Source organism: Reyranella sp. (assembly GCF_044224635.1).
Taxonomy (GTDB): domain Bacteria; phylum Pseudomonadota; class Alphaproteobacteria; order Reyranellales; family Reyranellaceae; genus Reyranella.
This window is the reverse complement of sequence record NZ_JBGAKA010000025.1, coordinates 54,230-110,393: the sequence shown is the minus strand read 5'-3', so window position 1 is coordinate 110,393 and position 56,164 is coordinate 54,230. Positions and strand designations below refer to the sequence as shown.

The following is a 56,164-nucleotide window of genomic DNA, read 5'->3' as shown; positions in this document are numbered from 1 at the left end:
CCCGCCGGAATTCACCGGCGGGCGCGGCGAGGACGACAGCAGTTACTGGCAGCTAAGACATTCTTCGTAATCGTTGGATCGGGCCGGTGCCGCCGGCACGCCGAACGGCACCGGCCCGATCGGCGCCGAGGGGGCGTCGATTCTTGGCGCTGAAAGGGCAAGATCGCCGAGCGGCTGGGCGAGCGCTTCGCCCGCCACCGTCTCGGCGCGCTGGATGCTGAGCGAGCGGCAGTAATAGAGGCTCTTCACGCCGCGCTTCCAGGCCATCATGTGGATCTGGTGCAGGTCACGCTTGTGCACGTCGGCCGGCAGGAAGAGGTTGAGCGACTGGCTCTGGCAGATGAACGGCGCACGATCGGCGGCGTGCTCGACCAGCCAGCGCTGGTCGAGCTCGAAGGCGGTCTTGAACACCGCCTTCTCGTGGTCGTCGAGGCAGTCGAGATGCTGCACCGAGCCCTGGCTGATGGTGATCGAGGTCCAGGTCTCGTCGTCGTTCTTGCCCTTCTGCTCCAGCACCTTCTCGAGGTAGGGGTTGCGCACCACGAACGAGCCCGACAGGGTCTTGTGGTTGTAGACGTTGGCCGCCGACGGCTCGATGCCGGGCGAGGCGCCGCCGCAGATGATCGAGATCGAGGCGGTGGGGGCGATCGCCAGCTTGTTGGAGAAGCGCTCCTCGAAACCGAAATCGGCCGCGTCCGGGCAGGCGCCGCGCTCGCGCGCCAGCGCCTTCGACGCCGTGTCGCACTGGCCGCGGACGTGCTTGAACATCTTCTTGTTCCACACCTTGGCCATCACCGATTCGAGCGGGATATTGTTCTGCTGCAGAAAGGAGTGAAAGCCCATGACACCGAGCCCGACCGAGCGCTCGCGCAGGGCGGCGTAGGTCGCGCGCGCGAAGTCGCTGCCGGCATTGTCGATGAAGCCCTGCAGGACGTTGTCGAGGAAGCGCATCACGTCCTCGATGAAGGTCGGATGCTCGTGCCATTCGAGATAGGTCTCGAGATTGAGCGAGGAGAGGCAGCACACCGCGGTGCGCTGCTTGCCGTGATGGTCGACCCCGGTCGGCAGCGTGATCTCGCTGCACAGGTTCGAGGTCCTGACCTCGAGGCCGGCCAGCTTGTGATGCTCGGGCCGGGCCTTGTTCACGTGATCGACGAACACCAGGTACGGCTCGCCGGTCTCGATGCGCGCCGTCAGGATGCGGATCCACAGCGAACGGGCCGAGATCTTGCGCTGGACCGAGCCGTCCTTGGGGCTGACCAGGCCCCATTCCTCGTCGTTCTCGACGGCGCGCATGAAGGCGTCCGACACCAGCAGCCCGTGGTGCAGGTTGAGCGCCTTGCGGTTGGGATCGCCGCCGGTCGGCCGGCGCAGCTCGATGAATTCCTCGACCTCGGGGTGGTTGACCGGCAGGTACACGGCGGCGGAGCCGCGGCGCAGCGAGCCCTGACTGATGGCGAGCGTGAGCGAATCCATCACCCGGATGAACGGCACGACGCCCGAGGTCTTGCCGTTCATGCCGACCTTCTCGCCGATCGAGCGCAGGTTGCCCCAGTACGAGCCGATGCCGCCGCCGCGGGCGGCCAGCCAGACATTCTCGTTCCATAGCCCGACGATGCCTTCAAGCGAATCGCTGGCCTCGTTCAGGAAGCACGAGATCGGCAGGCCGCGCGAGGTGCCGCCGTTGCTCAGCACCGGCGTCGCCGGCATGAACCACAACCGGCTGATATAGTCATAGAGGCGCTGGGCGTGGCCGTCGTCGTCGGCATAGGCCGACGCCACGCGGGCAAACATCTCCTGGTAGCTTTCGCCCGGCATCAGGTAGCGGTCGGACAGAGTCGCTTTCCCGAAAGCCGTCAGTCGGGAGTCGCGGGAGGCATCAGTAACAACCCGTGCGCCGCTTCGAACCTGAACAACATCAAACATTTGCGGCTCCCCTTTTTGGTTTTGTCCACAGCTGTGGATAGAACACTCTGTGGAAGATACCTAGATGTTGGGCGACATCTGCCGCCCCCCACTATTCCTTGATGATACGGTTACGCGGTGCCTTGTCATCGCCATTTTTATTCGCTGCATGTGAATCTCAGGAATGGTGCTCTAACACACTGAAATATCGATAGAATACGGCATTGAAATTTTGTGTTCCGGGCATCCTGATTCCATTCGCAGATGCAGCATAGCATGAGAACAAAACGCGCTCTCCCGCGGAATCCAAGGGCCACAGACAGAAACCGCAGCGATTCGGCCCCCTCGCGCGAGCACGATGGTGGAAACGCCAGCGACCATGGGCACTTTTGCCCTCGTCGCTTAGTGTCGTCAGACCGTCACAGACAGACGTAACATCCACCGACGCTTCGGGAGGGAATGACCGACATGGCCATCGCGCTGGCGCCACCCCGCTTGAACCGCCTGGACGCCATCTGCACCGCCGCCCACGGCAGCGCCGGCGGTGAGGAGGCTGCCCGCTTTGCCCGCAGCCTGTTCGGCCGCATCGCCGAGAAGGACCTGGCGCTGGCCCCACCCGAGCAGCGCGCGGGGGCCGCCCTGGCCCTGCTCGCCTTCGCCCGCCGGCGGTTGCCCGGCGTCGCCAAGGTTCGGGTCTTCAACCCGTCCGAGGCCGACCACGGTTTCGACAGCCGCCATACCATTGCGCAGATCGTCAACGACGACATGCCGTTCCTGGTCGATTCGATCGCCAACGAATTCAATCGCCGCGAGATCGCCGTCCATCTGCTGGCCCATCCGGTGGTGGCCGTGCATCGCGACGTCGATGGCGACCTGGTGGGGTTTGCCGCCGACTCGGGCCGGGCGGCGCGCTTCGAATCGCTGATGCATATCGAGATCGATCGGCAGAATGATCCCGCCCTGCTGGACGAGTTGGCGGCGGCGCTGACGCGGGTGCTGGCCGAGGTTCGGCTGGCGGTCGAGGATTGGCAGGCGATGCGACACGCCTGTGTCGACGCCATTGCCGATCTCGCCGCCAGTCGATCGCCCCAGCTCGGCGAGTACGGCGATTTCCTGCGCTGGCTCGAGAACGACAACTTCACGTTTCTCGGCCATCGCCGCTACCGCTACGTCGACGATCCGGCACAGGAGTCCGGCCTTCGCTTCGATCTGGTCCCGGGCTCCTCGCTCGGCATCCTGAGGCGCGACGAGGTGCGCCTGTTCGAGGCCGGCCTGGGCGCCGGCGAAGCCATGAGCCGGGTGGCGCGCGGCCCGCACAACATCCTGATCCTGAAGACCGATCGGCAGTCGCTGGTCCATCGCAGCGGCGCAATGGATTGCGTGATCGTCAAGACCTACGACCAGGATGGCCGGGTGACCGGCGAGAGGCGCTTGGTGGGGCTGTTCACCTCGTCCGCCTACCACGCGTTGGTGCACGACGTGCCGCTGCTGCGTGGCCGGGCCGATGCCCTGCTGCGCCGGTCCGGCTTCGACAAGCACAGCCATGACGGCAAGGCGCTGCTGGCCATCCTCGAATCCTATCCGCGCGATGAGCTGTTCCAGCTCGAGGAAGACACGCTGTTCGACAACGTGATGGGCATCCTGCAACTGCAGGAGCGTCGCCGCGTGGCGCTGTTCGTCCGGCGCGACGCGGTCGGCCGCTTCGCCACCTGCCTGGTGCTGGTGCCGCGCGAGCGCTTCGATGCCGCCTTGAGCGCCCGCTTCGGGGAGATCCTCGAACGCGCCTGGAAGGGGACGGTGACCTCGGTCGACTCCGACGTCAGCAGCGATTCCGCCCTGGGCCAGTCGCTCTACACGCTCAAGCTCGACGCCAAGGACACGCCGACGCCGGATCTCGGCGAGCTGGAGCGCTCGCTCGCCGATGCCGCAACGTCGTGGGGCGATCACTTTCGCGCCGCCCTCCAGGCCGGCCTGGGCGAGGTCGAAGGCCGGCTGGCCGCGCGTCGCTGGGACGATTGGTTCCCCTCGGCCTATCGCGACAGCTTCGTTGCCGGGAGCGCTGTCGCCGATCTCGGCTTCGTGCAATCGACATTGGGCGGCCGGACCTTCGGCGTACGCCTGGAGCGCGAGCCCGGCCTGCCGCCGCATCGCTTCACCCTGCGCCTGTTCCATCCCGCCGAGCCGATCGCCCTGTCGGATATCCTGCCGCCCCTGGAGAGGCTCGGCCTTCGGGTGCTGAGCGAAGTGCCCTTCCTGCTCGGCGCCGGGGCCGAGGGGCCGGGGCCTGCCGTGGCCCTGCAGGTGCTGAGCGTCGAAACCATGGACAAGTCGGCCGTCGATCTCGACGCCGCCGGCCCGCGCTTTGCCGAGACTCTCGACCGGCTGTGGGCCGGCAAGCTGGAAAGCGACGGCTTCAACCGGCTGGTCCTGGGAGCGGGGCTGGCGTGGCGCGAGGTCACCATCCTGCGCGCCTTTGCCAAGTACCTGCGCCAGGCCGGAATCGCTTTCAGCCAGGATTACATGGAAGCAACGCTCGCCGCCTATCCGGTCTTCGCGCGCGGCTTTGCCGACCTGTTCGCCGCCCGTCTCGACCCGGCGCGCGGCGAGGCACGATCGACCGAACGCCTCGCGCGCATCGCGGAGATCGAGGCTGCACTCTCCGCCGCCTTCGACTCGGTCGCGACCCTGGATGACGACCGCATCCTGCGCCGTTTCCTCAGCGCCATCCGATGCACGCTCCGGACCAATTTCTGGCAGCGCGCCGCCGATGGAGCGCCAAAGGACTGGCTCTCCTTCAAGATCGACAGCCGCGCCATCGACGAGCTGCCGGCGCCGCGGCCGCTGGTCGAGATCTTCGTCTACAGCCCGCGCATGGAGGGCATCCATCTGCGCGGCGGGCGGGTGGCGCGCGGCGGCATCCGCTGGTCGGACCGGCGCGAGGATTTCCGCACCGAGATCCTCGGCCTGATGAAGACCCAGATGGTGAAGAACGCCGTCATCGTGCCGGTCGGCTCCAAGGGCGGCTTCTACGTCAAGCAGCCACCGGCTGGCGGCACGCGCGAGCAGATCCAGGCCGAGGGCATCGCCTGCTACCAGACCCTGGTGCGCGGCCTGCTCGACCTGACCGACAACTACGCCGACGGCGGCATCCGGCCGCCGGCCGATGTCGTGCGCCACGACGGTGACGATCCCTACCTCGTGGTCGCCGCCGACAAGGGCACCGCGACCTTCTCCGACATCGCCAACGCGCTCGCCCGCGACTATGGCTTCTGGCTCGACGACGCGTTCGCCTCCGGCGGCTCGGCCGGCTACGACCACAAGAAGATGGGCATCACGGCGCGCGGCGCCTGGGAGTCGGTGAAGCGCCATTTCCGCGAGCTCGGTCACGACATCCAGGTGACGCCGTTCACCGTTGCCGGCGTGGGCGACATGTCAGGCGACGTGTTCGGCAACGGCATGCTGCTGTCGCGGCAGATCAAGCTGGTCGCCGCGTTCGACCACCGTCACATCTTCATCGACCCGCTGCCCGATCCGGCGAAGAGCTGGGCCGAGCGCAAGCGGCTGTTCGACCTGCCGCGCTCGTCGTGGCGCGATTACGACAAGGCGCTGCTGTCGGCCGGCGGCGGCATCTACGATCGCTCGGCCAAGTCGATCACGCTCTCCGCCGAGGCGCGCACGGTCCTCGGCATCGAGGCGCCGAGCCTCACGCCGGCCGACCTGATGCGCGCCATCCTGACCGCGCCGGTCGAGCTTCTTTATTTCGGCGGCATCGGCACCTACGTGAAAGCCTCGAACGAGAGCCAGGCCGACGCCGGCGATCGCGCGAACGATTCCATCCGCGTCGACGCCGCGCAGCTCCGCGCACAGGTGATCGGCGAGGGCGCCAATCTCGGCTTCACCCAGCGCGCCCGCATCGAGGCGGCGCTGGGCGGCCGCCGCATCAACACCGATGCGCTCGACAATTCGGCCGGCGTCGACACCTCCGACCACGAGGTCAACATCAAGATCGTGACCGGCGCGGCGATCGCCGGCGGGCTGCTGGCGCGCGCCGACCGCGATGCGCTGCTGTTCTCGATGACCGACGAGGTCGCGGCGCTGGTGCTGCGGCACAACTACCAGCAGAGCCAGGCGATCAGCGTCGCCGCCGAGCAGGCCGGCGAGGAGCACGACCGGCTGGAGCGCTTCATGCGCGCCCTCGAACGGCAGGGCCGGCTCGACCGCACTGTCGAGTTCCTGCCGGACTCGGCAGCGATGCGCAGCCGTGGCCAGAGCCGCCAGTACCTGACGAGGCCCGAGCTCTCGGTGCTGCTGGCCTACGCCAAGATCGACCTCAACGACGAGATCCTGGCCTCCGACCTGCCCGACGATCCGCTGCTGGTCGGCGAGCTCCTGCGCTACTTCCCGCAGGCACTGCAGGACAAATACGCGCCGGCGATCCGCAACCATCGCCTGCGGCGCGAGATCGCCGCCCTTCAGGTCGTGAACTCGCTGATCAATCGCTGCGGCCCGACCTTCGTGCGCAACGTCGGATCGCGCACCGGCGCCTCGGCGGCGGCCATCGCCCGCGCCTTCGCCGTGGTGCGCGACGCCTGGAAGCTGCGCGACCTGTGGAGCGACATCGAAGGCCTCGACCAGGCGCTCAAGGCCGAGGCGCAGGTGCGCATGCTGGTCGCCTCGCAGCGCTTCCTCACCCGGGTCGTGCAATGGACGCTGCGCCGCCTGCCGCAGCCGCTCGACACCATGGCCGCCACCGAGCAGCTCGGCGCCGCGGTGAGCGCCATGGGCGACCTGCCGATCGGCCTGGTGGGCCAGGCCGAGAACGCGGCCCTCGCCGACCGGGCGGCAGTCTTCGAGGCGATGGGCGCACCGGCCGCGCTGGCCCGCCGCGCTGCGGCGCTCGAGACCCTGGCCGCTGCCGGCGACCTGATGCAGGCGGCGCGCGCCAACGACTGCAGCATCGAGGCGGCGAGCCGGCTCTACTTCCGCCTGGGCGAGCGGCTTTCTCTGGCGACGCTGGCGACCGCCGCGCTGAAGCTGCCGCGCGACGGGCAGTGGCCGGCGCAGGCGGCGCTCGCGGTCCAGGACGATCTTGCCGCGCTGCATGCCGATCTCCTGACCTCGGCCCTGCGCGTTGCCGCGCAAGCCGGCACCACCGACCCCGACGTGGTGCTGACGCGCTGGAGCGAGCCGCGCCAGCTCGCCTTCGAACGCATCGACCGGTTGCTCAAGGAGGATCTGCCGACCGCGGGCACGCTCGACCTCGCCATGCTGTCGGTCGCGATCACCGAACTGCGCAGCCTCGTGTAGAGCGGGATTGCTTCAAGCGAAAATCCTTACCCTGCGGCCGCTCCGCAGAGATCGTGATTAGAGGGCCGCGCTCATTTCCTGTCATCCTGAGTAAGGCACTTGCGAAGCAAGTGCCGTAAGCGAAGGATCTCATCGCCAGAAGTTCCAGAGCACACTCGTGGCTGGTGACGATGAGGTCCTTCGCTTACGGCACTTGCTTCGCAAGTGCCGTAAGCGAAGGACGACGAGAAAGCGGCCCTTCGGGCCGCTCCTCAGAGTGGGGATCCAGTGACACGCTACCGGCGCGGCGGCTCGGGCAGGCCGTAAAGATCCTCGACCAGCCGTCGCAGGTTGGCCTGTACCGCCCGCTCGTCGGCGATCCGCAACCGGTTCTCGTTGGTGATGGCATCGTTCAGCGAGGCGCTGCCGATGGTCGTTATCGTCTGGTTGTACAGCACGGCGCCGGTCTGGCTGTCGGTCAGGCGGTAGGCGACGGTCGCCGTGACGGTCATCGCAAAGCCGGCGTAAGGCCGCTCGAGGGTGAGCAGGGTAGCGTCGAGCCGGAAGTGGCCGCTCTGCGCCGTTCCCAGCCGCGCCGCCAGCAGCGTCTCCATCAGGGCCTGCTGCACCTGGGTGGCGCCGAAACGCGCTGTCCACGGCGTGCCGGTGTCACGGCCGACGCTCACCGGCGCGAGCGAGATAGCGTTGCGGTAAGCCGGCGCCGGGCCACGCCTGACATCGATGCCCGACAGATCGGCGGGCTGCAGCGTCAGATCGCTGCGGCTCGCACAAGCACTCAGCAGGGCCAACGCGACCAGCGCGGCGGTACCTGCGATTGGACGCACGCTGTGCTCCCGATCAGGTCGAGGGCTTCGCTGACGGCGGAGGCGAGGGGTCGCAGTCCTGCGCCAACGTCGGCACGGCGGTGGAGAGCAGGAGGGCGAGAGTCAGGCTGAGAAGACGGATCATGGGCGACTCCGGAAGCAGCGGAATTATGCCCCATCGAGCCGCAATCGACTAGACAGGAGTGATCTCTAGTTTGACGGCCGGCGGCTGCTTCATTTTCAGCCGCCTTGCGCGCAGCCGCCGCAAGATACCAAACGCCCGTTCCCGTTGCCTCTCCTCATGAAGGTTCCAGTCGGCGCATCGACGACGTTCAATCGAAAGTGCCTTTGTCATTGTAACCAAGGATTTCGTCGATCGGTCTGGAATCGTAGACGGGAAGGGCTTTCGCGCGTTCGATGATTTTGTAGATGGCCTGCCGGCGCCGCTCCCGATCTTCATCCTCATCCATTCTGCGGAGTTTCTCGACCACCGCCTGGTGCACGGCTTCCGTGATGCTGAGGTCCGTTCTCCTGGCCAACTCGCGCACGACCTGGTCGGTTTCACGGTTCTTGATGTTCAAAGCCATGTTTCTTCCATCAGCCCGGCAGGCCATTCAGGAAGTTTACCAGCAATCGATTGACCTCGTCCGGCCGCTCCTGCTGCACCCAGTGGCCGGCGCCCTCGATGATGTGACTGCCGACCAGACCGGGCAGCGTCCGCGGGAAAGCTTCCATTGTCGCCTTCGAGGCCGGGAAGCGCAGGACGCCGTCGCGGCTGCCGGCGATGAACAGCGAGGGCTGGCGGATCGGCTGGCCACGCCACGGCCCGCCGAGCTCCCAGTTGCGGCGGAGGTTGCGATACCAGTTGAGGCCACCGCGAAACCCGGTGCGCGAGAATTCCCGGGTGTAGTAGTCGAGGTCGGCTTCGCTCAGCCAGGCCGGCAACACGTCCGGATCGACGGTGTTGGCGAGCAGCGTGCCCGCGGTCAGCCGGGCGAAGCCCTTGCCTTTCTCCTCCATCTCGCCGCCGGCGGTGAAGTAGATGCGGCGCAGGGCGCTGCGGATGTCGGCCTGCAGCTCGGCCTCCGGCACGCCCAGCTTCTGGAAATACTGCAGGTAGAAGTCGTTGATGCCGAGCTTCTCGAGCGCGGTCAGGGCATCGACGTAACCGGGCGCCGCGTAGGGAACGCTCATGGCGCACACGGCGGGAAACAGGTCGGGCCGCCACAGCGCCGCGTGCCAGGCGACCGGCGCACCCCAATCGTGGCCGACGATCACCGCTCTGCTTTCACTCAGCGCCTTCACCAGCTCAGCCATGTCGCCGACCAGGTGATGGAGCGTGTAGTGCTCGATCGGCTCGGGCGCCTCGGTGCCGCCGTAGCCACGCATGTCGGGCGCGACGCAGCGATAGCCTGCGGCGCTCAAGGCCGTGATCTGATGGCGCCACGAGTACCAGCTCTCCGGCCAGCCATGGCAGAACAGCACCAGCGGCCCGCTGCCGATCTCGGCGTAGCGCATATGGATGTTGTTGACCTTGGCTGTCTTGAGCGTGACGCCCTGAAGCGGAGACATCGTGGCTTCCCCCGAGAAGAGTTTGTGACTTCGTCAGCGATAGTCGTCTGGAATGCGCACGGATGAAAGGTCCCGAACGCACGCAGGTGGACGCTCAATCTTCCTCCTCCCCAACTTCGCTGGGGAGGAGGATGAGAAGCGCGATCCTAGCCGCGCAAGTGCGCCGGGCGGGCGAAGCGGGCGCGGACCGACGCGCGGGCACCGAACAGCAGCGAGCCCAGGAAGAACAGGCTGGCGCACAGCACGATCACCGGGCCCGACGGCAGGCCGGCATGGAACGAGACCAGCAGACCGATCGCCGCCGAGGCGAAGGCCATCGGCGCGGCGATCAAGGTCATCGACCAGACCTCGCGCGCCCAGAACGAGGCGGCGACCGCCGGCAGCAGGATCAGGCCGAGCGCCATCAGGGTGCCCAGCGCCTGGAAGCCCGCCACCATGTTGAGCACTGCGAGCGCCAGGAAGAGATAGTGATAGAGCGCCCCGCGAATGCCCATGGCGGCGAGGAAGCCCGGGTTGAAGCATTCGACGACCAGCGGCCGGTAGATCGCGGCGAGCCCGACCAGCGTCGCCGTCGCCGTCGACACCACGAGGATCAACGCCGCGTCGTCGACCGCCAGGATGGCGCCGAACAGGATGTTCATCAGGTCGACCGCCGAGCCGCGCAACGACACGATCAGCACGCCGAGCGCCATCGCCGTGAGATAGGCGGCGGCGAAGCTCGCATCCTCGCGCATGCTGCTGAAGCGCGCGACGATGCCCGAGACCAGGGCGGTGGCGATGCCGGCCAGGAAGCCGCCGAGACTCATCGCCGGCAGGGAGAGACCGCCCAGGAGGAAACCCAGCGCCGCGCCCGGCAGCAGCGCATGCGCCAGCGCATCGCCCATCAGGCTCATGCGGCGCAGGATGAGGAACACGCCGATCGACGAGCCACCGACCGCCAGGGCCAGGCTGGCGACCAGGGCGCGGCGCATGAAGCCGAAATCGGCGAACGGCGCGATCAGGATATCGAACAGCACGAGTCGCTCGTCCGCGCTCAAGCGCTGAGACGCATCGGCGCTTCGCAGGTGTCGGCGCGTTCGTCCCACGCCTCGGCCATGGCGCGCGCCCGATGCAGGTTCTCGATCGACAGGACTCGTCCCGTCGGCCCGGCCTCGACGAGCTCGCGTGCCATCAGCAGGGTATTGGGAAAGTCACGCCGAACCTGGTCGAGGTCGTGCAGCACCGCCACCACCGTGCGCTGCTCGGCCCGCCAGCGCCTGATTACCTCCATGAGGTCGGCGACGGTGCGCGAGTCGATGGCGGCGAAGGGCTCGTCGAGCAGCACGAGGTCGGCATCCTGCAGCAACAGGCGAGCGAACAGCACGCGCTGGAACTGGCCGACCGACAGCGTATCGATCGGGCGGCGTTCGAAGCCGGCCAGGCCGACCGCCTCGAGCGCGTGCCGCGTGTCGTGGATGTCGTCGCGCGCGGCCGCGCCGAAGCCGCCGAAGCGCGCCCAGCGCCCGAGCAGCACTGTGTCGAACACCGAGATCGGGAAGCTGCGATCGATCTCGGCCTGCTGCGGCAGGTAGGCGATGCGCCGGGCGCTGCATTCGATGCGGCCTTCGACCCGCGGCGCCAAGCCCATCAAGGCCTTGAGCAGCGTGCTCTTGCCGGCGCCGTTCGGACCGACGATCGCCGTCATCTCGGCGCCGGGAATCTCCGCCGACACGTGATGCACCGCCGGATGACGGTCGTAGCTCACGGTCAGGTCGACCAGGCGAAGGGCGGTACTCACAGCGCCCACCAGGCCGCCAGCCACAACACGGCCGACACGAGCAGTGCAGCCGCGATGCGGCTGGCCGCACTCATGGCGAGCAAGGTCGTGCCGGGAGAAACAGGATCATGCATGAGGCAAGGTGGAACGCCGGAAAATCGATAAAAGAAGAGCCGTGGCGCGTAGTGTTATAATGTTGCGTTTCGTAAGTCCAGTCGACGTGGCTCTTCATTCTCCTCCCCAACCTCGTTGGGGAGGTGCCCCGTCATACGGGGCGGAGGGGTCATGAGCAGCGAGACTGGGGCTCATGACCCCTCCGTCCGCGATTACGCGGACACCTCCCCAGCTTCGCTGCAGCGAAGCTGGGGAGGAAAATTGAAAGCGCGGCCGCGACCACCCCTCCATCGTCTCCGCTCATGGCAGCCTAACCGTTTGTTGATTGGTGAAAGCGAGTCGCAAAGCGCATCTTCGCCCGCATGACGAGTCCTGGCCTTTCCCGGCGGCGATCCCTGCTGCTCGGTGGCGTTGCGGCGGCGGGTGCAGCATTCACGATGGCGCCCGCCGGCGCCAATCCACGCAACACGGCCGAAGGCCCCTGGGCGGTGGAGCTCTTCACCTCGCAGGGGTGCAATTCGTGCCCGCCGGCCGATGTCTACCTGGGATCCCTGGCGAAGCGCCCCGACATCGTCGCCCTGTCGTTCCATATCGACTACTGGGACTACATCGGCTGGAAGGACCCGTTTGCGTCGCGCGCCACCACCGACCGGCAGCGCGCCTATGCGCGCGTCCTGAAGCAGCGCTACGTCTACACGCCCGAGATGGTAATTGACGGCATCGGCCACGACACCGGCCGCGACCGCGGCAAGATCGAGGCGCTGCTCGGCGAAGCACAACGTCGCTCGCCGCGTCGCGCCACGCCCGAGCTGACGCGCGGCAGTGACGGCCGGCTTGCCGTGCGCCTCGCCGCTTTCCCGCTCGACGGCGAGCCGGCCGACGTGGCCTTCGCCCTCTACGACCGACGCCACAGCACGCCCGTGGCGAGCGGCGAGAACCAGGGACGCATGCTCGACAATTTCAATGTCGTGCGTCGCTTCGAGGTGCTGACCCGCTGGGACGGTGCGGCGGCCAGCTGGTCGGTCGACACGGCCGACCTGCAGCAGGGTCAAGGGGTCGCCGTGATCGTGCAGCGGGCCGACCATGGCCCGGTGATCGGCTGCAACAAGCTCGAGCCGATGGTCTCCGGTTAGGACTATCTCGGCGCCGACCGGCCTTGCGTCGCCGACGCGCCCGCGCGAAGGTGGACCAATGCCGCCCCCCAGCGCCGGCCGTCTGACCGCAGTTCTCGGTCCAACAAACACCGGCAAGACCTACCTCGCCATCGAGCGCATGCTCGGTCACGAATCAGGAATGATCGGGTTCCCGCTGCGCCTGCTGGCGCGCGAGAACTACGATCGCATCGTCCGCATCAAGGGCGCCTCCCAAGTGGCGCTGATCACCGGCGAGGAGAGGATCGCGCCGCCCGGCGCGCGCTATTTCGTCTGCACGGTCGAATCGATGCCGCTCGACCGCACCGTGTCCTTCCTCGCCGTCGACGAGATCCAGATGGCGGCCGACCCCGAGCGCGGCCATTTCTTCACCAACCGACTGCTCGAGGCGCGCGGCACGGCGGAGACCATGCTGCTCGGCGCCGACACCATCCGTCCGGTGCTGAACCGCCTGCTGCCCGACATCGATGTCATTGCGCGGCCACGCTTCTCCAATCTCTCCTATGTCGGCCCGAAGAAGGCGACACGCCTGCCGCGCCGTTCGGCCGTGGTCGGCTTCTCGGCCAACGAGGTCTACGCCATCGCCGAGCTGATCCGCCGCCAGCGTGGCGGCACCGCCATCGTCATGGGGGCGCTCAGTCCGCGCACGCGCAATGCGCAGGTCGACATGTTCCAGGCCGGCGAGGTCGACTACCTGGTGGCCACCGATGCCATCGGCATGGGCCTCAACATGGACGTCAACCATGTCTGGTTCGCGTCGTTGCGGAAATATGACGGCCGGACACTGCGGCCGCTGCGCAGCGTCGAGATGGCGCAGATCGCCGGGCGCGCCGGCCGCCACATGAACGACGGCACATTCGGCACCACCGCCGAGGCCGGCACGCTCGAGCCAGAGATCGTCGAGGCGATCGAGAATCACCGCTTCGATCCGTTACGCGATATTCAATGGCGCAACAGCGACCTCGACTTCCGCTCGGTGTCGGCGCTGATCGCCTCCTTGAACGAGCCGCCGCCTCATGCCGCACTGCAGCGTGTTCGCGAGCAGGACGACCAGCTCGCGCTGCAGACCCTGTCCACGCACTCGGAGTTCCTGCCGCGCCTGCGCGCGCCGCAGCGCGTGAGGCTCCTTTGGGAGGTCTGCCAGGTGCCGGACTTCCGCAAGACCATGACGGAAGAGCACACCCGCCTGCTCGGCCAGCTATTCGAGCACTTGACACAGGGCGGGGAACGGTTACCTGAGGACTGGATCGAAGGTCACGTCAAGCGGCTCGAACGGTTTGACGGCGACATCGACACCTTGATGGCGCGTATCGCCCACGTTCGTACGTGGACCTACATCTCGCATCGGCCGGACTGGATCCAGCGAGCGACGCACTGGCAGGAACGCGCCCGCGCCATCGAGGACAAGCTATCGGACGTGCTGCATCAGCGCCTGATGCAAAGGTTTGTCGATAGACGGGCGGCGTTGCTTGTACGAAGATTGCACGATGAGGGTGAAATGACGACGTCAGTCGCCGAAGCAGGCGAAGTTTCGGTCGAAGGCGAACATCTCGGGCGCATCGAAGGATTCCGATTCATTCCCGACACCACCGAAGGGCATGCCGACCAGAAGGCGGTCATGAGCGCGGCGCTGCGGGCGCTGCGCCAGGATCTGCCGGCGCGTCTGCAGGCCTTCGTTTCGTCGGCCGACCGCGAGCTGGTGTTCGACTCGCAGCTGCGCATCTGCTGGGGCGGCGGTCCGGTCGCGCGCCTGCAGGCGAGCGGCGATGTCCTGGCGCCCAAGATCGAAGCTCTGCCGTCCGATCTGCTCGACGGGCCAGCCCGCGAGGAAGTGCGCAAGCGCGCCGCCACCTGGGTCGAGACGCGCATCCGCCTCGGCTTGAGTGAAATGATGGACGCACGCGCCACGACCGAGCTGCCGGCCGGCGCACGCGGCATCGTCTTCCAGCTGTGCGAGCATCTCGGCGTCCTGCCGCGCCGGCCGATCGAGCAGCAGCTCGCCGAGCTCGGCGAGGAGGATCGCAAGGCGCTGGCGCGGCTGGGCGTGCGCGTCGGGGTCTATTCGCTCTACTTCCCGAGCATGCTGAAGCCGGTGCCGATCCGGTTGCGCGCCGGTCTCTGGATGATTTCCCGCAGCCGCGACACGATTCCACCGCTGCCGGCCGAAGGCCGCACGTCGATGGATCTGCCGCGCGGCTCGGAACGCGACTTCTATTCGTCGATCGGTTACCTGCCGCTGGGCGATCACGCCATACGCGCCGACATGGTCGAACGCCTCGCCGCGATGGCACGCCAGGCCGTGCGCGAAAGCCGCGAAGCGGCGCGGCGCGCCCAATACGAACGCGAAAATCCGCCGCCGCCCCCCGAGGAGACCAAGCCGCCGGAGCAGCCCGCCCAGCGTGCCGAACATTCGGAAGGCAACGAGGGTCGCCGCGAGCGTCGGCGAAGGGGTGGTCGCCAGGCCGGTGCACCGCCCATTCCGGCAGCCGCGACGAACGAAGAGATCAGTGAATGGGCAATCGTGGCAGCGGCGTTCGGCGAGTTCGAGCCGGTCGACGAATCGCTCACGGCCGAAGCACCCGCTGCGCAGCCCGAGGCGGCGGAGGCCGATGAGCTGTCGGAGACGGTGACGGAAGCCTCGCCCGTCGCCGAAACCGGAACCAGCGCCACCGACGAGCAAGCCCTCGACGCGGCAACGCCCGTTCCCGGGACAGCAATGTCGGGCGAAGCTGAGCCCGTTTCCGCGGAAGCAGCTGCGCCCGCAGAGCAGGCGGCGGTTTCGGCGGAGTCGAATGCCGCGGAAACGGCCATGCTCGCCGGGGAGCAGAAATCGGCAACCGAGCCGGCGGCCGACGCGGAAGCGCTCGCCGCCAGTGATGCCGTGGTCGAACCGCCCGCCGAAGGGTCTCCTCACGCTGCTGTTGTCGAGGCCGCCTCGGACACGCAGGCCGTCGCAGTGACTGCCGACGAGGCGTCCGCAACGGCCGAAACTCCGGAGGAGCCGCAGTCGGAGGAAAGCCGAACCGCCGACCGTCCGAGCGAGCAACCGCGACCGGCAGGTCCGCGGCAGCTGCCGCCAGGCTGGTTCCGCGCCACGCCGCAGATGATGTCGCTGGTCGGCTGCTCGGAACCCGAGATGGCCAATGTGCTGGCGGCGTTGGGCTATCGGGTGCATCCGCCGTCTGACGAGTTCGGACCGCTCTATGCCTACTCGGTCAAACCACGTTTCGTGCGCGAGCGCGAGGAGCAGCGCGAGCGTCAACGCCAGCAGCAACGTCAGCAACAGCGCGACCAGCGCGATCAACGGCGCCGCGAGCGGCCGGAGCGGCCCAACGAGCGTCAGTTCTTCGCCGCCTTCGGGCAGACCGCGCCGGGCCGCAACGATCGTGGCCGCGATGGACCGCCGCGCGATGGCCAGCGACAGGATGGCCAACGCTACGATGGGCCCCGTCATGAGGGGCCGAGACACGAGGGGCCGTCGAACCGGGGACCTGGTGACAGGGGCCCACGCGAGGACCGGCCACGCGAGGAGCGTCGCGGGCCGCGCCCGCCACGCCGTGACGGCAACGAGCCGGCGCTCCGGCTCTATGCCACCACGGAGAAGAAGGGCGACGCGCCGGCGAGCGATTCGCCGTTTGCCAAGTTGCTCGAGCTCAAGCTCGGCGGAAAGAAGTAGCCGGCCGGTTCGCCGGGCGGTGGAACGCTGGGCAGGCGATGCGCCTCGACAAGTGGCTATGGCATGCACGCTTCTTCAAGTCCCGCAGCCTGGCCACGCGCTACGTCGAGAAGGCACGTTGCCGGGTCGATGGTCGCGTGGTCGACAAGCCGCATGCCACCGTGACGCCAGGCATGGTGCTTACCTTTGCCCTTGGTCCGCGGGTTCGCGTCATCCGCATCGTGGCACTCGGCGAGCGTCGTGGACCGGCCCCGGAAGCTCGAACGTTGTATGATGAAATTGACCCTGCGTAACTCAGACTTCTTGCGCCAGCCGGTTCAGCGCGTTAAGCACCCGCCCGCCCGTATCGAGAGTCGTCGATGACCTATGTCGTGACCGAGGCTTGCATCAAGTGCAAGTACATGGACTGCGTCGAAGTCTGCCCCGTGGACTGCTTCTACGAGGGCGAGAACATGCTGGTCATCAATCCCGACGAGTGCATCGATTGCGGGGTCTGCGAACCCGAGTGCCCGCCCAATGCCATCCTGCCTGATACTGAGAAGGGTCTGGAGCAGTGGTTGGAGCTCAATCGCAGCCTGTCCAGCGAATGGCCGAACATTACCCGCAAGGGCGAGGCGCCGGCCGACGCCGACGATTTCAAGGACGAAAAAGACAAGTTCAAAAAGTATTTCAGCCGCACCCCGGGCAAACGTTAGATTCCGAACGTTCTCTCGATATTCTCACATCTTTTGCAATAGCCATGCGCTTTTCGCATGGCACGACAGTTGCCGAAATGCAACATCGTGCGCGACTTGCGTCCGGATTCCTGTTATACAGATGGTGCTGAAAGCGGTCTGAGTTCAAGTCCGCCGTCAGTTCGGTGTCCCGAGTCGGTAGCCGAAAGCAACTGATAATGGATACCCGGGCTGGACCACGCAGGGGAGCGTGTGCGGCGTACTACGGTATCGCTTGAGCGAGGGGTCGAAGTGAAGGAAGAACTGGATATGGCCAAGCCGAAAAAGATCGCGGCCAAGCCTAAGGATTTGGCCTTCGAGAAGGGAGATTTCGTTGTCTACCCGACTCACGGCGTAGGTCGCGTGATCGACATCGAAGCCAAGGAAATCGCTGGACACAAGCTGGACCTGTTCGTCATTTCGTTCGAGCAGGAGCGCATGATGCTGCGGGTTCCGGTGGCCAAGGCGAAGATTTCCGGGCTGCGCAAGCTGTCGTCGCGCAAGATCATGGAAAGCGCGCTGGTGACCCTGAAGGGCCGCAGCCGCGTCAGCCGGGCCATGTGGAATCGCCGCGCCCAGGAGTACGAAGCCAAGATCAACTCCGGCGACCCGGTGTCGATCGCCGAGGTCGTGCGCGACCTGCACCGCAATGCCGGTCAGCCGGATCAGTCGTACAGCGAGCGCCAGATCTACGAGGCGGCACTCGATCGGCTGGCCCGCGAGCTGGCGGCGGTCGAGCGCATCGACAAGGATCTGGCAACCCAGAAGCTGAACAGCGTCCTGCAGAAGGTCGCCTGATCGGGTCTGCGTTGCTGGTGTTCTAGCGAAGGCTGCCCGGACCAGGTCTCCGGGCGCCCGCGGATCAGCATCGACCTCATCCTGAGGAGCCGCGCCTGGCGCGGCGGCCCGTGCGCGAACATGTTGGGCGGTTGCGCGCCATTTCTCGTCATCCTGAGCGCAGCGAAGGATCTCATCGCCAGAAGTTGCAAAGCACTCTCATTGCGAATGGCGATGAGATCCTTCGCTGCGCTCAGGACGACAAAGAGGCGGCGCCTCGGACGCACGCTTTGCGGCGACTCGGTTGCCCACCTACGGCTGGATGGTCTTGACCTGCGCCAGGCGCATCAGCGCCGCCGGGCTGTCGGCGCCGTTCAGCACCAGCAATCGCTCCATCTTGTAGTCTTCGTAGGGCAGGGTCTGGGCGAGCCGGCTGGCCGAGGTGCCCCCGGTCGGCACGACGCGCAGCCGGTACGGCCGAAGCCCGGCCGCCTCGGCCTCGGAGAGCGTGCGGAAGGTGCGGGCGGCGTTGACCAGCACGTCGATCCGATGATCGCGATCGGCGCCGTCGCTCAACAGGTTGAAGTAGCACACGCGATCGCCCCGCCTCACCATGACGTAGCGGAGCTGGCTCAGGCCGGCGTCGGAGCCGCGCGGCCGGGCGCCGATCGCCGCTTCCGCCCCGCCGATCTCGGTCGACTGGATGTCGGTCGGCGTCGGCTTCAGCTGGTTGCGCATCCATTCGGCCAGGCTGCCGTTCACCGGTTCGGGCAGGCAGGAGAAGAAGATCAGCGAGCGGTCGCGCCCCACCCCCAGGACGCCGTCCTGATCGTTGAACAGGCGAAAATCGTGCGGCGCCTCGAAGCCAAGCATCATCATCGGATGAAAGAACTTGTTGCCGCGGACGAAGCCTTCCTGGGGTGAATCGTCGACCGAGATGCCGTCGATCGCCTTCAGGTAGGCGTCACGCCCGCTTTCTCCCGGCGCCGACACGTCGGCCAGGCCAAGCAGCGCTTTCTGGCGCTCGACCGGCGCCGGGTGGGTCGACGAGGCGCTGCGCCGATCGACCGCGTCGGGCGCTTCTCCCATCAGCTGCATCTCGAGCTGCGATTGCCGGCGCAGCTTGTCGATCAGATTGGCCATCGCGCTGCCGCGATAGCCGGCGCGCACCAGCAGGGCCAGCCCGAGGCGGTCGGCCTCGAGTTCCTGGTCGCGGGAATAGCGCCGCAGCGCCAGCAGGCCCTCGCGCGCAACCGATCGGCCGACCGTCACCGAACCGGTCGCGGCCGCCGCCTCGATGGCAGAATCGAGCACGCCCTGCCGCGCCTGGGCGCGCTGCGCGGCGTGCCGTTGCAGAAGGTGACTGACCTCATGGCTGAGGGCCGCCGCCAGCTCGGCTTCGTCGTCGAGGCCGGCGAGCAGCCCGCGCGTCACGAAGACATAGCTGGACACCGCATGGGCGTTGGCGTTCGGCAAGTCGAGCACGATGAAGCGATGCGGCGCGGTGATGCCCGACCGCTGCAGCAGGCGCTGGCCGACACCATCGACATAGGCCTGCAGAGCCGGGTCGCGATAGGCCGGGCCGACATCCCGCTCGATGCTGCGGGGCAGCGCTGGAACGCCCGTCGCCGCCGCGGCGCTGGTTGCCGGACCGGAAGCACCCGGAGACGCGCAGCCGCCAACCGCGAGAACGAGGAGAAGAAAAAAGGCGAAAAAACCCCGGAAAACCACCGAGCCTCCTGGCCTCCCCCGACGCCGACCATAGACGGCGGGAGGGCGTTGCGGCAATCGTTGCAAGGCTGCCCTCCCGATGCCGGCCTATCGAAGCTGGCACAACGGCCGTCGCTATGGCAGTGATGCAACGGTAATCATCATGCCTCGATCAGAAACTCCCCTTCGTTCCGACCTCTTCCCGGAGATCTCGCCCTATGCCAGCGGCATGCTGGCGGTCGACCGGCGGCACACGATCTATTGGGAGCAGAGCGGCAATCCGGCCGGCATGCCCGTGCTGTTCCTGCATGGCGGTCCAGGCGCGGGCTCGGCGCCGGTGCACCGGCGATTCTTCGACCCGCAATTCTATCGCATCGTCGTGTTCGACCAACGCGGCTGCGGACGCTCGATGCCGCTCGGCGAGCTTCAGGACAACACCACCGACCACCTGGTGGCCGACATGGAGCGGCTCCGGCTCCGTCTCGGGATCAACCAATGGCTGCTGTTCGGAGGCTCGTGGGGCAGCACGCTGGCGCTGGCCTACGGCATCAAGCACCCTGAGCGGGTGAGCGGCTTCATCCTGCGCGGCATTTTTCTCGGGGCGCGCTCGGAGATCGACTGGTTCCTTCACGGCATGCGGGCGATCTTTCCGGAGGCGTGGCGCGATTTCGTCGAGCACCTGCCGGCCAGCGAACGTGACGATGTCCTCGGCAACTACTACCGTCGCCTGATCGACCGCAACCCGGACAGCCATCGGCCGGCGGCGCGCGCCTGGAGCCGCTACGAGGCTTCGTGCTCAACTCTCTATCCGACCGCGCGGGCGCCGTTCGAGACCGATCACGGCGGCTTCGCGCTGGCGCTGTCGCGCATCGAGGCGCACTACTTCGCCAACGGCACGTTCGTGCCCGAGGGCTGGCCGTGGACCGGCCTCGACCGCATCCGAGGGCTGCCCGGCACCATCGTGCAGGGCCGCTACGATATCGTCTGCCCTCCGGTGACCGCCGATGCACTGGCAAGGGCATGGCCCGAGGTGCGCTACGTCGTCGTGCCGGACGCCGGCCACAGCGCGCTGGAGCCCGGCATCCGCGCCGCGCTCGTCAACGCCACCGAGAGCTTCCGGATGTCGGTGGCCGACACCGATCTCTTCGCGCCGAGGTTCCCGTGGGAGACGTGAGCTCCTTCGAGCTGCCGCCCGAGCAGACCGGCGCGGCCGCCTGGTACGGGCCGCAGATGGTCGAGCGGACCGACTGGCTGATGCCGCTCAGCGCAGCCGAGATCGCCGAGATCGAAACTGCGGTGCGCGCGCTGGTGGCGCGCGACGCCGACATCGCCGCGATCACCGCGCGAGACTTTCCGCTGCCGTCGCTCGGTGGCAGGCTCGCCGCGCGGGTGCGCGACGAGGTGCTGAACGGCCGCGGTTTCCTGCTGCTGCGCGGCCTGCCCGTCGAACGCTGGTCGATGCGCGAGGCGGCCATTGCCTTTTTCGGCCTGGGCAGCCATCTCGGCTGCGCCCGCTCGCAGAACGGCAAGGGCCATGTGCTGGGCCACGTCCAGGATCTCGGCCTCGACGTGCACGATCCCAACGTCCGCATCTACCAGACCAACGAGCGTCAGACCTACCACACCGACTCGTGCGACATCGTCGGGCTGCTATGCCTCAAGACCGCGCAGTCCGGCGGCCTGTCGGCCCTGGTTAGCTCGACCACGATCTTCAACGAGATGCGCCGGCGTCGCCCCGATCTCCTGGCGCTGCTGTTCCAGCCGCTGGCGACCGACCGGCGCGGGGAGGTGCCGGAGGGGCGCAAGCCCTACTTCGAGATCCCCGTGTTCAACTGGCACAAGGGCTTCCTGACGGCGATCTACCAGCGCCAGTATATCGACTCGGCGCAACGCTTCCCGGATGCGCCGCGGCTCTCGCCGGCGCAGGTCGAGGCACTCGACCTGTTCGATTCGCTTGCCAACGATCCGAGACTGAACATGGTCATGGCGTTCCGGCCCGGCGACGTTCAGCTCGTGCACAATCATACGATGCTGCACGACCGCACCGGGTTCGTCGACTGGCCGGAGCCCGAACGGCGGCGCCACCTGTTGCGCCTGTGGCTGGCGGCAGCGGATGCCCGCCCGCTGCCCGAGATCTTCGCCCAGCGCTATGGCACGGTCACGATCGGCGACCGCGGCGGGATCATCGTGCGCGGCACCACGCTCAACGCGCCGCTGGAGGCGGTGTGACATCGCAAGCCAACGGAGCCCGGTCCGGGACGGTTGACCCGGAGCGGCATCGTCCCTAAGTGAAGGCCGCCGAAAAAACCACTGATATCAAGGACAACCGAATGGCCAGCGATCCAACCGCGGGCGGCGCCTCGGCTGAGATGCCGGTCGAGACGCCCGAAGAGACCCTCAACATTCCACCCCGGCCGGCCGGCCAGCAGGCGGACCTGCAGCAGCTGCAGGCCGAGAAGGCCGACCTGCAAGATAAGCTGCTGCGCGCCCTCGCCGAAGCGCAGAACGTGCGCCGCCGAGGCCAGCAGGATGTCGAGCGCGAACGCAAGTTCGGCATCGAGCGGTTCGCCAAGGACATGCTGTCGGTGGCCGACAATCTCGGCCGCGCCCTGTCGGCGCTGCCGAAGGACAGCGAGGTGGCCGATGCGGCGCTGCGCAATGTCATCGTCGGCGTGCAGGCGACCGAGCGCGAGCTGCAGTCGGCGTTGGAGCGCCATGGCGTCACGCGAATCGACTCGCTCGGCAAGCCGTTCAATGCCGAGTTCCACCAAGCCATGATGGAGATCGAGGATCGGGCGGTACCTTCGGGCACTGTCGTCCAAGAGCTGATTCCCGGCTACCTGATCGCCGGGCGCCTGTTGCGGGCGGCCATGGTGGGCGTGTCCAAGGGCGGCCCGTCGGCGCGGGCGGCCAGCAACGAGAACTAGGTCCGGACCGGCCGAATTGCCGCCCGGAATGGCAAGATTCCGCATTTTTGGGCCGTCTGCTCCATTGCAGGTGGCCCGGTAGAAACTATATAGCCCCTGTCCTGACCCGGTCTTTTGCCGGCAGGTAACTATACGGGGGTCCCCCCGGCGCCTCACGGGCCGGATCGACCTGCCTAGGGAAGAGAGAACAGTCATGGCGAAAGTCATTGGTATCGATTTGGGCACGACCAACTCGTGCGTCGCGGTCATGGAAGGCGGCGACACCAAGGTCATCGAGAATTCCGAGGGCGCACGGACGACGCCGTCCATGGTCGCCTTCACCGACAGCGGCGAACGCCTCGTCGGTCAGGCCGCCAAGCGCCAGGCGGTCACCAATCCCATGAAGACGCTGTATTCGGTGAAGCGCCTGATCGGCCGCCGCTTCGACGATCCGATGGTCGCCAAGGAGATGGCGCTGGTCCCGTTCAAGATCGGCAAGGCGAGCAACGGCGACGCCTGGGTCGAGGCCAACGGCCAGCAGTACAGCCCGAGCCAGATCTCGGCCTTCATCCTGGGCAAGATGAAGGAGACCGCCGAGGCCTATCTCGGCGAGAAGGTCGAGCAGGCGGTCATCACCGTTCCGGCCTACTTCAACGACGCCCAGCGCCAAGCCACCAAGGACGCCGGCCGCATTGCCGGGCTCGACGTGCTGCGCATCATCAACGAGCCGACCGCGGCGGCCCTCGCCTACGGCATGGACAAGCGCAAGAGCGGCACCATCGCGGTGTACGATCTGGGCGGCGGCACGTTCGACGTGTCGGTGCTCGAGATCGGCGACGGCGTGTTCGAGGTCAAGTCGACCAACGGCGACACCTTCCTGGGCGGCGAGGATTTCGACCTTCGCGTCATCACCTACCTGGCCGAGGAATTCAAGAAGGAGCAGGGCATCGACCTGCGCAACGACAAGCTCGCCCTGCAGCGCCTGAAGGAGGCGGCCGAGAAGGCCAAGATCGAGCTCTCCACCGCGAAGGAGACCGAGATCAACCTGCCGTTCATCACGGCTGATGCCAGCGGTCCCAAGCATCTCGTGATCAAGCTGTCGCGGGCCAAGCTCGAGACGCTGGTCGAGGATCTGGTCCAGCGCACGCTCGAGCCGTGCAAGGCGGCGCTCAAGGATGCCGGCCTGCAGGCCGGCCAGATCGACGAGGTCATCCTGGTCGGCGGCATGACGCGCATGCCGAAGGTCATCGAGGTCGTGAAGCAGTTCTTCGGCCGTGAGCCGGCGCGCAACGTCAACCCCGACGAGGTCGTGGCGGTCGGTGCGGCGGTCCAGGCGGCGGTGCTGAAGGGCGAGGTCAAGGACGTCCTGCTGCTCGACGTGACGCCGCTGTCGCTCGGCATCGAGACGCTGGGCGGCGTGTTCACCCGCCTGATCGAGCGCAACACGACGATCCCGACCAAGAAGAGCCAGACCTTCTCGACGGCCGACGACAACCAGACCGCGGTCACCATCCGCGTGTTCCAGGGCGAGCGCGAGATCGCCGCCCAGAACAAGCTGCTCGGCCAGTTCGACCTGGTCGGCATCCCGCCGGCGCCGCGCGGCCTGCCGCAGATCGAGGTCACCTTCGACATCGATGCGAACGGCATCGTGCAGGTCTCGGCCAAGGACAAGGCCACCAGCAAGGAGCAGCAGATCCGCATCCAGGCGTCAGGCGGGCTCAGCGAGGCCGACATCCAGAAGATGGTCAAGGATGCCGAGCTGCACGCCGAGGAGGACAAGAAGAAGCGCGAGCTGATCGACGCCCGCAACCAGGGCGAGGCGCTGGTGCATTCGACCGACAAGAACCTCAAGGAGTTCGGCGACAAGGTCGGCGCGGCCGAGAAGTCGGCGATCGAGAGCGCGCTGGCGGAGCTGAAGACGGTGCTTGGCGGCGAGGACACCGAGGCCATCAAGAGCAAGACCAACGATCTTGCCCAGGCGGCGATGAAGCTCGGCGAGGCGATGTACAAGGCCCAGCAGGCCGAGGCCCAGGCCGGTGCCGGTCCAGGCGGCGCTGGCCCTGGCGGAGCAGGTCCGGCCGGCGGCGCGGCGAACCAGGCGGGCAACGAGAAGGTCGTCGACGCCGACTTCGAGGACGTCACCGACAAGAACAAGAAGACGGGCTCGGGCTGAACCCGGAGCAGGAACTGAACAACCCGGCCTCCCGCGCAAGCGGGGGGCCGATGTGTAAGCGGGCAAGTGGGGGCTGCGTTAGGCTTTATGTCGCAAGACTACTATGAGCTGCTCGGAGTCAGTCGCACGGCGAGCACCGACGACCTCAAGAAGGCGTTCCGCAAGCTCGCCATGCAGCACCACCCGGATCGCAACAAGGACAACAAGGACTCCGAGAAGAAATTCAAGGAGATCAATCACGCCTACGACATCCTGAAGGACCCGGAGAAGCGCGCGGCCTACGACCGCTACGGGCCGGCCGCCTTCGAAGGCGGTGCGGGGCCGGGCGGACCGGGCGGACCGTTCCAGGGCCAGAGCTTCGATTTCGGCTCGGTGTTCGGCGACGTCTTCGAGGAGATGTTCGGCGCCGGGCGCGGCCGAGGCGGCGGGCGCGGCGACCAGCGCGGTCAGGATTTGCGCTTCAATCTGGAGATCACGCTCGAGCAAGCCTTCGGCGGCACCGAGGCGACGGTCCGGGTGCCGAGCTCGGTGACCTGCGATTCCTGCCGCGGCAGCGGCGCCGAGGCCGGCTCCAAGCCGCAGCAATGCCCGACCTGCCATGGCCGCGGCCGGCTGCGCGCCCAGCAGGGCTTCTTCACCATCGAGCGCCCCTGTCATGCCTGTCACGGCGCCGGCCAGGTGATCGACAAGCCGTGCCGGACCTGCTCCGGCCAGGGACGCGTGCGGCGCGAGAAGACACTGAAGGTGAACATCCCTGCAGGCGTCGAGGACGGTACCCGCATCCGCCTCACGGGCGAGGGCGAGGCCGGCGCACGCGGCGGACCGGCGGGCGACCTCTACGTGTTCCTGTCGGTGCGACGGCACCAGCTGTTCGAGCGCGAGGGCGCCGACATCCATTGTCGCGTGCCGATCTCGATGGTCCAGGCGACGCTCGGCAGCAACATCGAGGTGCCGACACTCGACGGCAAGATGGCGCGGGTCAACATCCCGGCCGGTGCCCAGGGCGGCCACCAGTTCCGCCTGCGCGGCAAGGGCATGCCGATCATGCGCTCGAGCCAGCACGGCGACATGTACATCGAGATCAACGTCGAGACCCCGACCAACCTCACGGCCAAGCAGAAGGAGCTGCTCAAGGAGTTCGAGAACGCCGGCAAGACCAGCCCGACCTCCGAAGGCTTCTTCAGCAAGGTCAAGGAGATGTTCGGCGGGTAGAAGGCCGGGAGTGCGCCATCGATAGGCGCTCGCTTCAATTTGACCTCATCCTGAGAAGCGCCCGAAGGGTGCGTCTCGAAGGATGAGCCTCGGGCACGGTACCGGTTGCCATCCTTCGAGACGCGGCGCTATGAGCGGCTCCTCAGGATGAGGTTGGTGTTGATCGGCGCAGATCGCGAATGATGCTCTGAGCTCACGCCGCCGCCAGCACGCACCTCACCAGGTGGCTGTCGCTTCTCGCGCGCAGGTCGGGCGGGGCGGACAGGCAGTCGGATTGAACGAAGCGACAGCGCGGGGCGAAGCTGCAGGCGGTCGGCACCTCGGCGAGATCGGGCGGCGCGCCCGGGATTGCCTCGAGCCGCTGACCGCGCATGCCGTCGTGCACCGTCGAGGCGAGCAGGCCGCGGCTGTAGGGATGCTGCGGCGCGTCGACCATCTGCTCGACCGGCGCCAGCTCGACGATCTTGCCGGCATACATGACGCCGATGCGGTCGGAGACCTCGACCGCGACGCCGATGTCGTGGGTCACGAAGATCACCCCGAGATCGAACTCGCGCTGCAGCTCCCTGATCAAGAGCAGCACCTGAATCTGGACGGTCGCGTCGAGCGCCGTCGTCGGCTCGTCGGCCAGCAGCAGGCTGGGATTGCAGGACAAGGCCAACGCGATCATGGCGCGCTGGCGCATGCCGCCCGACATCTCGTGCGGATAGGCTCTCAGGCGCTGCGCTGGCGAAGGGATGCGCACCATCTCCAGAAGCTCGCGCGCCCGCTTCCAGGCGTCGGTCTCGCTCTTGCCGGTGTGCTTGCAAATCGTCTCGGTGATCTGCTGGCCGATGGTGAAGACCGGATCGAAGGCGGTCGCCGGTTCCTGGAAGATCATGGCGACTCGCAGGCCGCGCAGGCTACCCAGCGCCCGCTGACCCATGTCGAGCACCTCGTCGCCCTCGAGCTTGATGCTGCCCGACCAGCGCGTGCGGTGCTCCGGATGAAGGCGCAGGATCGAGCGCAGGGTGACGCTCTTGCCCGACCCCGACTCGCCCAGGATGCCCAGCGTCTCGCCGCGCTTGAGGTCGAAGCTCACGCCATTCACCGCGTGCACGGTACGGTCGGGCGTGACGAAGGCGACGTGGAGGTCGCGGACCTGCAGAAGCTCGCTCATGTCAGGCGGCCTCCGCTTTCGAATGGCCCGAGCCGGGCCGGCGCATGTGACAGGCGACCGACTGTGCCGAGGTCTCGGCCAGCAGCGGTTCGCGCGCGACGCAGACATCCTCGGCGAACGGGCAGCGCGTGCGGAAGCGGCAGCCCGACGGCGGATCGATGGGATTGGGAGGATCGCCCTGGATCGGCGCCTCGCGCGTCCGCTTGCGCGGATCCATCGACGGCCGCGCCGACAGGAGCGCGCGCGTGTAGGGATGCAGCGGGTTGCCGTAGATCGCCTCGGCCGGACCGAGCTCGACGATCTTGCCGAGATACATGACCAGCACACGATCGCTGAGATACTGCACGACGTTGAGATCGTGGCTGATGAAGACGTAGGTCAGGCCGAACTCGCTCTTGAGGTCGACCAGCATGTTCAGCACCTGCGCCTCGACCGACTTGTCGAGCGCCGACACCGCCTCGTCCAGGATGACCAGGCGCGGCCTGAGCGCCAGGGCGCGGGCGATGTTGACGCGCTGGCGCTGGCCGCCCGACAGCTCGTGCGGATAGCGCTCGGCATAGCTCCCCGGATCGAGGCCGACCTTGGCCAGCAGGTCGTGCGCGCGAGCGCGGGCCTCGGCAGCCGGCACGCCGTGCGCCTTGGGCGCGAAAGCCAGGGTCTCGCCGATGGTCAGGCGCGGATTGAGCGAGGCGTAGGAATCCTGGAACACCATTTGCACCTGGCGGCGCAGCTCGTTCACTGAGATGCCGTGCGGCTCGTCGATCGGGTCGCCGTCGAGCACCATGCTGCCGCGGTCCGGCCGGATCAGGCGGATCAGCAGGCGCGCCACAGTCGACTTGCCGCAGCCCGACTCGCCCACGACTCCCAGGGTCTCGCCCTTGGCGACGGAGATCGTGAGATCGTCGACCGCGCGCACCACCTTGCGGCCGCGGCCGAGCAGCCCGCCGCCGACCGGGAAATGCTTGCGCAGGTCCTTGGCCACCAGCAGCGGCTGCGCCGGCCCGCCGCGATCAGCGATCAGAAGGCTCGCATCCATGTCAGGCCTTCACGTCCATGGCGGCGCGCAGGCCGTCACTCATCAGGTTGAAGCAGATCGAGGTGATGAAGATCATCACGCCGGGCAGCGCCGCCAGCACCGGGTTGACGTAGATCGCCTGGCGCAAGGTGTTCAGCATCAGGCCCCATTCCGGCTCGGGCGGCTTCACGCCGAGACCGAGGAAGCTCAGGCCCGCGGCCAGGATGATGGCGACGCTGATCAGCGAGGTGGCATAGACCAGGATCGGTCCCAGAACGTTGCCCAGCACGTGCACCCGCACGATGGCGAGCGTGCCGGCGCCGCTCGCCCTGGCGGCATCGACGAAGTCGAAGCCGCGGACCTGGGTGGTGATGCTTTCGGAGACTCGGCAGATCGGCGGGATGAACACCAGGCTCAGAGCCAGCAGCGTGTTCTCGGCGCCGGCGCCCATCGCGCCCGACAGCGAGATGGCCAGCAGCACCGACGGGAAGGCGTAGAACACGTCCATGGTGCGCATGATCGCCATGTTCACCCGGCCGCCCAGGAAGCCCGCCGTGATGCCGAGAAAGCCGCCGATCAGCAAGGCGCCGGCGACCGGCGTCACCCCCATGAACAACGACAGGCGGCCGCCATAGACCAGGCGAGCCAGCATGTCGCGGCCAAGCTCGTCGGTGCCCAGGAGGTTGTTGGGCGAGCCGATCGGATGGAGGCGGCGAATCATCGACGTCTTGTAGGGATCGGCCAAGCCGAGCCACGGCGCCGCCAGCGCCGCGACCACGATCAGGATCAGCACCGCGGCGCAGACCAGGGTGACCGGATCGCGCCACAGCCGCCGGCCGACCGACCTCCAGTAGCCGCGCGACGCGGAGACCTTGGTGGCCTGCATCGTCGCGGCGCCTCCGATGTCGAGCGTCGGGCTTTGGATGGCCATGCGGTCAGCCTCGCTTGATGCGCGGATCGACCATGGTCTGGATCACGTCCACGGTGAGATTGAGCATCATGAAGAAGAAGGCGAGCACCAGGGTGGTGCCCTGCAGGATCGGCAGGTCGCGGCGGAAGATGGCGCTGTTCAGCAGGAAGCCGGTGCCCGGCCAGGCGAACACCGTCTCGATCAGGATCGAGCCGCCGATCAGGTTGCCGGCCTGCAGGCCCATCACGGCGAGGCAGGTCGGCGCGGCATTCTTCAGCACGTGGCGCAAGATCCGGCTGTCGCTCATGCCCTTGGCCTGCAGCGCCGTCACGAACTCCATGCCGAGGGTTTCCTTGATCGTCGAGCGCACCGTGCGGGTGACGACGCCGAGCGGGATCACCGACAGCGCGATGGTCGGCAGGACCATGTGGGCGAGATGGGCGCGGTCGAGCCGCCAGCCAGTCGAGTTCTCTGGCCCAATGCCCATCGGCGGCAAGGCGCCGAGCTCGACGGCGAAGATGATCACCAGCACGATCGCCAGCCAGAAATGCGGCACGCTGACCCCTACCAGCGCGATCAGCGTCACCAGGCGGTCGACGATGCGTGACCTGGCGTAGGCCGCCGCCGTGCCCAGCACGATGGCGAGCGAGAAGGCCAGCAGGGTCGCGGCGATGGCCAGGATGATGGTGTTGCCGAACGCCGTCGCCACTTCCGTCGCGACCGGCCGCCCGGTGCCGATCGACGTGCCGAAATCACCCGTCAGGGTGACGCCGAGCCAGCGCAGGTATTGCACCGGCAGCGGCTTGTCGAAGCCGTAATACTCCTTGAGCTTGTCGACGACCTCCTTGGGCGCGTCGGGCGGCACGATCGCCGAGATGGGGTCGCCCGGCGCCAGGTGAACCAGGGCGAATACCAGCAGTGAGACGCCGAAGGCGACCGGGATCAGGTACACGAAGCGGCGCAGGGCATAGAGCAGCATCGCCGGTCGTCCTTGCTTGCTACTTGGCGATCTCGACGGGCGTCAGATCCTGGAACCAGCTCTGGGCCTGCACAAAGCCCTTCACCTTGGGGCTGATGGCGCGCGGGTTGAGATCGTGCGCGATGTAGACCCAGTAGGCTTGGTCGACGATGTAGCTGTGCACGTCGGCCAGCGCCTTGGTCTGCGCCGCCCGATCGAAGGTGGTGTGCGCCTTGTTGATCATCTCGTCGAGCTTGGGGTCCTTCAGGATGCCCCAGTTGGCGCCGACCGGCGGCACGAAAGCCGAATGATAGAGGCGCATGAACGCCGAGTAGGGATCGACAGTGGCGCGGCTGATGTTGATGCCATTCACACCGGCCTTGGCGGAGGCCTCACCGGTCACCGGCTGGAACGAGAAATTCACCAGGGCATTCCATTCCATGACCTCGAAGCTCGCATCGAAGCCGACGGCGGCGAGGTTCTCCTGGACATACTCGTTCATCGGCAGCGGCAGCATCTGGCCCGAGCCTGAGGTCGAGATCGCAATCTTGATCTTGGGTCTCTTGTTCGGGCCGTAGCCTGCCTCGGCCAGCAGCTTCTTGGCCGCCTCCGGATCGTACTTGATGTCGAATGTGGGCGAGCCGAACCACGGATGCCCGGGGTACACGGGCCCTTTCGACTCGATCATGAGCCCGCCCAGGAGCTTGTTGAGCCCGGCGCGATCGACCGCGAGATTGGCCGCCTTGCGCACGCGGATGTCGGCCCACGGCGAGCCCTCGACCATGCTGGGCTGGTAGGCCCAGTTATGCGGATACTTGTTGGTGACGATCGCCATGCCGCCCTGCTTGAGGCGCGGGATCGCATCGGGGGCCGGCACCTCGATCCAGTCGACCTGGCCGGCCAGCAGGGCCGCGGTACGCGTCGCCGCCTCCGGCATCGGGAACAGGATCACCTTGTCGAGCTTGGGAACGCGCGCCTTCTCCCAGTAGTCGTGATTCTTCGACAGTTCCATGCGCTCGCGCGGCACGACACGATCGACCTTGAACGGGCCGGTGCCCGACGGCTGCAGCGCGAACTTCGTCCAGTCCTTGCCCGTCTTCTCCCACTGCGCCGGGCTGGAGAAGAAGATGTAGGACATGTCGTAGGGGAACAGCGCGTTGACGACCTTGGTCGTGAGCTCGACGGTATACTTGTCGATCGCCTTGTAGCCGACCAGGGTCGGGATGCGGGCGCGCGCCTGCGCCAGCTGCTTGCGATCGAACTGGGGCGACTTGTCGTCGAGAAGCTTGTCGAGGTTCCAGATCACGGCGGCGGAGTCGAAGTCCGAACCGTCGTGGAACTTGACGCCCTGGCGCAGCTTGAACACCCACCTGGTCGGCTCGCCCTCGACAGCCGACCATTCGGTCGCGAGCCCGGGACGGATGTCGGCGATGGTGTCGGCCTTCGACAGGTCCCAGTTCACGAGCGCGTCATAGATGGTGTAGCCGGCGAAGCGGAACCCTTCGAAACCCTGGTCGGGCTGGCCGGTGGTCTGGGGAATGTCGGCCGCTGTCATGCCGATGCGCAGAGTGCCCTGTGCCAGGGCAGGCGCCACGGCAAGGGCGCACAAGCCAAACCCGGCAACCGCGACACCTAGGTGCTTGAACATTCGAAGCTTTCCTGTCCGGCGCAGCCTTCATGGCGCGCTCGGACAGCACCCATGCAAGGGCCAAGCCAAGAGGCTTGCGCGCCGCCCGCATCTCGGGCGGCATGTCGCTTGCATATCCACGCATCGGAGGAACCGAATGCCCGAGTCGAAGACAGCCATCACCCTGGAGGAGTTCCGCGCGCACGCCGCGCAGACCGGCCTGCCGCTCAGCGAGGAGGACATCGGGCACCTGCACAAGGGCTATATCGGCCTGCTCGAGCTGATGCAGCGCATTCCGAGCCAATGGGCCTGGGCAGCCGAGCCGCCGCACGTCTTCCGCGCCGACGAGTAGGCCCGCCATGACCGATCTCACGACGCTCAGCATCGCTGACGCGGGCCGACGGATGGCGCGCGGCGAGCTCAGCTCGACGGCCCTCACGGAAGCGTTCCTCGCCCGCATCGCCGCCATAGACGGCAAGCTCTCGAGCTACATCACCGTGACTGCCGAGCGCGCCCGCGCCGCAGCTGCCCAGGCCGACCTGGAAAGGCGTCGCGGCTTTACACGCGGGCCCCTGCACGGGATCCCTGTGGCGCTGAAGGACATCTACGAGACCGAGGGCGTGCTCACATCAGGCCACTCGCATCTGCTGGCCGACTACGTGCCTTCGGTCGACGCCGAGACGGTGCGACTGCTCAAGGCTGGCGGCGCCGTCATCCTGGGCAAGCTCGCGACGCACGAGTTCGCCAACGGCGCGATGACCCCAGACCAGCCGTTTCCGGCTTCACGCAACCCGTGGAACCTCGCCTACCAGCCCGGCGGCTCGTCGAGCGGCTCGGGCACTGCCGTTGCCGCGGCGCTGTGCATGGGCGCGATGGGCTCCGATACCGGCGGCTCGATTCGCAATCCTGCGGGCTTCTGCGGCACCGCCGGCATCAAGCCGACCTACGGCCTGGTCAGCCGCTGCGGCATCTATCCGCTGTCGTTCAGCCTCGACACGGCGGGGCCACTCACCTGGACGGTGGAGGACAGCGCCCTGATGCTCGACGTGCTGGCCGGCCACGATCCCAACGACCAGGCCTCGGCCAAGGCGCCCGAGGTCGATTACGGCGCGTCGGCGCATCGGCCGATCAGAGGCATGCGCATCGCGCTGGCGCGGCACTGGTACGACGGCGTCACGCCCGACATGGACAAGGGCCTCTCCGAAGCGGTGCGCGTGCTGCGCGACCTCGGCGCGATCGTCGACGAGGTCGTCTTCCCGGACATTCGCGACTATCACATCTGCGGCCGCGTCATCATCACCGTCGAGGCGCACGCCATCCATCGCCAGGAAGTGATCGAGACGCCGGAGAAGTTCGGCTACACGACGCGCCGCCGCTTCCAGCTCGGCGCCTTCCTCACCGCCGAGCAGTATCTTTCGGCCTTGCGCTTCCGGCGCAAGCTACAGCTCGACACGCGCGCGGCGATGCGCGGCTACGACCTGGTGATGACCGCCAACCATTGGGGCGCGCCGGAGACCTTCGAGGAGCCGCAGCCGATCTTCCACTTCCTCGGCAAGCCGTCGCTCACCATGCCGTTCAACGTCACCGGCCAGCCGGCGCTGACCGTGTGCTGCGGCTTCGGCAGCGACGGCTTCCCCCTGTCGTTCCAGCTCGCCGGCCGGCCGTTCGACGAAGCGAGCGTGTTCGCCGCCGGCGCCGCCTACGAACGCGCCACGCCGTGGCGGGAACGAAGGCCGAAGGTGTGAGGTCATCCTCCTCCCCAGCGACGCTGGGGAGGAGGATGTTCTCAGCACCCGATCTTCCTGGCCAGCTCGACCATCGAGTTTCCCACGGCGTCCCACTCGCCCTCTGCTTTGAGATCGGTCTTCTGGTTGGGGCCGTGCTCGGTCGGACGATGGACGAAGCCGGTCGACAGGCCGCATTTCTGGGCGGCCCTGAGGTCGCCGTTGTGGGCGGCCACCAGCATCACCTGGTGCGGCTCGAGATACATCGTCTTGACCACGCCGAGGTACGACTCGGGATCGGGCTTGTAGTGGCGGAAGGTCTCGCCCGAGAAGCAATGGTCCCACGGGATGCCGCCGTTCTTGGCCATGTTGATCAAGAGCGCCACGTTGCCGTTGCTGAGCGTCGCCACGACGTACTTCTTCTTCATCATGCCGATGCCCTCGACAGAATCGGGCCACGGTCGGAGCTTGTGCCAGAGATGGGTGAATTCCCACGCCCCTTTCTCGCCAGGGTGCTCGAGGCCGCGCTTGGCGAGCAGCATCTCGAAGGCTTCCTTGTGCAGCTCGTCGATATTGGTCCACGGCAGCTCGCCCTTGCGCACGCGGTGCATCTGGGGCTGGTAGAGGCCGCGCCAGTCGTCGGCAAAGCTCGTCCAGTCGGTGTCGAGGCCGTGTTTCTTGCCCAGCGCAGGCAGGTCCGCGATCAGGCTGCCGCGCCAGTCGACCACGGTTCCGAAGACGTCGAAGATGCAGACCTTGAGGTCGGCGAGAGACTTGGCCATGGGTATGTTCCTCCGTTGCCCCAGTGTGGCGTCTCGCGGGCGCCTTGGGTAGGGTCGCGCCATGGTCGACAAGCCCGACACGGTGCCCGGCACCGACAACAAGCCGCGATGCCGCTGGGCATCGGCCGATCCGCTGTACGAGCGCTACCACGACAAGGAATGGGGCCGGCCGCTCAAGGACGACCATGCCCTGTTCGAGCTGCTGACCCTCGAAGGCTGCCAGGCCGGCCTTTCCTGGATCACCGTGCTGCGCAAGCGCGAGCACTATCGCAAGGTCTATGACGGCTTCGATCCGGCGAAGATCGCGCGCTACACGCCGGCCAAGCTCGCCAGGCTGCTGGCCGACCCCGGCATCATCCGCCATCGCGGCAAGATCGAAGCCAGCGTCAGCAACGCCAAGGCCTATCTCGCCCTGGTCGAGCGCGAGGGGTCGTTCGCGAAGTACCTGTGGGGCTTCGTCGGCGGCAAGCCGATGAGGAACAACCGCAAGAGCATGAAGGATGTGCCGGCCCGCACGCCCGACAGCGACGCACTGTCCAAGGCCCTGCAGAAGGCCGGCTTCAAGTTCGTCGGCTCGACCATCTGCTACGCCTTCATGCAGGCCTCCGGCATGGTCGACGACCATGTCGTGGGCTGCCATCGCTATCGGGAGTAACGTTTGACCAAGCGAGTCTTCATCGCCGCGCTGGGCACCGAGACCAACCAGTTCGTGCCGTTCCCCACCGGCTTGCGCGGCTATCAGGAGCACGGCATCTGGCGCGGCGACGCCACGCGGCACGAGCCGACCAACTTCACCGCGCCGCTGCATGTCTGGCGCGAGGCGATCGAGGCGCGCGGCTGGACGGCGATCGAAGGCCTCGCCACCTTCGCCGCGCCCTCGGGCACCACGGTGCGCGCGGTCTACGAAAGGTTTCGCGACGAGATTCTCGAGGGCATCGAGGCGGCGCTGCCGCTCGACGGCGTGCTGATCAACGTGCACGGCGCAATGGTCGCCGACGGCTATGACGATTGCGAAGGCGATCTGCTGCAGCGCGTGCGCGCCATCGTCGGGCCCGGCGTGGCGATCGGCGCGGAGTTCGACCTGCACTGTCACCTCAGCGCGCTGATGCTCGACAGCGCCGACGTGCTGATCGGCTACAAGGAATACCCGCACACCGACGCGATGGCCCGCGCCGCCGAGCTGTTCGCCATCGTCGCCGACACGATCGACGGCAAGGTGAAGCCGGTGATGGCGCGCCACGACTGCCGCATGATCGCCCAGTACCGCACCTCGGTGCCGCCGATCAGCGAGCTCGTCACCCGCATGAAGTCGCTCGAGGGCAAGGACGGCATCCTCTCGGTGTCGCTGAGCCACGGCTTCGCCTTCGCCGACGTCGAGGATGTCGGCACGCGCACCCTGGTGGTGGCCGACCGCGACAGGGCCAAGGCGCAGGCGCTGGCCGAGCAGCTCGGCCGCGAGCTGTGGGACAATCGCGAGCGCTACGCCACGCAGTACCTGACGATCAGCGAGGCCATGGAACGCGCCGCCTCGCACAACCAGGGCCCGCTGGTGCTGGCCGACCGCGCCGACAATCCGGGCTCCGGCGCACCCGGCGATTCGACCTTCCTGCTGCAGGCGCTGGTCGAGCGCGAGATCGGCCCGGCGCTGTTCGGCGTGATGTGGGATCCCATGGCGTTCCGCATCGCCGAGGAGGCGGGCGAGGGCGCGCGGCTGCGCATGCGGCTCGGCGGCAAGTCCGGCGAGGTGAGCGGCAAGCCGGTCGACCTCGACGTCACGGTCAAGAAGATCGCCCGCGGCGTGCGCCAGCCCTACGGCCCGGTGATGGTGCCGCTGGGAGACATGGCGCTGCTGTCGTCGCAGAACGTCGACGTGGCGATCTGCACGCTGCGCACCCAGACCTTCCACGCCGATGCCTTCAAGGCGGTCGGCGCCGACCCGGCCGACTACCGCGTGGTCGTCGTCAAGTCGGCGCAGCATTTCTACAACGGCTTCGTCGGGCTGGCGAAGGAGATCCTCTACGTCGCCTCGCCCGGCGCCGCCGACCCCGACGTGACGCGCTGGCCTTACACCAAGCGCAAGACGCCGTTCTGGCCCAAGGTCGCCGATCCGTGGGCGTGACTGCCGGGAGCGCGCCACTCATGTGCGGTCCTCCTCCCCAGCGAAGCTGGGGAGGAGGAGCGAAAGCGTGAATCCAACTCGCCAAGAATCACCCTGCATTTTTGCGTTCGTTGCGTTCGGTGCGTTCGGTGCGTTCGGAGCCTTTTGAATCAATGGGTTAGCCGACCGCACCCGAGCGGTCGGGATCGTCTGTTGCGGTCGGACCGGCGTTTTGCGGTCGGGTCATTCGGCCGCGGGACAGGCCGCGCTGTCCCGCTCTCGCCGGCAATCGTTGCTTTCATAGGAGCGGCGCCAGCGCTTCGCGCGTCGTCCTGCCCTCGACCACCGGCACGACCTCGAACTCGACGACGTCCTGCCAGTCGGCGATCCAACGCTGGAACAGCGTGACGTCGTCGGTCTCCATGAGCTGGAAGCAGCGGCCGAGATCGGCCGACACGTAGCTGGCCACGAACGTGAGGCCGTCGGGCAGGCCGCGGCCGGCATCGCGCAGCTTGCGATAGACCGCCTTGCCGTCCTGGTTGCGGAACTTTTCGACCACCATGAAGAGCATGTCCCACCCCTTTCGAGTCCGCTACTGTAGGCTGGCAGACTCGAGGGGAGCGACATGAAGATCGCCGTCGTCGGCGCCGCCGGGCGCATGGGCCAGATGCTGGTGCGCCGCATTGCGCGCACCGAAGGCGTGAGCCTGGCCGCCGCCAGCGAATCGCCCAACAGCAACGCCATCGGACGAGACTCCGGCGAAGTCGCGGGGATCGACGCCAACAAGATCAGGATCGGCGGCGACAGCGCCGCCGCCATCGCTGCCGCCAATGTCGTGATCGATTTCACGGTACCTGCCGCCACGGTGGCGCACGCCAAGGTCGCCGCCGGGAAGGGCGTGGCCATGGTGATCGGCACGACCGGCCTCGACCCGGCACAGACCGCGCTGATTCACGAGGCGGCCAAGGCAGTGCCGATCATGTGGGCCGCCAACATGGCGCTCGGCGTCAACATCCTGCTGGCGCTGGTCGAGAAGACGGCCTCGATGCTCGATCCCGGCTACGACATCGAGGTGCTGGAGATGCATCACCGCCACAAGATCGACGCGCCCTCCGGCACCGCCCTGGCGCTTGGCCGCGCCGCCGCCGCCGGCCGGCAGGTCAAGCTCGAGGAGGTATGGCGCAGGAGCCGCGACGGCCACACCGGCGCCCGCCCGTCGGGCGAGATCGGCTTCGCCACCTTGCGCGGCGGCGAGGAGGTGGGCGTGCACACCGTGATGTTCGCTGCCGCCGGCGAGCGGCTCGAGCTCAGCCATCGCGCCTTCAGCCGCGAGACCTATGCCGCGGGCGCCGTGCGCGCCGCGCAATGGCTCGGCGCCAAGAAGCCCGGCCTGTACGGCATGAAGGACGTGCTGGGTCTCTGACCCGTGCAAGGTCCCGACCTGATCGAGGCGCCTCCCCGACCCGTGCCGCTTCCGCTCGACCCATGACGTCCCCTCCCATCGATTCCGCCCCTCACGTCGCGAGCAAGGCGCACGGGATCGATGATGGCGGACATTGGATGCGACTGTCAGTGAGCCACACCGGCGTGGTTCGCCCCTGCGGCCAGTCGGCCGAGCGCCATCAAATCATTGGCAATTGAACGGCCAATCTGCTGACCAGTAAGCTTCTCGACCCACAGCCATTGCCCGTTGCAGTTGCATTCCAAGAATACCGGTTCACCCTGATCCGGAACGATGAAATCGAAGCAGCCAAACTTCAAACCCAGCTTATCCATGTAAGCTTTCATGCGGGACTGCAACTGAGGATACTCTACAGGCTTGTGTGCAAGATTGATCGTGTCGAATCGATAGTCGTCACCTGTGACATCCCCTCGCGGCTCGATCGAGCAGACAAAAATCTCATTGCCGACGCACGTCACCCGCAATTCCGCGCGCTTCGGGATGAACTCCTGGAACAGGGTCGGCATGTGGCCGATCTTATCTTCGAGTCGACGCAACTCATCCACCGACACTCTCCGAGTGAAGAGGCCATATTGGATGATCCCATCGGCTCGATCTTGAGCGACCGAGATGGATCCGAGCGATTTTATGGCTACGTCTCCGTTTACGGATTCAGCAAACTCCAAGGCGCGTTTCGCGTTGTTCGTGACGAGCGATTTCGGCACCGAGAACCCTACTTCTGCTGCGACGCGCAGCTGAACCAGCTTCCGATGCGCAACTCGCGTCCGGAAAGGATTGTTGATCCAGTACGCCCGATCGAGCAGGCCATAAAGACCGAGCACGACCTCTGTCATCTCCGCCTCGACGTACTCGAGCGCCGCGGGATCGAGATCGAAGTGCTGCACAGAGACCGCTTCTGGCTTCCGATACCAGACGGCCGAGATCTCGCGAAGGTCGATCGCCAGGCCGCTGTCGCAGAGCTGAAGCTTGCCTGCACCGTCAGCCGGATCGACATCGATCTCTGCGTTAGTCGCAAGGTCCTCGACGTTCAGCCGAACCCAGGGAACGCCGGCCTCGTCAAAAAACCTCGTCACCGCGCCCACATGCCCGTCACGCCTGCCTGTCACCACCAGTATCATCCCACACTCCATTCCCTCTCCACCGAATGGTGGTCGGGTGGGTAACCGAGGCTACCCACCCTCCCGCCAAGCACTCAGTCGTCCTTCTTCGTGTCCGACTTGGACTGGAAGAACCCTCCGGCACTCTCGTCCTCGCGGCAGGTGCTGAAGTTCCGGCCCGCGAATCGGGTGATCTGGGAGATCGGGTCGTAGACGTGCTCCTCCGGAGCCTCGCCCTCGAACACCACGCTGTACGGCAGGGCGGCCATCAGCGGGATCACGGTCGGCGAGTCGACGACCAGCTTCTCGATGCGCATCGCTTTCTCCTTTGCAACGTCGCCGGCGGCGGGCTTGCCTCCAGTCGACCCGCAAAGCATGCTTCATCCGCTCCGGGCACCGAAATCGTCAATCTTGGGCATGCATGGTCGGACATGGTTGGCTATGCTTAGACGGGGTCGAAGCGCCACCGGAAGCACAATCATGGCAAAAATGCCCGAACGCCGGATCTCTGTTCCGCCGAATTGGTGGCCGAGACTGCATGAAATCGTCCGAAAGCTGTGGTCTGCCCCTATTGAGAGTCAGGACCCCGTAATCCGACGAAAAAAGAAGAAACCGACAGATAGACTCGATATAACCGCGTTTCTAGGCATAAGCCCATCTTCGATCAAGAACTACAAGAACAAGACAGAGATCACGGAGCGGTTGTTTCTACGAATATCAGAGGAATGTGGCTACGACGACTATAGGCTTCTTCTGGATGAGCTCCACGAGCCTCCGCCTTCACGAATGGCCGTGCTTGGACCGATTGCCCAGGCACAATCAAGTCCAGCGACAACGACCGCGAATGCCTCGGGCGACGCCTCTCTCTTCGATGAGCGCTCGGAACTCATCAAAGAATTCAAGGGTGTCGTCTTTCGTCACCGCCGAAGCAATCCAATTCTCATGAGCGAGCTGATTGGGAAAGTCGAAGAGCGGCTTGGTATAAAGTTCGATTCATCAGCATCATTCATCACTGAACTAGGTATAGCTCGATCGTCTGGAGAGTTGGCAGGCTACTTCTTCAACTCCGACATTGCCTTCTTGTCGGTCGAGAAGCACGCTTACAAATTCCGATTGAACACACCTGTCAAAAGGATGATTGGATCTGCGGCTTCGGCCCATATTCCAGACAGATGCGTGATCGGGATCGATGGTGGATCGACCGTCATGCATCTCGTCGAAGAGCTGATCGGGATGATTAAGACGAGGGCAATTCAGAAAGTCGATGTATACACCAACTCCATCGGAGCTGCCGAGAAGATTACGCAAGCGCTCATCGAGCTTGACTACGGGGATGAAGATCGTACCTGCTCCGTCTTTCTGGTACCGGGCTGGTGTCGGCCGAAATCGTATACGGTAATACCGGGGACAAAGCGCTCGAAGGCGGACTCAGTGAGCCAAGTCCAGAGACTAATCAGGACAGGTGTGTTGCCCAACAGGCTGGACTTGGCATTCATAGGGGCAGACGGCGTGCACGGAAAGCAGGGATTTGCCATGAAAGGAGATCTCGAACTCGCAATGAAGCGATATTTCTGTGAGCACTCGAATTCAATCTACTTTCTCATGGAATCGCAGAAGCTGCTCATCCCTCAACCGGAGATGATCCACCCATTTTGTGATAGAATGACCTTGATAACCGACGGCGGGAACCTGGCCACTTTGAAAGTAACCGAGCTTGTCGACGGAATGGCGTCTGCCGGCGTGATCGTTCAACAGGTCGGGCATTCGGGAGGATGACGTCGAGACCTGCCGCCGAAAGCGGCCGGGCAGTCGCGAGCTCAGCCCTCCGTGGCGGTTGGCTCCAAGTCGAATCAGCAGATGCGTCGGTCCCCGGCCCACGGCGGCGCGAGCTGCAGCCACAACGCCTCGGGTCCGAGCTTTTCCTTGATGATCCCGTCAGCCTGGGCCTTGCCGTGCACGGCCCCCGGATCCTTCGCATCGACCTGCTGGCCCCGTGAGAGCTGATCCTGGAGCCGCGTGTCGTCGGCACCATGCGCCTCATCCGGGGGCGCCACCTATGGGCTACTCCCACCTGTGATCGTAGCGCGGCGCGCGCATGGCGGCGATGGCGGCCTTTAGCTGATCGGCCACCTCGAGCCGGCTGGCGGGATCGAGGAAGCGGCCGATCACCACGCGGCTGCCGCGCGAGCTCACCACCAGCCGTTCCTCCTCGGCGTCCCAGTCGACGCGCAGCCAGTAGGCGTCCAGCCGCACCTGCTCGCGCTCGCCGTCAGGGGCGACCCGCTCGACGATCAAGTCCCGGTCGGTCAGGACCAGGGTCTCGCTGCGCCTGGCATCGAGGTAGCTGCGCTTGAACAGCAGCCACAGCAGCAGGACGTCGAGGCCCATGAAGCCCAGCACCGGCCAGGCGCCGAACATCAGCATGGGCAGGCCGATCGCCAGGTTTGCCACCACGGCGACGCGGATCAGCCACTTGAAGCCCTCCGGCGTCAGGCTGCGATAGGGCACCAGCGAGGTGGCGAAATGCACTTCAGGGGCGGATGTTTCAGTCATGCTATGAATCCCTATGGCCCTGATGAAGCTCGCCGTCATCCCGGAATTCTTCGCCCGCCTGAAGAAGGCGATTCCCGAGCCCGAGACCGAGCTCGAGTACGACAATGTCTACCAGCTTCTGGTGGCCGTCGTCCTGTCGGCCCAGGCGACCGACGCCGGCGTCAACCGAGCCACCACGCCGCTGTTCAAGAGGATCAAGACCCCGGCCCAGATGATGGAGCTCGGCGAGACGCGGCTTATCGACTACATCAAGACCATCGGCCTGTTCCGCATGAAGGCGAAGAACGTGATCGCGCTCAGCCGATTGCTGGTCGAGAAGCACGGCGGCGAGGTGCCGCGCGACCATGCCGCCCTGCAGGAGCTGCCCGGCGTCGGCCGCAAGACCGCCAACGTGGTGATGAACGTGGCGTTCGGCGAGGCGACCATCGCCGTCGACACCCACATCTTCCGGGTCGGCAACCGCACCGGCCTGGCGCCCGGCAAGAACCCGCTCGAGGTCGAGCTCAGGCTGCTGAAGCGCGTGCCCGAACCCTACCGCCTGCATGCCCATCACTGGCTGATCCTGCACGGCCGCTACACCTGCAAGGCGCGCAAGCCGGAGTGCCCGCGCTGCGTGGTGAACGATCTCTGCCTGTTCAAGGGCAAGACGATTGCTTTCGATGCTGCGGTGTAAGGGCTCGAAAGCTGCTGGCTCTCGAGGCTGGGAGTGTCACTGCGACGTGAGCCCTCTGATGGCCCGGTGGTGCACGGCACCCCCTGCTCGCGAGGCGCAATGCCCTCCGCGTCGGGCAATTGTATCATTGTGGCCGCGCGCTCGCCCCAAGGGACCACGCGGGAGGTTGCGATGAAGACGCTTCGAAGCTTGCTGGGCGAGGCGCCCCTGGCGTGGCTGCTCATCGCTGTTCCAGCGGCCGTTTGGATACATCACGCCCGTCCCCAGGAACCGTTGCTCGGATTCGTGATTGCCTGCATCGCCATCGTCCCTCTGGCCGGCCTTCTTGGCCTTGCCACCGAGAAGCTCGCGTCTCGCGTCGGCGACGCGATCGGCGGCTTTCTCAACGCCACGCTGGGCAATGCCGCAGAACTCATCATCGCCCTCGTGGCGCTGCGCGCTGGCATGCTCGACGTGGTCAAGGCCTCGATCACTGGTTCGATCATTGGCAACCTGCTGTTGGTGCTGGGCGCAGCCTTCCTGGCCGGCGGCCTGCGCCACCCGGTGCAGACCTTCGCGACCATCGGCGCACGCGCGCAGGTCGGCATGATGGCGCTGGCTGCCATGGCCATTCTGATCCCCTCGATCGTCGCCGTCATTGGCGGCGGCAAGTATGTCGCCCAGTCCGTCAACTTCAGCATCGGTGTGTCTGGAATCTTGCTGGTCGTGTACGTGCTGAGCTTGGTGTTCTCGCTGGTGACGCACGCACACCTGTTCAAGAGCGACCACGATACCGTCGAACGCGAGATTCATGGCGCGCGCTGGTCGATGCCGCTCACTGTCGGCGTCATGGTGGTGGCCACCCTTCTGATCGTATGGATGAGCGAAATCCTTGTCGGCACCGTCGAGCATGCCGCAAAGGCCCTCGGACTTTCGAACCTGTTCATCGGCGTCGTCGTCGTCGCCGTGGTCGGCAACGCGGCGGAGCATAGCACCGCTATCCTGGTCGCCATGCGCAATCGCATGGAGCTGGCCATCGGCATCGCCATTGGCAGCAGCACGCAGATCGCGCTGTTCGTGGCACCGCTGCTCGTGCTGCTCAGCCTGGTGATGGCTCCAGCGCCGCTCAGCCTCGCCTTCACCGGTGTCGAGGTGTTCTTGGTGCTGATGGCGACCTTCGTGGCCTCTATCCTGATCGTCGACGGTCGATCCACCTGGTTTACCGGAATCCAACTCCTGGCGGTCTATCTGGTCATGGCGCTCACCGTCTTCGGCGTGCCCTCCTGAAAGACCGGAGGCACGAGGCGGAGCATGCTGCTGCAACTTCTCGTCGGCATCGTGACGAGCGCTATCTGCATCGTGATCCACGCCACTGTGATGACAATCGTCGTCCGCGTGGCCCCGAGGGTTGCGGCGCGGACGGCGTCTCCACCAGCTCTCATGCTGACGACGACCATGGTCGCCACCGTAGGGGTGTTGATGTTGGCTCACATGCTGGAGGTCGCCGTATGGGCCGGGACCTACACGGTCATCGGTGCCGCTCCTGTAGAGGCGGACGCGCTGTACTTTGCTTTCGTCAACTACACCACCCTTGGTTACGGCGACGTCGTTCCGGTGGAGCGCTGGCGGTTGCTCGGGCCTGCGACGGCGATGTGCGGCGTGCTGCTGTTCGGCTGGTCGACCGCTGTGATCTTCGAGGTGTTGCGGAAGGTCCTGGCCTATTCGTGATCCGTCAGACATCCGACGGAAGTTGGCTCAGAGCTTCTTGAGGCCCCTTGCCCTCGAGGGCGGGGTCGTCGGTCGCTTTGCCGTCGCCTTGCCTGATCTTTCCGGCGATTGGCGACGATCAGATGCAACCTCGGTGCTCCGGCGGAATTGAGATGGCATGATTCGAAAGTCTTTGCTGGCGACCGCCCTTGTCCTCGTCTCGTCAATGGCGGCAGCCCAAGGTCGCGACCTTCCGGCATCCCGTGCCGGCCGGGACAGTTCCTGTGGAAAGGGATCCACGCCGATCGAATACAGATGCGCGATGGTGATCCCGGAGATCGTAATTTACGGCCGCATGTCGGATGACGGGCCGGGCTACGATACGCAGGGCAACCCGATCGATCGCCACGGCAATATCGTAGCGACCCGCAGCGGCCGGACCGGCTCGATCCGCGAAGTCTTCGCAAACGAACCGCGCCGGTGATGCCGGCCGGCCACCGGGCAGTCGAGACCGCCTTGGCCCATCGTTAGCCAAATAGGGCACGTGGGCCAGATCGCCGGTGCCGCGGCAACCGCGGGCGTCTTGTCGGCCTTCCTTGCATACCTACGCGCCGACGGCGGGCTTCACCGGAATCGATGCGGCAACCGCGGGCGTCTCGTCGGCCTTCCTTGCATTCGCAGATTGCCCGCAATGGCGTAGACTGGCGCCAAGCGGAAGGAGACCGGCGATGAGCTTTCGACCGAAACACCTGGGCCACGTCAACATCTACGTGCGCAACGCCGAACGTTCGAAGCAGTGGTACGAGGATGTGCTCGGCCTGCACTGCTATCATTACCGCCCGGGCTGGGCGGCGTTCCTGTCGGCCGACAAGGACAAGAGCCACGAGGTGGCGTTGATGCAGGTCGGCGACGACGCCCACGGCCCGATGAAGGGTCAGGTCGGCCTCAATCACATGGCCTGGATGCTGGAGAGCCTCGACGACCTGAAAGAGGCCTACTACCGGCTGAAGGACCGGCACATCCCGATCGACGTCGTGGCTGACCACGGCATCTCACTGGGCATCTATTTCCGCGACCCCGACGGCAACGGTGTCGAGGTGTCGTATGAGCTGCCGCGCGAGCAGTGGCCGCGCCAGGACAGCGTGTTCGCCTCCGACATGGTCGGCCGCGGCTGCTTCCCGGGACCCTGGGATGCCGAGGTGAAATCCCGCGTGAACCCCGTACCGGCGCCAGCCGAGTAGCGTAGATGTAGCGCCGGCATGAGAGATTGCGCCCGCAACATAGGGCCGCGGTCGGCCGGCACTCAGGCGGAGCTTGCCGGAATCGGGCACTCGGCCGGCGCCGGCGGAATCTCGCTGGTGACCGGCGGATCGGGATAGTACTGCGTATCCTGCTGGACCTGTTGGGCGAGCTTCGTGCCGCCCAGCAGGTCGATCAACTTCAGGGCCGCGTCCAGCCCCGAGGCGACGCCGCCGGCCGTCAGGCGATCGCGGTCGTGGACAAAGCGGGGATGGCCTGGCGCAACAAGCACCTTGGGAAAGCGTTGGGGGAAGCAGGACGTAAATGCCCAATGGGTCGTCGCCTGGTAGCCGTCCAGCGGCCCTGCCGCAGCCAGCAGCATCGCACCGTCGCACACCGAGCACATCATGCGCGCGCGGGATGCCTGCTGCGTCAGGAAGCCAAGGCCTCGACGCAAATCCTGACTTGCACGGGGGCAATCGGCAAGACGAGCCCGGGCGGCGCCCAGACGCCTCGCGCGCATCATATCGGGGGTGTCTGCACGAGAAAGGCCGCGCATACCCTGGACGCACGATGCCGTCAGAAGGCATGCTGCGTCCGCCCGGAAAGTGAGTGCATGACCTCGATTGTCCGACGCGCTTTCATCACCACGCTTCTGCCCGTGGCAGTCGGACTGCCATCCGTCGTCCGCGCGCAAGCCAGCCCGCAGGCGAGCGGCGCCGTCACGGTGTTCGAGAACGTGCGCATCTTCGACGGCAGGAGTGCCACGCTCTCGCCGCCGGCAAATTTCCGTCAGCTCACCGATTTACCGCGGACGCTCGGCGGCCCGCCCAGCCGGATGGAGCAGCTCGGCGGCGCCATGGTGGCCGACAGCCCGGACGAGGTGCGCCTGCGCACGCGCGAGCAACTCATGCAGGGCGCCTCCCAGGTCAAGTTGACGGCGGGCGGCGGCGTATCGTCACCCTTCAGCCCGATCGACGTGGCGACCTTCACCGAGGCCGAGCTGCGGGCGGCTGTCGAAGCGGCCGAGAGCTGGGGCAGCTACGTCGCCGCACATGCCTTCACGCCGGTTGCGATCCAGCGATCGATTGCCGCCGGCGTGAAGTGCATCGAGCACGGCATGCTGATGGACGAGACCACGGCCAAGCTGTTCGCCGAGAAGGGCATCTGGCTCAGCATGCAGCCGCTGCCCGAAGGTCTTCGACTGGGCTTCCCGGAGGGTTCGGTCCAGCGGGCCAAGGCGGAGGAGGTCTGGCCCGGCATCGCCAGAACCTACGAATTGGCGAAGAAGTACAAGATCAGGACGGCGTGGGGCACCGACGTGCTGTTCTCCGCCGCACTGGCGCAGCAACAGGGCGCCATCCTGGCCTCGCTTGCGCGCTGGTACACGCCCGCCGAAGCGCTGATCATGGCGACCTCGACGAATGCCGAGCTGCTGGCGCTCTCCGGCCTGCGCAATCCCTATCCCGGAAAGCTCGGTGTCGTCGAGCCGGGGGCGCTCGCCGACCTGCTCCTGGTCGAAGGCAACCCCCTGGAAAACATCGACATCGTGGCCGATCCCGGCAAGAATTTCGTCGTCATCATGAAGGATGGCAGGGCCTACAAGAATTCCCTGCCCAATTGAGTCTTGATCCAACGTCAGCGTGATCCAAACCGGCGCGCGCACTCGGGCAAAAGGGGGAGATGACCATGCGGTGGGTTCATACGGCGATCATCGTTCTGTTCGTGGCCGCCACGCTCATCTTCCTGGTGCAGAACCGGGAAATCGTATCGATGGATTTTCTCGGCCTCAGCGTGCGGGCGCCGCTCGCCGTGATCGCAGCGTGTTTCTATGTGCTGGGCGCAATCACGGGCGGGAGCGCCTATGCGCTGCTGAGGCGCTCCGTGCAGTCGGCCCGTGCACCGACGGCTTCGTAATCTCCAACGAGTGCCCGGGTCGCATTCGCCGAGGGCGAATGCGCAGACAAAGCCGGCGAAGGCAGTCGCCTGAGGCGAGGTCGGTCCGCGGCCGGGAGCTGAGACACGCAGCAGGACCCACAGGCCGCGTTACGCCAGGCGCTGCCGACCAAGCTCCCTCAGAATAGCGTCGAGCACATCGTCGAGATGCCTGCCGACGTCCTCGGCCAGGAACCGCAAGACGAAGTAGCGGTTCTCCTGCAGCAGCCGGTCTTTGCGACGGTCGCGGCGATAGGCGTCGGCCTCGCCAAGATGTTGCGCGCCGTCCAGCTCGATCGCCAGGCGCGCGTCGGCACAGAGCAGGTCGACCTCGAGGCCTCCGCCCGCATCGAAAGCGATCGGCAGCCGCTCGTTGAGGCGGAATCGCCCCTTGGTCTCGGCCATCGTCTCGAGCCGACGGAACAGGAATGCTTCAGTCGCGCTGCGCGCGCGATCGGCGCCGTCTGCGTCCGCGTGCACGATGCGAGTCGTGTGGAGAAACAAGGTCGCGAGCGGCGTGTCGAGGCCGTCGCGCACGAGCCGTCGCACGCTTCCCGAGTAGTCCCGCTTCCAGACCGGATCCGCAGGCAGGACGACGTCTGCGGGCCAGCCGGGAATCGCGCTGGCTGGCAGTACAACCGTATAGCCGATGGCCTCGTAGCCGCGACAGCGCCGGTCGAACATTCGCGCCAGCATTGGCGCCTCGAGGTCGGCATAGTCGTAGATCTGCACCTCGCGCTTGCCGTCGAACAGGCGGTGGAGTCTACCCGCATACTGCGCGACCGTGCCGCGCCATGACACCGGCAGCGTCAGAAACAGCGTGTCGAGACGCGGATCGTCAAATCCCTCTCCGACGAGCTTGCCCGTGGCGATCAAGACCCGCTCTTCGTGGGCCGGGATCGCCGCGAGATTCTCGGCGACCGCCTTGCGTTGCTTCCCACCCATCCCTGAACGCAAGACGACGACGTGACGAACGTGCGGCTCGAGCGCCTGCGCCAGCAGGTCGAGATGCTCGGTACGCTCGGTGAGAACCAGCGGCGAGCGTCCGGCCCGGACGCAGACCACGACGTCCTCGCAGATGCGGCGTGTGCGGGCGCGATCCTCGATCAACGCCTGATAGAGCGCCTGAAACTCCAAGCGCTTGTCGGCTTCCGGAGCCTTGAGCGATCGGAAGGCGGTCGGCTGCACGAGCACCTTGTGCTCGAAAGGCCGGGCGGCCGCTTGCACGCGCGCATCGACGCGATGTCGAACCGGCCCGCACTGCATGAAGATGATCGGGTGATGGCCGTCCTTGCGCGCAACCGTGGCCGACAGCCCCACCACGAAACGAGCCTTGGCCTGCCGCGCCACCTGCTCGAAGCTGCGCGCCGACAGGTGGTGGCATTCATCGACGATGAGCTGGCCGTAGTCCGCCACGGAATCATCGACAATCCCCTTTCGGACCAGGCTCTGGACGACAGCGACATCGACCAGCCCGGTCGGTCGGCGCCTGCCGCCGCCGACTCGGCCGATCGCTTCTGGCGGCAGGCCCAGGAACATCGCGAGCCGCTCGATCCACTGGTCGAGCAGCTGTCGGCGATGGACGAGCACCAGCGTGCTCACGCGACGTTCCGCGATCAGCCATGCACCGATCACCGTCTTGCCGAATGCGGTCGTGGCCGCCAGCACGCCGGAGTCATGCGCCAGCATCGCCTCGGCAGCCACCCGTTGCTCGGGCCGCAGCTGTCCCTGGAAGCTCGCCGCGAGCTGTTTGCCGCCGCAGCGCTCGTCCCGAATCGTCGCGTCGATCTTCAGATCGCCAAGCGTCCGCAGCGTCTCCTCGAGGCAGCCTCTCGGCAGGCCGATATGGTGCGAGAAGTCCTCGGCGCAGGCCACGATGCGCGGCGTGCCCCAGGTCGAGAGCCGCAGCGCCTGCGCCTGGTAGAAGGCGGGGTTCTGAAACGCTGCGAGGCGCAGCAGCCTGTTTTGCACCGCCGGGGGCAAGCCTTCCTTGGCGATGTAGATCTGGTTGCCGAGCAGAGCTCGATCGACCTCGGCAGGTCGCCGACGATCGGCGGCGTCCTGGGGCGTCGCGACGGCGGCATGCTCCAAGGCTCACGCTCCTCGTCCTCTTGCGGCGGCAAGCGCACGCCCAGCACGCGGCCGGCGCGCTCGGCAACCTGGACCGTTGCCTCGATCGACTCGCGACCGAGCCTGCGCACGCTCGAAAGAAAGGCCCACTGATCCGTCCAGGGATCGAGGCCGTCGTCGAGAAACACGCTGTTTCCCTGGTCCCGCGGCGCTTTCTGCAGCGGCAAGGCGATCAGATTGCCGAAGCCTCCCTGCGGCATCGTATCCTGGTTCGGAAAGAGCCTGTCGTACGAGTCCAAGCCCAGCTCCGGCCGCCGCTCCATCGTCTCCGTCAGCACGTGGGAGCCGAGCCGGCGGGCGAGCGCCGCTGGCACGGGCTCCTCGAAGAAGAGCCACAGATGAGCGCCCTGCCCGGAGCGCGAGCGCTCGAGCGTGGCCGGAAGGTTCAGACGCCGGCAGGTCTCGAGACAGGCAGCTGCATCCTTCAGCCAGCCGCTCTTGTCGAAATCGACAGCCAGGAACCAGCAGGTCTCGGCCGGCAGCAGCGGATAGACGCCGGCGACGAATGGCTCGCCGTTGGCATCGACGCCCGAAAGATGCCAGCGGACGACATCGTCCGTGAGGGGAAGAAATCGACGATTGACGCATTCGGCGCATTTGACGCGCGGTTTCTCGCAGATTCCGCGAACCCATTCGTTGGCGCAGGCTGGCGCATAGCCGCACCTGCCCGTCCTGCGGTTCTCGTAGCGGCGCGCGTAGACATCCTCGCGACCGCGGAACAGCGCGCGGTACAGCCCGATCTTCGCCGCGACCGGAGAGCGGCGGTCAATCGTCGAGGTCCGGTCCATGACGCGAATGGTTCGGTTCACCCTCCTGCTGGTGCGGTACATCTCCGACCATGCGTCGGCCCTCGAACCGCGGCGGGCGCCGGAGAACGGCGCCGAGCTACTCCGACAGGATCAGGGTACTATACTGATCCGAGAATATCCATCCACATTCTCCATCAGCCGGTTGAGAGCAAAACGGGACGGACGCTGCGGGGAGGCAGCTCTCATGACCTGACGACGATCTCGCGAGCCAGCAGCGAGACGATACATTCGGCCGTTCTCATATGGAAAGCGCATCGTGCAGCGACTGCGCCTTGGTCGTTTGCTGCACTTGCTAAAGTGAGGCCGCTCGAAGCATCCGGTTCAGGCTCTCGGCTATCCCGGAACGCCTGTCCTCGCTTCGACGCCCGCGATCTTGAACACCGTCCTGCTGCCGTCGTCCGCTATGGTGCGGAAGATCAGGGCCTGGATGTCCTTGCGACGCACCTGGATGACCACGTGCTGGAGGCCGGGCATGGCAGCCAGCACACGTTCGGGCACGATGAATTTCGAGTGGTCCTCGCCGCAAGCGACGATGCCCAGGGCGCCTTCGACGACCTCGACGGCGATGCCCACGGTGAGCTGGTCGTCGGCGTTGCTCGGCTCCAGGGCCAGCGAGAGAGCGTAGCTCCAGCGGTCGGTGGAGGTTTCGACAGGAACATCGAGGACCTCGCGCAGGTCGACGCGGCGCGGCGCGTCCGGCTTGGCGTTCGAGCGAAAAAGCCGGTTCCACAGCGTCGAGCTCGGCGCCGACGCCTGGCGCAACATTGCGCCATTCAGCAGATCGGTGCCTTTCACGAATGACCGGCCAAGCGGCGTGCCGCCGGCCGCCATGTGCTCGTCCACCCGGGCGGGCGGCGGAAAGATCAGTTCCATGGAGGCGCCGCTGGCCAACCCGGCAAAGGCCGCTTCGCTGCGTTGCAGGACGTAGTTGTCGTAGCGATCGAGCGTCAGCGCCTTGCGATAGCCGCGCCGGGCCAGCCACGCGAGCGTCTCGGCCGGGCTCTGGTCGCGCTTGGCCAGCGCGTGATTGAGCTCGATGACGATCACCGGGTCGTGCTTCAGCAAGGTCTGCTCGGCGCCTCGCAGGACCTCGAAGTCGAAGCTGTCGACGTCGATCTTGAGGCAATCGACGCGCTCGATCCCCTGCTCGCGCACGAAGTCGTCGAAGCGGTAGAACGGGTAATCCTTGACCTCGCCCTCGCTGCCCCAGATGCGGAAGATGCGCTCGTTCAGCTGTCCGGTCTTGGCGCCCAGCGCCACCTCGTGGACGACGGCGTTCTCGATCTTGTTGTGGGCGAGGTTGGCGCGCAGCATGTCGACCGTCTTGGTCGGCTCGAAGGCAAACACCCGGCCGGAAGAGGCGAGCTGCGCGAACAGGATCGTATAGTAGCCGACGTTGGCGCCGACATCGAAGATCCACCAGTCCGGCCGGACATGCTCGACGAACCAGCGCTTGGTCTCCTGCTCGCACAGAGGATAGTAGTCGCGAAACTCCTCGTAGAAGGCAACCAGCTCGATCGGCGGCCGCCCCGGAATGGCGGTCAGGATGCGTTCCGAACCGTCGGACATGTCACGCCGACGGGCTGAGCAGGAACTTGTACGCGACCAACAGGCCGAGCGCCGCCCATAGCACCAGGGATTGGATGTAGAAGATGTTGGTCATCATCTTGTACTGCATGTAGCGAAGCGCCACCGACGAATCCAAGAGGAAATCAGCCATCACGTTGGAAGCCTCGGATTTCGTCAGGTCCGGGAAATCGCGCGCCATGGCAAAATTGCCGATTGTCGCGACGGTCGAGCTCAGGAAGGCGAGCACCGCTACAGCCCAGATCGCGCCGGTCACGCCAGGACCTCCCTCATGATCGACCCCTCCGTCTTGCAACAGGCGCTTGTCATTGCCTGCCCATCGGCTTTAGTCTTGGCTTGCGCATGCTCCCGAGGCCGACCACGGACGTGTAGCGATCGCGCAGACGGGTCAGTCGCCCCTTCGCGGTTCTTGCGGCGACCGGCGGCCCGGCCAGTACCTGCGTGCTGAACGGGTTGATGTTCGCCGCGACATAGTCGGTGAACAGCCGCGAATAAGGATTGTTGATGACATTGACGCCGATGAACCGGCGCGGCACGTGCTGGCCGGCCGGGCGGGTCTCGGCCTCGGTGGCAGCGGCGAGACGGAACAGGCGCTCGACGATCTTCAGATGGGCTTGGTCAAGCGGGCTGGCGCGCCGGCCGGTTCGCACCGGGTCGTGCGTCTGTTGCGAGGCGAAGCCGAACTCGACGATGAACAGGCCGGCGCGCCCGACCAGATCGACGAACGGCGCGATCTCGAGGCCAGCCGGCGGGGCCGTCTCGCGCTGCTGGCACTCGATCGGCACCTGGACCGGCGAGGTGAACCCCATGGCCTGCCACGCCGTCGCGAAGCGCTCCAGGAACTCAGGGCGGGCACCGATCAGCATCACGGTCGTCTGTCGCGGATAGGTCAGGACCTGATCGCAGACGAACGGCAACGTATGCAGCAGGTCGTAGGAAAGATCCTCGTAGTGGATGCCATCGAGGGTGCTTGCTGTGTAGGCCGCCGTGGCCGGCTCGATCGCCGATCGCACCCCGGCCTGGTAGCGCTGGAACGATGTCTCGCGATCGAGGCGGATTTCCTCGATGGTGACATCGGGCCAGCCCCAGCGATCCGCCTGGTTGGGCAAGTAGGGCGTGGTCACGTCCCAGACGAAGCGATGCTCGTCGTTCATCCGGGTCGCGCGGCCCTTGTTGTTGGCGGCAGCGACTCGCGTGTGGTCGCAATGGTAGCCGAACACCTTGTCGATCAGCGTGTCGACGCGGCCGCGCAAAAGGGCCAGCCGGACTGCCAGGTTCGAATCGCAGTGCCAGCCCAGAATCATGTCCTCATCGAATCCGTGGATGGCAAACAGGTCCTGGCGCAAGGCGACCTGGAAATCACCCGGCGCGTCGTACTTGACCGGATGGGCATTGTGAATGACCTGGTTCAGCCGGAACTGGATCGACCACTCCCGCAGCTTGGCCAGGTTGCCCGCAGGATCGCGGCGATCGAACGCCCCCTCCCACAGCATCTCGGGAATCTCGAAGCGGGGGAGCTGGTAGAAGCCGTCGGCGGCCGCGGCCAGGATGGTGCTGAGCGACTCGGCCTCGTTGCGCGGCACCAGCAGCATGTCGGTGTTGGTGTAGAGGATCCAGCGGTTGTTCGGGTTGGAGCGCCGCAGCGCCACGTTGCGCGACTGCGCCTCGAGCGCGACCAGGTGCGTCTTCGATTTCAGGTGGGCGTGGTGCTCGGGGCGCACCCGCAGGATGCGCATCGCCTTCTTGGCCCTGTCCGTCAGCGTATCGGCGATCGCCTCGGGAAAGGTCGGATGGTCGTCCGGCGTGTTGTAGTCGACGAACAGGATCTCGTCGGCCGGGTCGGACATCACCTCGGCCAGCGCATTGAAGCTGATCGCCGCCCGCTTGTGCAGGTTGTAGCCGTGGCTGTCGTTGCGGCCGTAGAGGATCACCGAGAACATGGCGCTGCGGGATCGGCCTTACGCGCCCAGCCGCCGCAGCTCATGACGGGCGGCGGCGTGCTCGACCATCACCGGCGGCGCGATCTCGATCAGCTGACCCCAGTGCTGCCGAGCCCGCTCGGCGGCGCCAGCCACGGCAAGGACACCGAGCTGAAACAGCGCTTCGGCCCGGCGGACGGGGTTGTCGGCGCGGGCCAGCACCTCGTCGGGCGACGACCGGCCCGCGTGCAGGGCGAGCAGCGGTCCCGGCCAAGTCGAAGGGACCGCTGCGCCGTCCGCCGGCGCCGGCACTCCATCGAGCCTGGCGCGTGCCGTCCTGAGGTAGAGACGCCAGTAGAGATCGGCCGGTTCGCCTTGGCACGCCCTCTCCAGGGGAGGGACTGAAGCTGCGTAATCGGCGAGCCGCAGCAGAACGCAGGCGCGGGCGGGGGCATTGTCGACCGGCAGCAGCTCCAGTTGCCGGCGCCACTCGGCATCGGCGTCATCGAGGCGACCAAGGACAAGCCGGGCGATGGCGCGGCTGCCGGCGATTTCGGCATTCCCTGGCGCGATCTGCACGGCCTTGTCGAGCTCGGCGAGCGCCTTCTCATGGCGCCCCAACGCCACCAGGGCTTCGCCCCGCAACGCCAGGACATCGGCGAGCTTCGGATCGAGCTTCAGCGCAAACGCGTAGTCCAGCAGGGCAAGCTTGGGGCGTCCGCTCGCCAGGTAGGCATTGCCGCGGCCAAAATAGACGTGCGCCCGGCGCTTCGCCTGGCCGGCCCGGAGGACCTTGGTGTAGGCGGCGATTTCCGCCGCGTATACTCCGCGATTGCGAACGGCAAAGTGGCGATCGGGCATCCCGCGTCGCGCTGAAGGTTCCGGCATTGTCCCCGTTGCGCGATCGCTCAGCGAAACTTGAGCCCACCCGCGCAAATCCCGGACAGCGTCCTGTCCCCGGAGGGCCGCGGTTGGGTTGGCGGGATCGGCTGCGAGGAGCTCGGCGAAAAGCTCCGCGGCGCCATCGAGATCGCCCAGCCGCAGACTTTCATGGGCGCGCACGTGGAGCGCCTCCCAGCTGCACGCGCTGCCTGGAGCGGGCGCGACTGGCATACCGAGGCGATCCACAATCCGCCGCCAACCGTCCAGGACGGCCTCCCAAACCGGCGCCGTCGGCACGAACTTCAAGGCTTGATTCTTCAGCACGTGCAACTGTCTCGGATCTTATCCGTCCAACACCCTTACACTACACTGCTCGCCGCCCAACGCGAGCGGCAAACAGATGTGTTTTCCTGGCTGTGGGCACTCGTCCGGCTCCGGGGCGATCTGCGCGTCGCCCACCCTTGCCCAGCCGGTGCCTGTGTAAATCATGGTCGGGCAAAACGCGACAACTACCGTACCGCACGTGCTTGCCCAGGGGTGAACGCCTGACCTTGTTGTTCCTCGCGTCCACTTTTGGCATCCATCAGGTGAGCGCCGGGAGCCCGTTCATGCCCTTTCTCCGACGTGACCGCCCTCGACATGACCAGCGGGCGGCGCCGTCGCTTGGCGATATCGTCCGTGCAGGCTGACCGCGGCATCTTCTATGGCTGGCGGGTCGTCGCCGTCTGCTTCGTCGTCGCCTCTTTCGCCTGGGGACTAGGCCTGTTCGGCTCGAGCGTCTACCTGCAGGCGGTCACCGCGGCGCACGGCTGGCCCGTCGCGGAGGTCGCCTCGGCGATCACGCTGTTCTTCCTGGTGAGCGCCGCCGTGCAGCGCCTTGTCGGACGCAGCATCGACCGCTGGGGGCCGCGACCGGTGCTGGCGCTGGGTACGCTCAGCATCGCCACCGGGGTGGTCCTGATCGGCCAGGTGCGGGCGCCCTGGCAGCTTTATCCCTGTTTCGTGCTGGTCGGCATCGGCTGGTCGGCGCTGTCGACCACCGGCCTGGCGGCGACCGTGGCGCCGTGGTTCGAGCGTCACCAGGGCCGGTCGATCACGCTCGCCATCATGGGCGCCAGCGTCGGCGCGATCGCCGGCGTGCCGCTGCTGCTGCTCGCGCTCGAGCGGCTCGGCCTCGGCGCCGGCCTGGCGGCGGCCGGGCTCGCCGCGGCATGCGTGCTGCTGCCGCTCATCGGCTGGGTTCTGCGCTTTCGCGGGCCGGCCGACCTCGGCCTGCGGCGCGACGGCGATTTGCCGCTGAAGGGCGAGTCGACGCTGCCCGTCCCCCCGGCGATCGCCTCGCCTGCCGGCCGGCGCTCCCTGCTATGGAGCGCCGCGGCAGGCTTCGCGCTCGGCCTTACCGTACAGATCGGCTTCATTACGCATCACCTCGCCCTCGCCGCCCCGGCGCTGGGCGCCACCGGCGCCGGCCTGCTGGTCAGCGCGACGGGCATGACGGCCTTCGCCGGACGCCTCGTGCTGGCGCGCATCGTCGACCGGGTCGACCCGCGCCGATTGGCGGCCGTCATCATGGTGATGCAAACGATGGCGCTGGCGGCGATCACGCTCTCGCCCGCGGCCTCCGTGCTGGTCGTCGCCAGCCTGGTCTATGGCTATGGCATCGGCCATGTCACGACGCTCGGGCCCGTGGTCGTTCGCCGAGAATTCGGTGCCGCCGCCTTCGGCGCCACCTACGGCAGCGCCGCCACGGTGATCCAGGTCGTCTCCGCATTCGGACCAGCCCTGTTCGGCGTGCTGCGCGACGCGCTCGGCGCCTACCCGGTGGTTCTCGGCGCGGCGGCGCTCACCACGACGCTCGGCGCCGTCATTCTGACGTTGGGCAGGCAAAAGCCAGCCGGCCGGTCGTGACGGCGCGCGAGCCTTTCGGGGCATAGCAGCCCGGCTGCCGTCGTGCCTGAATGCGGCCGTCCCCGCCGGCGACGGATCACTCCGGCTCGATGCCCGCCGCCTTGGCAATCTCGCTCCAGGTCTGGAGCTCGCGCGACACGCGCTTGGCGAAGTCAACCGGCGGCTCGCCGCCCGCCTCGCTCGCCAGATCGCGGATCTTGGCCTTGACCTCGGGCTCGGCCAGGACGGCCACGACG

49 protein-coding genes and 2 pseudogenes (1 of these 51 only partly in view) are annotated in these 56,164 nt (G+C 66.5%); 25 read left to right on the top strand and 26 right to left on the bottom strand.

The window, feature by feature from the left end:
- Positions 1–42: 42 nt before the first annotated feature.
- The gene (locus tag ACILR9_RS21530) at positions 43–1,926 is read right to left on the bottom strand and encodes a ribonucleoside-diphosphate reductase subunit alpha (RefSeq protein ID WP_395712007.1); all 1,884 of its coding nucleotides are present in this window, start codon (positions 1,924–1,926) and stop codon (positions 43–45) included.
- Between the two features lie 438 nt (positions 1,927–2,364).
- Here ACILR9_RS21530 and ACILR9_RS21525 point away from each other — a divergent pair, with 438 nt between their 5' ends.
- Positions 2,365–7,212 (top strand): NAD-glutamate dehydrogenase, encoded by a 4,848-nt coding sequence (locus ACILR9_RS21525; protein WP_395712006.1) that lies wholly within the window; start codon positions 2,365–2,367, stop codon positions 7,210–7,212.
- Between the two features lie 275 nt (positions 7,213–7,487).
- On the opposite strand, the gene ACILR9_RS21520 is transcribed toward ACILR9_RS21525, so the two are convergent.
- From ACILR9_RS21520 to ACILR9_RS21500, 5 genes are all read right to left on the bottom strand, one after another.
- Complete coding sequence (locus ACILR9_RS21520; protein ID WP_395712005.1) at positions 7,488–8,036, bottom strand: hypothetical protein; 549 nt, start codon at positions 8,034–8,036, stop codon at positions 7,488–7,490.
- Between the two features lie 311 nt (positions 8,037–8,347).
- A complete protein-coding gene (locus ACILR9_RS21515) occupies positions 8,348–8,602 on the bottom strand; it encodes a type II toxin-antitoxin system VapB family antitoxin (protein WP_395712004.1) in 255 nt (84 codons plus the stop codon).
- A 10-nt stretch (positions 8,603–8,612) separates the two neighbouring features.
- Positions 8,613–9,587, bottom strand: a complete 975-nt coding sequence (locus ACILR9_RS21510; RefSeq protein WP_395712003.1) for an alpha/beta fold hydrolase — start codon at positions 9,585–9,587, stop codon at positions 8,613–8,615.
- A gap of 146 nt (positions 9,588–9,733) precedes the next feature.
- Positions 9,734–10,558, bottom strand: coding sequence for a metal ABC transporter permease (locus tag ACILR9_RS21505; RefSeq protein WP_395712014.1), 825 nt, complete (start codon positions 10,556–10,558; stop codon positions 9,734–9,736).
- 62 nt (positions 10,559–10,620) lie between these two features.
- Entirely contained in the window at positions 10,621–11,364 is a 744-nt protein-coding gene (locus ACILR9_RS21500) for a metal ABC transporter ATP-binding protein (protein ID WP_395712002.1), read from the bottom strand.
- Between the two features lie 455 nt (positions 11,365–11,819).
- On the opposite strand from ACILR9_RS21500, the gene ACILR9_RS21495 reads away from it, so the two are divergent.
- The 5 genes from ACILR9_RS21495 (at position 11,820) to ACILR9_RS21475 (ending at position 17,795) form a co-directional block, all read left to right on the top strand.
- Positions 11,820–12,590 (top strand): DUF1223 domain-containing protein, encoded by a 771-nt coding sequence (locus ACILR9_RS21495; RefSeq protein ID WP_395712001.1) that lies wholly within the window; start codon positions 11,820–11,822, stop codon positions 12,588–12,590.
- A gap of 58 nt (positions 12,591–12,648) precedes the next feature.
- Positions 12,649–16,284, top strand: a complete 3,636-nt coding sequence (locus ACILR9_RS21490) for a helicase-related protein (RefSeq protein WP_395712000.1) — start codon at positions 12,649–12,651, stop codon at positions 16,282–16,284.
- Between the two features lie 38 nt (positions 16,285–16,322).
- Positions 16,323–16,577, top strand: a complete 255-nt coding sequence (locus ACILR9_RS21485; RefSeq protein WP_395711999.1) for an RNA-binding S4 domain-containing protein — start codon at positions 16,323–16,325, stop codon at positions 16,575–16,577.
- A 66-nt stretch (positions 16,578–16,643) separates the two neighbouring features.
- Positions 16,644–16,979, top strand: a complete 336-nt coding sequence (gene fdxA / locus ACILR9_RS21480) for a ferredoxin FdxA (protein WP_395711998.1) — start codon at positions 16,644–16,646, stop codon at positions 16,977–16,979.
- Positions 16,980–17,267: 288 nt separating this feature from the next.
- Positions 17,268–17,795 (top strand): CarD family transcriptional regulator, encoded by a 528-nt coding sequence (locus ACILR9_RS21475; protein WP_395711997.1) that lies wholly within the window; start codon positions 17,268–17,270, stop codon positions 17,793–17,795.
- Between the two features lie 291 nt (positions 17,796–18,086).
- Here ACILR9_RS21475 and ACILR9_RS21470 read toward each other — a convergent pair whose 3' ends face one another.
- A complete protein-coding gene (locus tag ACILR9_RS21470; RefSeq protein ID WP_395711996.1) occupies positions 18,087–19,505 on the bottom strand; it encodes a M48 family metalloprotease in 1,419 nt (472 codons plus the stop codon).
- A gap of 142 nt (positions 19,506–19,647) precedes the next feature.
- On the opposite strand from ACILR9_RS21470, the gene pip reads away from it, so the two are divergent.
- The 5 genes from pip to dnaJ all read left to right on the top strand — a co-directional run bounded on the left by pip (position 19,648) and on the right by dnaJ (position 25,775).
- Entirely contained in the window at positions 19,648–20,658 is a 1,011-nt protein-coding gene (pip, locus tag ACILR9_RS21465) for a prolyl aminopeptidase (RefSeq protein WP_395711995.1), read from the top strand.
- Positions 20,655–21,713 (top strand): TauD/TfdA family dioxygenase, encoded by a 1,059-nt coding sequence (locus ACILR9_RS21460; protein WP_395711994.1) that lies wholly within the window; start codon positions 20,655–20,657, stop codon positions 21,711–21,713. Before pip ends, ACILR9_RS21460 begins: the two co-directional genes overlap by 4 nt.
- A gap of 101 nt (positions 21,714–21,814) precedes the next feature.
- Positions 21,815–22,411, top strand: a complete 597-nt coding sequence (grpE, locus tag ACILR9_RS21455) for a nucleotide exchange factor GrpE (RefSeq protein ID WP_395711993.1) — start codon at positions 21,815–21,817, stop codon at positions 22,409–22,411.
- Between the two features lie 193 nt (positions 22,412–22,604).
- Complete coding sequence (gene dnaK / locus ACILR9_RS21450; protein WP_395711992.1) at positions 22,605–24,563, top strand: molecular chaperone DnaK; 1,959 nt, start codon at positions 22,605–22,607, stop codon at positions 24,561–24,563.
- 87 nt (positions 24,564–24,650) lie between these two features.
- On the top strand, positions 24,651–25,775 hold the full coding sequence (dnaJ, locus tag ACILR9_RS21445) for a molecular chaperone DnaJ (protein WP_395711991.1): 1,125 nt from the start codon (positions 24,651–24,653) through the stop codon (positions 25,773–25,775).
- A 193-nt stretch (positions 25,776–25,968) separates the two neighbouring features.
- Here dnaJ and ACILR9_RS21440 read toward each other — a convergent pair whose 3' ends face one another.
- From ACILR9_RS21440 to ACILR9_RS21420, 5 genes are read right to left on the bottom strand one after another with little or no spacing between them, the layout of a single operon-like run.
- Positions 25,969–26,934: an ABC transporter ATP-binding protein gene (locus tag ACILR9_RS21440; RefSeq protein WP_395711990.1), complete on the bottom strand. Its 966-nt coding sequence runs from the start codon at positions 26,932–26,934 to the stop codon at positions 25,969–25,971.
- Between the two features lies 1 nt (position 26,935).
- Entirely contained in the window at positions 26,936–27,970 is a 1,035-nt protein-coding gene (locus ACILR9_RS21435; protein WP_395711989.1) for an ABC transporter ATP-binding protein, read from the bottom strand.
- A 1-nt stretch (position 27,971) separates the two neighbouring features.
- Complete coding sequence (locus ACILR9_RS21430; RefSeq protein ID WP_395712013.1) at positions 27,972–28,835, bottom strand: ABC transporter permease; 864 nt, start codon at positions 28,833–28,835, stop codon at positions 27,972–27,974.
- 49 nt (positions 28,836–28,884) lie between these two features.
- Positions 28,885–29,838 (bottom strand): ABC transporter permease, encoded by a 954-nt coding sequence (locus ACILR9_RS21425; RefSeq protein WP_395711988.1) that lies wholly within the window; start codon positions 29,836–29,838, stop codon positions 28,885–28,887.
- A 19-nt stretch (positions 29,839–29,857) separates the two neighbouring features.
- On the bottom strand, positions 29,858–31,465 hold the full coding sequence (locus ACILR9_RS21420) for an ABC transporter substrate-binding protein (protein ID WP_395711987.1): 1,608 nt from the start codon (positions 31,463–31,465) through the stop codon (positions 29,858–29,860).
- 136 nt (positions 31,466–31,601) lie between these two features.
- On the opposite strand from ACILR9_RS21420, the gene ACILR9_RS21415 reads away from it, so the two are divergent.
- A complete protein-coding gene (locus ACILR9_RS21415) occupies positions 31,602–31,796 on the top strand; it encodes a hypothetical protein (protein ID WP_395711986.1) in 195 nt (64 codons plus the stop codon).
- A 7-nt stretch (positions 31,797–31,803) separates the two neighbouring features.
- Positions 31,804–33,189, top strand: a complete 1,386-nt coding sequence (locus ACILR9_RS21410) for an amidase (protein ID WP_395711985.1) — start codon at positions 31,804–31,806, stop codon at positions 33,187–33,189.
- A 41-nt stretch (positions 33,190–33,230) separates the two neighbouring features.
- Here the strand turns inward: ACILR9_RS21410 and ACILR9_RS21405 are convergent, their stop codons facing one another.
- Positions 33,231–33,950 (bottom strand): haloacid dehalogenase type II, encoded by a 720-nt coding sequence (locus ACILR9_RS21405; protein ID WP_395711984.1) that lies wholly within the window; start codon positions 33,948–33,950, stop codon positions 33,231–33,233.
- 61 nt (positions 33,951–34,011) lie between these two features.
- Between ACILR9_RS21405 and ACILR9_RS21400 the strand changes: the two genes are divergently transcribed.
- Positions 34,012–34,605 carry a DNA-3-methyladenine glycosylase I gene (locus tag ACILR9_RS21400; protein ID WP_395711983.1) on the top strand — a complete coding sequence of 198 codons (594 nt, stop codon included), beginning with the start codon at positions 34,012–34,014 and terminating at the stop codon, positions 34,603–34,605.
- Positions 34,606–34,608: 3 nt separating this feature from the next.
- Positions 34,609–36,069 carry a M81 family metallopeptidase gene (locus ACILR9_RS21395; RefSeq protein ID WP_395711982.1) on the top strand — a complete coding sequence of 487 codons (1,461 nt, stop codon included), beginning with the start codon at positions 34,609–34,611 and terminating at the stop codon, positions 36,067–36,069.
- Between the two features lie 277 nt (positions 36,070–36,346).
- Here ACILR9_RS21395 and ACILR9_RS21390 read toward each other — a convergent pair whose 3' ends face one another.
- Positions 36,347–36,619 carry a DUF3303 domain-containing protein gene (locus ACILR9_RS21390; RefSeq protein WP_395711981.1) on the bottom strand — a complete coding sequence of 91 codons (273 nt, stop codon included), beginning with the start codon at positions 36,617–36,619 and terminating at the stop codon, positions 36,347–36,349.
- Between the two features lie 54 nt (positions 36,620–36,673).
- On the opposite strand from ACILR9_RS21390, the gene dapB reads away from it, so the two are divergent.
- Positions 36,674–37,471 (top strand): 4-hydroxy-tetrahydrodipicolinate reductase, encoded by a 798-nt coding sequence (dapB, locus tag ACILR9_RS21385; RefSeq protein WP_395711980.1) that lies wholly within the window; start codon positions 36,674–36,676, stop codon positions 37,469–37,471.
- A gap of 146 nt (positions 37,472–37,617) precedes the next feature.
- Here dapB and ACILR9_RS21380 read toward each other — a convergent pair whose 3' ends face one another.
- Both ACILR9_RS21380 and ACILR9_RS21375 read right to left on the bottom strand, forming a co-directional pair.
- Positions 37,618–38,628 carry an MvdC/MvdD family ATP grasp protein gene (locus tag ACILR9_RS21380; RefSeq protein ID WP_395711979.1) on the bottom strand — a complete coding sequence of 337 codons (1,011 nt, stop codon included), beginning with the start codon at positions 38,626–38,628 and terminating at the stop codon, positions 37,618–37,620.
- A gap of 74 nt (positions 38,629–38,702) precedes the next feature.
- Positions 38,703–38,924 (bottom strand): hypothetical protein, encoded by a 222-nt coding sequence (locus ACILR9_RS21375; protein WP_395711978.1) that lies wholly within the window; start codon positions 38,922–38,924, stop codon positions 38,703–38,705.
- A 163-nt stretch (positions 38,925–39,087) separates the two neighbouring features.
- Between ACILR9_RS21375 and ACILR9_RS21370 the strand changes: the two genes are divergently transcribed.
- Positions 39,088–40,383, top strand: a complete 1,296-nt coding sequence (locus tag ACILR9_RS21370) for a hypothetical protein (RefSeq protein ID WP_395711977.1) — start codon at positions 39,088–39,090, stop codon at positions 40,381–40,383.
- Positions 40,384–40,457: 74 nt separating this feature from the next.
- On the opposite strand, the gene ACILR9_RS21365 is transcribed toward ACILR9_RS21370, so the two are convergent.
- Both ACILR9_RS21365 and ACILR9_RS21360 read right to left on the bottom strand, forming a co-directional pair.
- Positions 40,458–40,661 carry a hypothetical protein gene (locus ACILR9_RS21365; RefSeq protein ID WP_395711976.1) on the bottom strand — a complete coding sequence of 68 codons (204 nt, stop codon included), beginning with the start codon at positions 40,659–40,661 and terminating at the stop codon, positions 40,458–40,460.
- Positions 40,662–40,668: 7 nt separating this feature from the next.
- Complete coding sequence (locus ACILR9_RS21360) at positions 40,669–41,160, bottom strand: DUF2244 domain-containing protein (protein WP_395711975.1); 492 nt, start codon at positions 41,158–41,160, stop codon at positions 40,669–40,671.
- A 13-nt stretch (positions 41,161–41,173) separates the two neighbouring features.
- Here ACILR9_RS21360 and nth point away from each other — a divergent pair, with 13 nt between their 5' ends.
- The 5 genes from nth to ACILR9_RS21335 all read left to right on the top strand — a co-directional run bounded on the left by nth (position 41,174) and on the right by ACILR9_RS21335 (position 44,760).
- Positions 41,174–41,833, top strand: coding sequence for an endonuclease III (gene nth, locus ACILR9_RS21355; RefSeq protein ID WP_395711974.1), 660 nt, complete (start codon positions 41,174–41,176; stop codon positions 41,831–41,833).
- 189 nt (positions 41,834–42,022) lie between these two features.
- Positions 42,023–43,099, top strand: a complete 1,077-nt coding sequence (gene cax, locus ACILR9_RS21350; RefSeq protein ID WP_395711973.1) for a calcium/proton exchanger — start codon at positions 42,023–42,025, stop codon at positions 43,097–43,099.
- Positions 43,100–43,123: 24 nt separating this feature from the next.
- The gene (locus ACILR9_RS21345) at positions 43,124–43,540 is read left to right on the top strand and encodes a potassium channel family protein (RefSeq protein WP_395711972.1); all 417 of its coding nucleotides are present in this window, start codon (positions 43,124–43,126) and stop codon (positions 43,538–43,540) included.
- Positions 43,541–43,841: 301 nt separating this feature from the next.
- Positions 43,842–44,003 (top strand): hypothetical protein, encoded by a 162-nt coding sequence (locus ACILR9_RS21340; RefSeq protein ID WP_395711971.1) that lies wholly within the window; start codon positions 43,842–43,844, stop codon positions 44,001–44,003.
- A gap of 244 nt (positions 44,004–44,247) precedes the next feature.
- Positions 44,248–44,760, top strand: coding sequence for a VOC family protein (locus ACILR9_RS21335; RefSeq protein ID WP_395711970.1), 513 nt, complete (start codon positions 44,248–44,250; stop codon positions 44,758–44,760).
- A gap of 62 nt (positions 44,761–44,822) precedes the next feature.
- Here the strand turns inward: ACILR9_RS21335 and ACILR9_RS21330 are convergent, their stop codons facing one another.
- Positions 44,823–45,215: a DJ-1/PfpI family protein gene (locus ACILR9_RS21330; protein ID WP_395711969.1), complete on the bottom strand. Its 393-nt coding sequence runs from the start codon at positions 45,213–45,215 to the stop codon at positions 44,823–44,825.
- A 327-nt stretch (positions 45,216–45,542) separates the two neighbouring features.
- Here ACILR9_RS21330 and ACILR9_RS21325 point away from each other — a divergent pair.
- Both ACILR9_RS21325 and ACILR9_RS21320 read left to right on the top strand, forming a co-directional pair.
- A pseudogene (locus ACILR9_RS21325) lies at positions 45,543–46,382 on the top strand (amidohydrolase family protein); the annotation flags it as partial.
- Between the two features lie 65 nt (positions 46,383–46,447).
- Entirely contained in the window at positions 46,448–46,675 is a 228-nt protein-coding gene (locus ACILR9_RS21320; protein WP_395711968.1) for a hypothetical protein, read from the top strand.
- 129 nt (positions 46,676–46,804) lie between these two features.
- Here ACILR9_RS21320 and ACILR9_RS21315 read toward each other — a convergent pair whose 3' ends face one another.
- The 6 genes and pseudogenes from ACILR9_RS21315 to ACILR9_RS21290 all read right to left on the bottom strand — a co-directional run bounded on the left by ACILR9_RS21315 (position 46,805) and on the right by ACILR9_RS21290 (position 53,999).
- On the bottom strand, positions 46,805–48,784 hold the full coding sequence (locus ACILR9_RS21315) for a DEAD/DEAH box helicase family protein (protein ID WP_395711967.1): 1,980 nt from the start codon (positions 48,782–48,784) through the stop codon (positions 46,805–46,807).
- 89 nt (positions 48,785–48,873) lie between these two features.
- Positions 48,874–49,611: pseudogene (locus tag ACILR9_RS21310) on the bottom strand (TOTE conflict system archaeo-eukaryotic primase domain-containing protein); the annotation flags it as partial.
- Between the two features lie 354 nt (positions 49,612–49,965).
- A complete protein-coding gene (locus ACILR9_RS21305) occupies positions 49,966–51,201 on the bottom strand; it encodes an FkbM family methyltransferase (protein WP_395711966.1) in 1,236 nt (411 codons plus the stop codon).
- Between the two features lies 1 nt (position 51,202).
- Complete coding sequence (locus tag ACILR9_RS21300; RefSeq protein ID WP_395711965.1) at positions 51,203–51,475, bottom strand: hypothetical protein; 273 nt, start codon at positions 51,473–51,475, stop codon at positions 51,203–51,205.
- 49 nt (positions 51,476–51,524) lie between these two features.
- Positions 51,525–53,159 carry a hypothetical protein gene (locus tag ACILR9_RS21295; RefSeq protein ID WP_395711964.1) on the bottom strand — a complete coding sequence of 545 codons (1,635 nt, stop codon included), beginning with the start codon at positions 53,157–53,159 and terminating at the stop codon, positions 51,525–51,527.
- A gap of 18 nt (positions 53,160–53,177) precedes the next feature.
- Positions 53,178–53,999: a tetratricopeptide repeat protein gene (locus ACILR9_RS21290; protein ID WP_395711963.1), complete on the bottom strand. Its 822-nt coding sequence runs from the start codon at positions 53,997–53,999 to the stop codon at positions 53,178–53,180.
- A 699-nt stretch (positions 54,000–54,698) separates the two neighbouring features.
- Between ACILR9_RS21290 and ACILR9_RS21285 the strand changes: the two genes are divergently transcribed.
- Positions 54,699–55,928, top strand: a complete 1,230-nt coding sequence (locus tag ACILR9_RS21285) for an MFS transporter (protein WP_395711962.1) — start codon at positions 54,699–54,701, stop codon at positions 55,926–55,928.
- A 76-nt stretch (positions 55,929–56,004) separates the two neighbouring features.
- Here ACILR9_RS21285 and ACILR9_RS21280 read toward each other — a convergent pair whose 3' ends face one another.
- Positions 56,005–56,164 carry the 3' end of a Bug family tripartite tricarboxylate transporter substrate binding protein gene (locus ACILR9_RS21280; RefSeq protein WP_395711961.1) on the bottom strand. The gene runs 818 nt beyond the window's last position, so the window shows 160 of its 978 coding nt (coding positions 819–978); its start codon lies beyond the right edge, outside the window — the gene reads right to left on this strand; the stop codon is at positions 56,005–56,007.

Excerpts from the sequence above, each read along its gene's own strand:
- ACILR9_RS21290 (WP_395711963.1), bottom strand. The coding sequence starts at position 53,999 with ATGCCCGATCGCCACTTTGCCGTTCGCAATCGCGGAGTATACGCGGCG.
- ACILR9_RS21340 (WP_395711971.1), top strand. The coding sequence starts at position 43,842 with ATGGTGATCCCGGAGATCGTAATTTACGGCCGCATGTCGGATGACGGG.
- ACILR9_RS21305 (WP_395711966.1), bottom strand. The coding sequence starts at position 51,201 with ATGTCCGACGGTTCGGAACGCATCCTGACCGCCATTCCGGGGCGGCCG.
- ACILR9_RS21435 (WP_395711989.1), bottom strand. The coding sequence starts at position 27,970 with ATGGATGCGAGCCTTCTGATCGCTGATCGCGGCGGGCCGGCGCAGCCG.
- nth (WP_395711974.1), top strand. The coding sequence starts at position 41,174 with ATGGCCCTGATGAAGCTCGCCGTCATCCCGGAATTCTTCGCCCGCCTG.
- ACILR9_RS21475 (WP_395711997.1), top strand. The coding sequence starts at position 17,268 with ATGGCCAAGCCGAAAAAGATCGCGGCCAAGCCTAAGGATTTGGCCTTC.
- ACILR9_RS21405 (WP_395711984.1), bottom strand. The coding sequence starts at position 33,950 with ATGGCCAAGTCTCTCGCCGACCTCAAGGTCTGCATCTTCGACGTCTTC.
- ACILR9_RS21375 (WP_395711978.1), bottom strand. The coding sequence starts at position 38,924 with ATGCGCATCGAGAAGCTGGTCGTCGACTCGCCGACCGTGATCCCGCTG.
- fdxA (WP_395711998.1), top strand. The coding sequence starts at position 16,644 with ATGACCTATGTCGTGACCGAGGCTTGCATCAAGTGCAAGTACATGGAC.
- ACILR9_RS21295 (WP_395711964.1), bottom strand. The coding sequence starts at position 53,159 with ATGTTCTCGGTGATCCTCTACGGCCGCAACGACAGCCACGGCTACAAC.
- ACILR9_RS21420 (WP_395711987.1), bottom strand. The coding sequence starts at position 31,465 with ATGTTCAAGCACCTAGGTGTCGCGGTTGCCGGGTTTGGCTTGTGCGCC.
- ACILR9_RS21345 (WP_395711972.1), top strand. The coding sequence starts at position 43,124 with ATGCTGCTGCAACTTCTCGTCGGCATCGTGACGAGCGCTATCTGCATC.
- pip (WP_395711995.1), top strand. The coding sequence starts at position 19,648 with ATGCCTCGATCAGAAACTCCCCTTCGTTCCGACCTCTTCCCGGAGATC.
- ACILR9_RS21505 (WP_395712014.1), bottom strand. The coding sequence starts at position 10,558 with ATGCGCCGCGCCCTGGTCGCCAGCCTGGCCCTGGCGGTCGGTGGCTCG.
- ACILR9_RS21370 (WP_395711977.1), top strand. The coding sequence starts at position 39,088 with ATGGCAAAAATGCCCGAACGCCGGATCTCTGTTCCGCCGAATTGGTGG.
- dapB (WP_395711980.1), top strand. The coding sequence starts at position 36,674 with ATGAAGATCGCCGTCGTCGGCGCCGCCGGGCGCATGGGCCAGATGCTG.
- ACILR9_RS21430 (WP_395712013.1), bottom strand. The coding sequence starts at position 28,835 with ATGCAGGCCACCAAGGTCTCCGCGTCGCGCGGCTACTGGAGGTCGGTC.
- dnaJ (WP_395711991.1), top strand. The coding sequence starts at position 24,651 with ATGTCGCAAGACTACTATGAGCTGCTCGGAGTCAGTCGCACGGCGAGC.
- ACILR9_RS21525 (WP_395712006.1), top strand. The coding sequence starts at position 2,365 with ATGACCGACATGGCCATCGCGCTGGCGCCACCCCGCTTGAACCGCCTG.
- grpE (WP_395711993.1), top strand. The coding sequence starts at position 21,815 with ATGGCCAGCGATCCAACCGCGGGCGGCGCCTCGGCTGAGATGCCGGTC.
- ACILR9_RS21360 (WP_395711975.1), bottom strand. The coding sequence starts at position 41,160 with ATGACTGAAACATCCGCCCCTGAAGTGCATTTCGCCACCTCGCTGGTG.
- ACILR9_RS21390 (WP_395711981.1), bottom strand. The coding sequence starts at position 36,619 with ATGCTCTTCATGGTGGTCGAAAAGTTCCGCAACCAGGACGGCAAGGCG.
- ACILR9_RS21335 (WP_395711970.1), top strand. The coding sequence starts at position 44,248 with ATGAGCTTTCGACCGAAACACCTGGGCCACGTCAACATCTACGTGCGC.
- ACILR9_RS21380 (WP_395711979.1), bottom strand. The coding sequence starts at position 38,628 with ATGATACTGGTGGTGACAGGCAGGCGTGACGGGCATGTGGGCGCGGTG.
- ACILR9_RS21410 (WP_395711985.1), top strand. The coding sequence starts at position 31,804 with ATGACCGATCTCACGACGCTCAGCATCGCTGACGCGGGCCGACGGATG.
- ACILR9_RS21320 (WP_395711968.1), top strand. The coding sequence starts at position 46,448 with ATGCGGTGGGTTCATACGGCGATCATCGTTCTGTTCGTGGCCGCCACG.
- ACILR9_RS21530 (WP_395712007.1), bottom strand. The coding sequence starts at position 1,926 with ATGTTTGATGTTGTTCAGGTTCGAAGCGGCGCACGGGTTGTTACTGAT.
- ACILR9_RS21415 (WP_395711986.1), top strand. The coding sequence starts at position 31,602 with ATGCCCGAGTCGAAGACAGCCATCACCCTGGAGGAGTTCCGCGCGCAC.
- dnaK (WP_395711992.1), top strand. The coding sequence starts at position 22,605 with ATGGCGAAAGTCATTGGTATCGATTTGGGCACGACCAACTCGTGCGTC.
- ACILR9_RS21515 (WP_395712004.1), bottom strand. The coding sequence starts at position 8,602 with ATGGCTTTGAACATCAAGAACCGTGAAACCGACCAGGTCGTGCGCGAG.
- ACILR9_RS21400 (WP_395711983.1), top strand. The coding sequence starts at position 34,012 with ATGGTCGACAAGCCCGACACGGTGCCCGGCACCGACAACAAGCCGCGA.
- ACILR9_RS21495 (WP_395712001.1), top strand. The coding sequence starts at position 11,820 with ATGACGAGTCCTGGCCTTTCCCGGCGGCGATCCCTGCTGCTCGGTGGC.
- ACILR9_RS21440 (WP_395711990.1), bottom strand. The coding sequence starts at position 26,934 with ATGAGCGAGCTTCTGCAGGTCCGCGACCTCCACGTCGCCTTCGTCACG.
- ACILR9_RS21485 (WP_395711999.1), top strand. The coding sequence starts at position 16,323 with ATGCGCCTCGACAAGTGGCTATGGCATGCACGCTTCTTCAAGTCCCGC.
- ACILR9_RS21510 (WP_395712003.1), bottom strand. The coding sequence starts at position 9,587 with ATGTCTCCGCTTCAGGGCGTCACGCTCAAGACAGCCAAGGTCAACAAC.
- ACILR9_RS21490 (WP_395712000.1), top strand. The coding sequence starts at position 12,649 with ATGCCGCCCCCCAGCGCCGGCCGTCTGACCGCAGTTCTCGGTCCAACA.
- ACILR9_RS21425 (WP_395711988.1), bottom strand. The coding sequence starts at position 29,838 with ATGCTGCTCTATGCCCTGCGCCGCTTCGTGTACCTGATCCCGGTCGCC.